We start from the raw sequence: 56,061 nt of genomic DNA on the forward strand, positions 1-56,061 counted from the left end.
GTGTGACGCCGATCGCCCTCGGGGAGATCCCGTACCTGCAGTGGCTCTACATCTTCCCGATCGCGCTGCTGGTGTTCGTGATCCGCACGCGCACCATCGCGAACCGCGAAGGGCTCGCCACGCGGACGATGTTCGGCAAGCGGGACGTGCCGTGGTCGGCGCTGAAGGGCCTCGCGATCACCAAGAAGTCGCGTGTCCAGGCGGTGTTGAAGGACGACACGAAGGTGCCGCTGCCGACGGTGCGGACCCGGCACCTGCCGGTGCTGTCGCTGGTCAGCGAGGGTCTCGTCGCCGACCCGAGCGGGTTGCTGGACAGCGAAGACATCAAGCCGGCCAAGCCGGAGACGTCGCCCAGCGAGTAACCCTCGGGCCCCGTGGTCTAAATTGGTAGGACCAGTTTCGCCGGAGCGTCCCGGACCTCCGCCTGGCCCACCATTCCGACCTGGGAGTTCGCCGTGCCGCCTCTCCGTTCCCGGACCACCACCCACGGCCGCAACGCGGCGGGCGCGCGCTCGCTCTGGCGCGCCACCGGCATGACCGACAGCGACTTCGGCAAGCCGATCGTGGCGATCGCCAACTCCTACACGCAGTTCGTGCCGGGCCACGTGCACCTCAAGGACCTCGGCGAGATCGTCGCCGGCGCGGTCAAGGAAGCCGGCGGCGTCGCGCGCGAGTTCCACACGATCGCCGTCGACGACGGCATCGCGATGGGCCACTCGGGCATGCTCTACTCGCTGCCTTCGCGCGAGATCATCGCCGACTCGGTCGAGTACATGGTCAACGCGCACCAGGCCGACGCGCTCGTCTGCATCTCCAACTGCGACAAGATCACCCCGGGCATGCTCAACGCCGCGATGCGGCTCAACATCCCGGTCGTGTTCGTCTCCGGCGGCCCGATGGAGGCCGGCAAGGCCGTCGTCGTGGGCGGCGTCGCGCAGGCCCCGACCGACCTGATCACCGCGATCGCGGCGTCGGCCAGCAGCGAGGTCGACGACGACGGGCTGGACATCGTCGAGCGCTCCGCCTGCCCGACCTGCGGCTCGTGCTCCGGCATGTTCACCGCCAACTCGATGAACTGCCTCACCGAAGCGCTGGGCCTTTCGCTGCCGGGCAACGGCTCGACGCTGGCGACGCACGCCGCGCGCCGCGCGCTGTTCGAGGACGCCGGCCGCACGGTCGTCGAGCTGTGCCGTCGCTGGTACGAAAATGACGACGACTCGGTCCTGCCGCGCTCGATCGCGTCGAAGGCGGCGTTCGAGAACGCGATGGCGCTCGACATGGCCATGGGCGGCTCGACGAACACGGTGCTGCACATCCTCGCCGCCGCCCAGGAGGGCGAGGTCGACTTCACCATCACCGACATCGACGAGATCGGCCGCCGGGTGCCCTGCCTGTCCAAGGTGGCGCCGAACTCCGACTACCACATGGAAGACGTCCACCGGGCCGGCGGCATCCCGGCGATCCTCGGCGAGCTCTACCGCGGCGGCCTGCTCAACACCGACGTCCGCTCGGTGCACTCCGACGACATCGAGTCGTGGCTGGGCTCGTGGGACATCCGGGCTGCTTCGCCTTCTCCGCGAGCGGTCGAGCTGTTCCACGCGGCACCGGGCGGGGTCCGCACGACACAGGCGTTCTCGACCTCGAACCGCTGGTCGTCCCTGGACACCGACGCCGCCGGTGGTTGCATCCGCGACGTCGAGCACGCGTACACGAAGGACGGCGGCCTGGCGATCCTGCGCGGCAACCTCGCCGAGAACGGCGCGGTGATCAAGGCCGCGGGCATCGACGAGGAGCTGTGGCACTTCGAAGGCCCGGCGCGCGTGCTGGAGAGCCAGGAGGAAGCCGTGTCGGCGATCCTCAAGAAGGAGATCCAGCCGGGCGAGGTGCTGGTCATCCGCTACGAAGGCCCCGCGGGCGGCCCGGGCATGCAGGAGATGCTGCACCCGACGGCGTTCCTCAAGGGTTCGGGCCTGGGCAAGAAGTGCGCCCTGATCACCGACGGCCGTTTCTCCGGCGGCTCGTCCGGAATTTCGGTCGGCCACATCTCGCCGGAAGCCGCCGCGGGCGGCCTGATCGCCCTGGTCGAGAACGGCGACCGGATCCTGCTGGACATCCACTCACGCCGGCTGGAACTGCTGGTGGACGCGGAGATCCTGGCCGAGCGGCGCTCGAAGATGGAGGCGTCCGAGCGCCCGTGGCAGCCGGCGGAGCGCCAGCGCCCGGTGACGGCGGCCCTGCGCGCCTATGCCCGGATGGCCACGTCGGCCGACACGGGCGCGGTCCGCGACGTGAACAAGTAAGTCTGGTTTGTGGCGAAGGGGGCTTACCTCGCATCGGTTGCGAGGTAAGCCCCCTTCACTGCACCGGAAGGCCGCCCTTCCTCGATGCGGCCTGCACGGCGTTTCGAGCCCCCTGCCGTGGCGTTTCGAGCCCCCGCCATGGCGTTTCGAGGCCCCCACTATGACGTTTCGAGGCCCCCGCCGTGAGGGGGACCCCCGATTTCAACGTTACCGGCGAGCACCGACAATTCCCGGCCCGCCACACCCGGTTGTCCACAGGCCGCGCCCCACGCCCCGAGTTATCCCCAGCCCCTCGGGGGGACCCCCGGTTTCAACGTTACCGGCAGGCACCGACAATTCCCGGCCCACGGCGACCAGTTGTCCACAACCCGCGCGCTCACCCCCGAGCTGTCCACAACCCCGTCGAAAGCCCCCGCGCAACTACCGTGTCAAAACGATGACCACAACCGCGGCCGCCGCGGCCAGCAGCAGCGAAACCAGCCCCAACGGCAGCGGCCGCCGTCGCCACGGCGTGTTCCGCTCCAGCGAAATCGGCCCGGCCCCGGTGAACAGCAAGCTCAGCGCCGTCGCACCGAGCAGCAGCTCGAACTCGAACCCCTGCCCCTGCTGCTCGAAGAACCCGCCGTGGAACTTCGCGTAGACGATGTTCGCCGCGACCCCGAGCAGGCCCGCCGCGGCGAGCGGCGTGAACAGCCCGACGATCACGAGCACCCCGCCGCCGACCTCCGTCACGCCGGTGATCCACGCCAGCAGCGTCGTCTGCTTGTGGTAGCCGAAGGTCTCCAGCGCCCGCGCGAACCCGCCGATGCCCGGCCCGCCGAACAGGCCGAACAGGTGCTGCAGGCCGTGCGCGCCCATGGTCACGCCGAGCGCCAGTCGCAGGATCAGCAGGCCGAGCCCGAGCCCGCCCTGCCGAGGGCCCTCGTCGGCGCGGTCGTCCTCGACGTCCGACAGGAGGCTGGTGGGCTGCTGCGAAAAATCGTCTCCACTGCTCACGCGCGAAGGGTAGGGGATCCGCACGTGCCTGGCGAGCCGCCGCGCTAGTACTCCCCGTGCACGAGGTTGTCCGGCAGTTCACCACCGGCGTACCGCGCGATCTCGGCCGCGGCGACGGCGTACGAGCGGCCCCGGACCCCGCGCACCGCCCCGCCGACGTGCGGCGTCAGCAGCAGGCCCGGCACCGTCCACAGCGGGTGCCCGGCAGGCAGCGGCTCGGGGTCGACGACGTCGAGCGCGGCGCGCAGCCGGCCCGTGGTCAATTCGGCGACCAAGGCGTCGGTGACGACAACGGCGCCGCGCGCGACGTTGACCAGCACCGCGCCGTCGCGCATCTCGGCCAGGAACTCCGCGTCGGCCATCCCCCGGGTGCGCGAGGTCAGCGGCACCATCAGCACCACGACGTCGTGCAGGCCGAGCAGCCCCGGCAGCTCGCGCACGCCGTGCACACCCTCCCGCGCGGTCATCCCGACCATCGTGCACCGCGCGTCGAACGGCTCCAGCCGGCGCCGCAGGTGTTGTCCCAGGTCACCGGCACCGACGACCAGCACGCGCTTGCCCTGCAGCGTGTCGGTGCTCTGCCGCTCCCACCGGCCCTCGCGCTGGGCGACGGCGAAGTTGTCCAATTTCCGGTAAATCGACAGCAGCGCGGCGACGACCCACTCGGCGGTGCTCCCGCCGTGCGCGCCGCGGCAGGTGGAGAGCAGGACACCGTCGGGCACCTTGCCGACCCAGTCCTCGGCGCCCGCGGACAGCAGCTGGATCAGCTTGAGGTTCGGCAGCGTGCGCCAGAGCTCCTCACCCGGCGGGTGCTTGCCGGGGATCAGCACCTCGGCCTTCGCGGCCTCCGGCGGCACCGGCTCGCCCCACTGGTAGCGCACGGGCAGGACCCGCGGGACCTCGGCGAGCACGCTCATGCCCTCGTCGTCGGGCACCAGGACGGTCAACGTCATGATCGCCACGGTAATGGAGGAGTACTAACCCATGGTTCACGCGCCGGGCCCTAGGCTGGGCAATCATGCGAACCCGGTACCGGTCGGCCCTGCTGGCGATCCTGGCCTGCGGCGCCCTGCTGCCCGCCGGGTGCGCGCGGTTCGACGACACGGCGGCGGGCCAGACGTTCAGCCCCGCGCCCGTCGCCAGCCCCGAGTCGCCACCCGAGGTCCAGGGCCCCGGCGCGGACTCCGGCGGTGACGGCCAGCAGGCCCGTCCCGGCCAGTCGGCCACACCCGTCCCCCCGCCGCAGGGCTGCAAGGACTTCGACCCGTCGGTGATCGCGACCTGTCTGGACACCGTCGCCGCGGTGGCCGGCCTGCCGGGTGACGGCTCCACGCCGAGCGCGCTGGCCGGCGAGCGCAAGAGCGGCCGGGTGCTGCTCGCAACGGCGGGCAAGGACGCCGTCGACTTCGCGAAACTCGACGTCCAGGCAGCCGGCGACGGTGGCCTGACCGGGCTCGCGCTCTCGCCGTCGTACGTCGAGGACCAGCTCGTGTTCGCTTATGTGACGACGGCGACCGACAACCGCGTCGTGCGCTTCGCGAAGGGCCAGGCGGCGAAGCCGGTGCTCACCGGCATCCCGAAGGGCGCGACCGGCAACCGCGGCACCATCAGCACCGACAACCGCGGCGCGCTGCTCGTCGCGACCGGCGACGCCGGCAACCCGAACGCCGCCGCCGACCCCAACTCGCTGGCCGGCAAGGTCCTGCGGATCGACACGTCCGGCAAGGCCGCGGCGGGCAACCCGAACGGCGCGCTCGTGGTGGCGGCCGGGCTGCACGCCCCCGGCGGGATCTGTGCGTCCGCCGACGGCGGCCGCGTCTGGATCACCGACCGGCTCGCCGACAAGGACGCCCTCTACCGGCTGCAGGCCGGGCAGCCGCTGACGGCGCCGGCGTGGACGTGGACGGACAAGCCGGGCGTTGCGGGCTGCGCCGACTTCGTCGAGGCCAACGGCTCGGTCTCGGTCGGCACGTCCTTGGCCGGAAACCTGCAGAGCCTGCCGGTGACCCCCGAGGGCGCGGTCAGCGGTAAGCCGACGATCAGCCTCGACGGCAAGACCGGCAAACCGCCGGTGACCTACGGGCGCCTCGCCGGGATGAGCATGATCAACCCCCAGCTCGCGGTGGCCGGCACGGTCAACAAGGACGGCGGCGCCCCGGTCTCGAGCGACGACCGGGTTGTGATGATCACGCCGGCGACGTCCGGCGGCGGCAACGGCAAGGACTGACGTGACCGATCCCTTCCGGTTCTACCGGGAGCAGCACCTGCACGACGGCCCGGTCTACAAGGCACCCGCGGACGCGGTCGCGAGCTGGCGCGAGCTCGCCGAACAGGTGCGGGCCGAGCTCACCCGGATGGGGTTCCCCGCGTCCGTGGTGCCCGAAAGCGGCGACCCGCACGGCCTGCCCTACGGCGCGCACATCTGGGTGAACCACATCGAACCGTTCGGCGTCACGCTCGACTGGGTTCCCCCGGTCACCGGCACGCCCGAGTTCTCCGAGAAGGTCCTCACCCAAGACGTGCACAGCGGCCTGTTCCCCTACGTGGTGAACGCCGGCGAGATCATCGTCCGGACGTTGAGCAGCGTTCTCCACGAAGCCGGCTTCCGCGTCCTGACCGACCACTCGGGTGGCAACACCTACAACTACCGCGTCCTCGAAGCGCCCCGGTTCCCCCGGACCTAGGGCTTCAGCTCGACCCGGCGTCCCTCCGCCGACGACGTCAACCCGGCTTCCGCGAGCTGCAGTCCCCGGGCGGCCGAGAAGAAGTCGTAGCGGTGTTGCCGTCCGGCGACCACGTCCCGGACGAACTCCTCCCACTGGGCCTTGAAGCCGTTGTCGAACTCGGTGTTGTCCGGCACCTCCTGCCACTGGTCGCGGAACGGCTCGGTCGCCGGCAGGTCCGGGTTCCACACCGGCTTCGGCGTCGCCGACCGGTGCTGGACGCGGCAGCGGCGCAGGCCGGCGACCGCGCTGCCCTCGGTGCCGTCGACCTGGAACTCGACCAGCTCGTCGCGGAAGACACGGACCGCCCACGACGAGTTGATCTGCGCGATGGCTCCCGATTCCAGCTCGAAGATGCCGTACGCGGCGTCGTCCGCGGTGGCCGCGTAGGCCTCACCCTGCTCGTCCCAGCGGCGCGGGATGTGCGTTGTCGCTTTTGCGGTCACGGCCGAAACGCGGCCGAAGAGGTTCTCGAGCACGTAGTTCCAGTGGCAGAACATGTCGAGGACGATGCCGCCACCGTCCTCGGCGCGGTAGTTCCAGCTCGGCCGCTGCGCCTCCTGCCAGTCACCCTCGAAGACCCAGTAGCCGAACTCGCCGCGCACCGACAGGATCCGCCCGAAGAACCCGCCGTCGATCAGCCGCCGCAGCTTCCGCAGGCCGGGCAGGAAGAGCTTGTCGTGCACAACGCCGTGGCAGATCCCCGCGTCCCGCGCGAGCCCGGCGAGCTCCAGCGCCGACGTCAGCGACTCGGCCAGCGGCTTCTCGGCGTAGACGTGCTTGCCCGCGGCGATCGCGGCGCGCACCGCCGGCTCACGCGCCGACGTCAGCTGGGCGTCGAAGTAGATCTGGACGTCGGCCAGCGCCGAATCGACGTCCGTCGTCCACGCCGTGAGGCCGTGCCGGTCGGCCAGGTCCTTGAGCTTCCCGGCGTTGCGCCCGGCGAGGATCGGCTCGAGCTGCACCCGGCTGCCGTCGGGCAGCTCGACCCCGCCCTGCTCGCGGATGGCCAGCACCGACCGGAGCAGGTGCTGCCGGTAGCCCATCCGGCCGGTGACCCCGTTGAGCAGCACTCCGATACTGGTCTGGTTCATGGCCGGCCTTCCTGGTCGAGGTACGTGTCTCAGTGGATGTCGTATTCGGCGCGCCGTCCGCACATACCGAAGCCGTCGGGGTTCGACGGCGTCGCGACCCGGACCCCCGACTGCTCGAGGTGGCTGCCGTCGCCGTCGGCGAGCGCCTTGAGGTGGGCGCCGGTCAGTTCGGCGGCCTTGAGCGCGCAGGCCTGCCAGCGCGGAACCCACTCGCCGATTTTCGGCGAAACGAGCGCGACGGCCACCCGGTGGAACGCCCTCAGCGGCTCGGCGTCGCCGTCCAGCAAGGCCTCCCGCAACGGCAGATAACCACGAACCGCCAGGTCACGACGCTGTCGAGCGGCGTCGTCGCTTTTCGGCAACGCGGCCGCGTCGGCGTAGGCGGCAGGGTCGGCGAGCACGTCGGGCGGGAAGGTGAACACGGCGTCGCCGGCCTCCGGCAGCCCGCTGTTCTGCATGAGCACGGTGACGCGCAGCCCGCCGCCCTGCACCATCCGGTGCACGGTCCCCGGCGCGAACCACGCGATCACCCCGGCCTCCAGCGGCGTCTCGGCGTAACCGCCGACGCTCAGGGTCTGGACGGCGCCTTGGCCGCCGGTGACGACGTAGGCCTCGGTGCAGGCGAGGTGCAGGTGCGGACTGCCGCCGCAGACGCCGTCCTCGGCTTCCCAGTCGTAGGCGCGCAGGTGCGAAACGCCGATGCCACCCGGTAGGGGGAATTCGTCCATGCCCAGCCCTTCAGAATCCGTGACTCTCGAGGTACCGCGTCACCCGATCGCGGTCCCAGGCTCCGTCGGCGACGACGATCCGATAGCGGTAAGCAAACCTCTCCCCCGGCGGCAGGGCGAATTCCTCGAAAAACGCCCAGGAGATGGCGACCATCGGCGTGTCCTGCGAACGAACGAACCAGTGCGACTCGTGGATCGCCCCGTCGTTCTCGGGCGCGTGCGCGAAGACGAGCGTCGAATGCGCGTCGACGTCGTCGTGTTCACCGACGAAGGCCAGCCACGGCGCCTGCGCACCCATCATCTTGTCGCCATCCAGGTCACCAGGCCCGAGGACGCGGCCGCCACTGAAGTCGCGCGGGCCCCGCCAGTGCAGACCGGTGTACCCGGCCTGCTCACGGCCGGCGGTGGTCGGGCTGCCGAACACGAGCGGCGCGTCGCGGACGTTGGTGAGCTCGATCGCCCAGTCGATGGCCCACGCGCCTTCGTCGGGCTCGACCGAATGAACGACGATGTCGCGCCGCTCCCGCGCCCACGGGTCGCCGCCGTTGGCCACCCAGGTGAGCCGTTCGGTGATGCTCAGCCGGTCACCGTCGACCGTGAACGCGGAGAACTCGTCGTGCCGCATGGAGCCGATGCGGTCGGGCAGGTCCTGGTACCAATCTCCCGGGACGTAGGTGTGGCCGCCCCAGAAGTTCTGGCCGGAGAGGTGGCTGGCCGTCATCTGCAGGCCCTTGTGCCAGCGGTGGTCGGCGGGCCGGTACCCGCTGACGCGCCGGCCGCGGAGGGTGCGCAGCGGGTGGGTGTAGGGCTTCCGGGACTCGTAGGCCACCGGGTCGGGCTTGTACACATAGGACATCAGTTGCACCCCGGCCGCCTCGACGGTCACGTGGTCGCCGTGCCGGTGGGTCACGGTGATGGGCGCGCTCACCGTGGGTCCCCCGCCATGGACCGGTAGAAGGCATCACCGGGCCCGATCTCCCCACGGCGCACGCCGAGCCCGGTGCACGCGGACTTGTACAACGCCGCGACGAACTCCAGCACCCGCCGCCCATCGGCCCCGCTGCAGGGTGGCCGCCGCCGTTGCCGAAATGCGGCAAGAACGGGCGCCAACGCGGCGGCATGCGAGCTCCGGACGTCCTCAACCGGCGCATCAACCTCGCCCAGGCCCGGCGCGGCGGTGTAGCGCCAGTCGCCGTTGCCGTACCCGTAGAGGTGCGTGAGCTCGGCGGTCGCCCGCTCGCAGTCGATCCGGATCCGGCTCACCTCGTCCGGCGAGACGACGCTGTTGACGACGGTCCCCAGCACCCCCGACTCGAACCGGACGAGCGCGGTGGAGACGTCCTCGGTCTCGACGTCGTGCACGAGCCGCGCGGTCATCGCGCGCACTTCGGCCCAGTCGCCGAGCAGGTGGAGCAGCAGGTCCATCTGGTGGATGCCGTGCCCCATGGCCGGCCCGCCACCTTCGGTCTCCCACCGCCCCCGCCACGGCACGGCGTAGTAGTCGGCATCCCGAAACCAGGTGGTCTGACAATGCGCGACGAGCGGACGACCGAGTTGCCCTCGCGCGAGCAGGTCCCGGAAGTGCGCGGCGCCGGAGCCGGACCGCTGCTGGTAGACGAAGGAAACGTAGGGACCCCCGTCCCGTTCGGCAGCAGCCATCTCGTCGTACTCGGCCAGCGACCGACACGGCGGCTTCTCACACCAGACCCAGGCGCCGCTCGCCAGCGCCACCTTGGTCTGTTCAACGTGCAGGCCGGGCGGAGTGCAGATCGAGACGAGATCGGGTTCCTGCTCGGCGAGCAGCGAGCCGAGGTCACGGTAGGGCTTGGCGTGCTCGGTCCCGGCACAGAAAGCCACTGCCCGGCTCTCGTCGATATCGGCAGCTGCCACGAGGTCAACGTCGTGATGATGAGCCTGATAGGCGGCGCGGTGACTATCAGCGATTCCACCGGCCCCGACGACGGCGACGCGTAAGCGCTTTCCCTGAGCCAACCCGGACCTCCTTACTCAGCAAGCACTTGACGCCGGCGACCCCACGCGGCGTCCACTCGTCCCGCGGCCCCCACGACCAGTCCGCGCGAACTCCTGTCCACACCCGCTCTCCACGACGCGAGCCCTCCGCCCTCACGGCTTTGCTCTCCATAACGCGCAACCTCTGCTCGCCCCGCGTCGTTCCTGGGCACCGCAGCCTCCCGCGGCTCCACCATCCGACCGTCTCAGAAAGCGCTTTCTCACGCAACGGCCCATCTGGACTGTCAACGTTGTCACCGCCGACGGTCGACCGAACGGACGACCCGGCCCCCACCCAGACCGCCCCACCAGACGCCGCGACACGGCGCTCCGGCGATCAGCGGCTCTTGCTCCGAGGCTCACGTTTCCGCGACTGGCGGGTTTCAGCCCGCATCGCACGCACGTCCATAAAAGCAACCACGCCCGACACGAGCGCGGCGAGCGACCCGAGGAACCGCCCGAAGCCCGGATTGATGGCGATCCCAGCGACGTCGAAGATGCCGCGCTGGTCCGCGTCGAACTCCCAGTCGAGGGTGAACCAGCCCAGCGCCACCAGCAGCAGCGACGCCGCGGCGACCACCAGCCACAGGTGCGGCAGGCCACTGACCCGCATGGTCCGGATTCGCCCGAAAACGACCACGACCAGTCCCGCCAGTAACAACAGCAGCGGCGGGCACCAAGCGAAGAAGCTCGAGTTCCACGCATCCCGGGCGACGTCACCGTGCGGTAACTGCGACAGGATGTCTTCGATGTCTGGCTTGTTGGCATCCAGCGTGGTCCACGGCAGGAACGTCGAGCCCAGCGCGAGCAGCCCGGCCGCCAGGCCGAGCCACTCGCGCCAGGTGACGCTCTTGACCGAAAAGGGCTGTGTCATGAAAACGGTCAGGAGCCGACGCGCTCGATGATCAGCTCGCGGACCCGCTTGGCGTCGGCCTGCCCCTTGGTCGCCTTCATGACCGCGCCGACGATCGCGCCCGCCGCGGCCACCTTGCCGCCGCGGATCTTGTCCGCGACGTCCGGCTGCGCGGCCAGGGCCTCGTCGATCGCCGCGAGCAGGGCCGAGTCGTCCGAGACGACCTTCAGCCCGCGCTTCTCGACGACGTCCCGAGGCTCACCCTCGCCGGCGAGCACGCCCTGGAGGACCTCCTTGGCCAGCTTGTTCGTCAGCTCGCCGGACGACACCAGCGCGATGATCTCCGCCACCTGCTTCGGGGCGATCGGCAGATCCGCCAGCTCGACCTCGCGGGCGTTCGCCTCCTGCGCCAAGGTGTTGACCCACCAGCCGCGCGCCTCGTCCGGCGACGCGCCGGCCTCGACCGTGGCCGCGACCAGGTCGACGGCGCCGACGTTCAGCAGGTCACGCAGGGCTTCGTCGGAAAGTGACCATTCCGTCTGGATCCGCTTGCGCCGCTCGGACGGCATCTCCGGCAGCGTGCCGCGCAGCTGCTCGACCCACTCGCGCGAGGGCGCGATCGGGACCAGGTCGGGCTCCGGGAAGTACCGGTAGTCCTCGGCGGTCTCCTTGGTGCGGCCCGGCGACGTCGAGCCGTCGGCCTCCTGGAAGTGCCGCGTCTCCTGCTTGATCTTGCCGCCGTCGGCGAGGATCGCCGCCTGCCGCGTCATCTCGTAGCGAACGGCCCGTTCGACGCTGCGCAGCGAGTTGACGTTCTTCGTCTCGGTGCGGGTGCCGAACTCGGTCGCATCCTTCGCCATCAGCGAAACGTTCGCGTCGCAGCGCAGCGAGCCCTGGTCCATGCGGACGTCCGACACGTCGAGCGCACGCAGCAGGTCACGCAGCGCCGACACGTAAGCACGCGCGACCTCGGGTGCCCGCTCGCCGGTGCCCTCGATCGTCTTGGTGACGATCTCGATCAGCGGCACGCCGGCCCGGTTGTAGTCGAGCAGCGAGTGCTCGGCGCCGTGGATCCGGCCAGTGGCGCCGCCGACGTGCAGCGACTTGCCGGTGTCCTCCTCCATGTGCGCGCGCTCGATCTCCACGCGCACGACCTCACCGTCGTCGAGCGTGACGTCGAGGTAGCCGTTGAAGGCGATCGGCTCGTCGTACTGCGACGTCTGGAAGTTCTTCGGCATGTCCGGGTAGAAGTAGTTCTTCCGGGCGAACCGGCACCACTCGGCGATCTCGCAGTTCAGCGCGAGACCGATCCGGATCGCACCCTCGACGGCCTTGCTGTTGACGGCCGGCAGCGCGCCGGGCAGGCCGAGGCAGGTCGGGCAGACCTTCGTGTTCGGCTCGCCGCCGAACTCGTTCGGGCAGCCGCAGAACATCTTGGTGTTGGTGTTCAGCTCGACGTGCACCTCGAGCCCCAGCACGGGGTCGAAGCGTTCGATGACGTCGGCGTAGTCCATCAACTCGGCCACGGCAGTCACTTCGTTCCTCCCAGCTCCGGGACCTTGTGGATGAGCGCTCCACCGGCGGCGGCGTCGCGGGCGGCCTCGTAGGCGGCGCCGACCCGGTAGAGCCGGTCGTCGGCGAGCGCCGGGGCCATGATCTGCAGGCCGACGGGCAGCCCGTCCTCGTCGGACAGCCCGCTCGGCACGCTCATGGCGGCGTTGCCGGCGAGGTTCGACGGGATCGTGCACAGGTCGGCGAGGTACATCGCCATCGGGTCGTCGACGCGCTCGCCGATCTTGAACGCCGTGGTCGGCGTCGTGGGCGAAACGAGGACATCGACCTTTTCGAAGGCGGCCGCGAAGTCACGCGTGATCAGCGTGCGCACCTTCTGCGCCGAGCCGTAGTAGGCGTCGTAGTAGCCGGACGACAACGCATAGGTGCCCAGCATGATGCGCCGCTTGACCTCGGCGCCGAAGCCCTTTTCGCGAGTCAGCGACATGACCTCTTCGGCGCTGTGCGTGCCGTCGTCGGCGACGCGCAGGCCGTAGCGCATGGCGTCGAACCGGGCGAGGTTCGACGAGCACTCGCTCGGCGCGATCAGGTAGTACGCGGGCAGCGCGTAGACGAAATGCGGACAAGACACCTCGACGACCTCGGCGCCGAGCGCACGCAGCTGCTCGACCGCGGCCTGGAAGGACCGCTCCACGCCCGGCTGGTAGCCGTCGCCGCCGAACTCCTTCACGACGCCGACCTTGACGCCCTTCAGGTCACCGTTCGCCCCCTGGCGAGCGGCGGCCACGACCGGCGGCACCGGCGCCTCGATCGACGTCGAGTCCCGCGGGTCGTACCCGGCGATGACCTCGTGCAGCAGCGCGGCGTCGAGCACCGTCCGGGCGCAGGGCCCGGCCTGGTCGAGCGAAGACGAAAAAGCGACAAGGCCGTAGCGCGAGACGCCGCCGTAGGTCGGCTTGACCCCGACGGTGCCGGTGACGGAACCGGGCTGCCGGATCGACCCGCCCGTGTCCGTGCCGATGGCGAGGGCCGCCTCGAAGGCCGCGATCGACGCCGACGAGCCACCGCCCGACCCGCCCGGGATGCGGGCGTGGTCCCACGGGTTGTGCGTCGGGCCGTACGCCGAGTTCTCGGTCGACGACCCCATGGCGAACTCGTCCATGTTCGTCTTGCCGAGAATCACGACACCGGCCTCACGCAGCTTGCGCGTCACCGTCGCGTCGTACGGCGGGATCCAGCCTTCGAGCGTTTTCGAACCACAGGTGGTCGGCACGCCCTCGGTGGTCAGGACGTCCTTGAGCGCCAGCGGCACCCCGGCCAGCGGCGACGCGGGCGCCTGGCCGTCGGCGATGCCCTCGTCGACGGCCTTGGCCGCGGCCAGCGCGCCCTCGGTGTCGACGTGCAGGAACGCGTGGATGTGGTCGTCGACCTCGGCGATCCGGTCCAGGTGGGCCTGCGTGACCTCGACCGCGGACACCTCGCGCGTGTGGATCTTCTCCGCCAGCTCCGCGGCGGTCAGCTTGATGAGCTCGGTCACTGCTCTTCCCCCAGAATCCGCGGCACCCGAAAGCGGCCGTCCTCGGCGGCCGGCGCACCGGCCAGCGCCTGCTGCTGCGAGAGCCCGGGGACGACAACGTCCCGTCGGAAGACATTCGTCAGCGGCACGGCGTGCGACGTGGGCGGCACGTCGGCGGCGGCGACCTCGCTCACCTTGGCCACCGAGTCCAGGATCTGGTCGAGCTGGCCGGCGAAGACGTCGATCTCGTCGTCGGTCACGGCCAGCCTGGCCAGCTTCGCGAGGTGCGCGACCTCGTCTCGGGAAATGTTGGGCACGCGGGTGACTCCCGGGTTGTGCTGTGCGGGTTGTCTCGGAAGCTGCAAGTCTATGGTGGCGGCGCGGGCGGACTCGACTGGGTTACGCCCGGCGCAAGCCGGGTGCCGTCCGGCGACGCTCGCATCCCGCCCGGCGGACAGCGGGTCCCGCGGGCCGGGTGGGTCTGTCACAATCGGCGACCGGCATCGAGCGTCCCACGGCAAGGCTGGGACGCCAGAGGTGAGAGGGGCGCGTGGTGTCGTTCCTGATCCGGGTCCTCCTTCCGGACAGCCCGGGGACCCTCGGCGCGGTCGCCACGGCGCTCGGCACGGTAGGCGCCGACATCCTCAGCGTGGACGTCGTCGAACGCGGCACGGGCGTGGCCGTCGACGACCTCGTGGTCGAGCTGCCGTCCGGCCGTTTGCCCGACGCGCTCATCACGGCGGCGGAGAGCGTCGAAGGCGTCGAAGTGGACGCGGTCCGCCCCTACGCGGGCGTGCTCGACACGCACCGTGAACTCGAACTCGTCGAAGAGATAGCTGCGCGGCCGAAAAGCGGCCTCGACATCCTGGCGGAGGGCGTCCCCCGCATCGTGCGCGCCGGCTGGGCGATGATCGTCGAACACGCCGAAACGGGCGCGATCCGGCTGGCCTCCTCCAGCGCGGCGCCGGAGACCCCGATCACCGACCTGCCCTGGCTGCCGCTCGAACGCGCGACGGTCCTCGACAGCGAGGAGGCCTGGATCCCGGAGACGTGGAAGGAGCTCGGCACCGAACTGGCCGCGACCCCGCTCGGCAAACCGGGCAAGGCGCTGCTGGTGGCCCGCCCGGGTGGGCCGAACTTCCGCGCCGCCGAGGTCGCCCGGCTCGCTCATCTCGCGGGAATCGTCGCCGTCGTCCTCGACGGCTAGCCCCGAAGGCACGTTGTCGAAAAGGGGACGAGTCCGCGCGGACTCGTCCCCTTTTCGACGAACGCCAGGTCAGACGTCGATCTGGTAGGCGATCAGACTGATGTGCGGGAACGGCCGCCAGTCCCGCTCGGCCAAGCGCGCGAACCCGAGACGCGCGTAAAGCCGGTGCGCGCTGTCCATCCCGCTGAGGCTGCTCAGCACCACCTTGCGAATGCCCGACGCCCGCGCGCGGTCGAGCACGGCTCGCGTCAACGCCTCACCTACACCACGGCCACGCGCCGACGGCGCCACCGCAAGCATCCGGAACTCCAGCTCCCCCGGACGCGAGATCTCGGCGTACGGCGACCCAGGCCGCACGACGGTCACGGTGCCGAGCACCTCCCCCGCCGCGTCGACGGCGACGAGCACTTCGGCCAGCTCAGCCCGCGCCGCGATGTCACGCAGCTTCGCGTCGTACCCGACGTCGCCAGCCAAGTGACCATCAACGTCATAGGCCTGGACCGTGACCTCGCCGGCCGCGGCGTACTCCTCGGGCCGCGACGGCCGGATCTCGACATCACCCATCCGTCTCCCCAGACTCGTCTTCGGTGGTTTCGTCGCCGGCCGGCAGTGCCACCTCCTGCGCCGCTTCGGGCCCCTGCTCCAGCAGGACGCGGAAGCCGCCTTCGTCCAGGACCGGCACCTTCAGCTGCACGGCCTTGTCGTATTTCGAACCAGGCGAATCCCCGACGACGACGAACGCGGTCTTCTTCGAGACCGACCCGACGGCCTTGCCGCCGCGGGCCATGATGACCTCCTTGGCCTCGTCGCGCGAGAAGCCGTCGAGCGAGCCCGTCACCACGATCGACAGCCCTTCGAGGTTGCGCGGGATCGACTCGTCACGCTCCTCCTCCATCCGCACGCCGGCACGTCGCCATTTTTCGACGATCTCCCGGTGCCAGCCGACCTCGAACCACTCCTGGGTGGCGTGCGCGATGGTCGGGCCGACGCCGTCGACGTCCGCCAGCTCTTCCTCGGTGGCCTCTTCGATCCGCTGGACCGAACCGAACTCACGGGCCAGCGCCTGCGCCGCGGTCGGCCCGACGTGCCGGATCGACAAAGCGACCAGCACCTTCCACAGCGGCCTGTCCTTCGCCACGTCGAGGTTCGCGAGCAGCTTTCGTGCGTTTGCCGACAACTCGCCGGCCTTGGTGCGGAACAGCTCGACCTCGGCGAGGCTGTCCTCGTTCAGGTCGAAGACGTCACCCTCGTCGGCGACCACCCGCGCGTCGAGCAGCGCGACCGCCGCCTCGTAGCCGAGGACCTCGATGTCGAACGCGCCGCGCCCGGCCAGGTGGAAGATCCGCTCCCGCAGCTGCGCGGGGCAGAACCGGGTGTTCGGGCAGCGGATGTCCTTGTCGCCCTCCTTCTGGTAGGCGAGCTCGGTGCCGCATTCCGGGCACTCGGTGGGCATGACGAACTCGCGTTCGTCGCCCGTGCGGGCGTCCACAACCGGCCCGAGGACCTCGGGGATGACGTCGCCGGCCTTGCGAATGACGATCCGGTCGCCGATGAGCACGCCCTTGCGCTTGACCTCCTCCTGGTTGTGGAGGGTGGCCCTGGCCACGGTCGACCCCGCGACCTTGACCGGCTCGGTGACCGCGAACGGCGTCACCCGCCCAGTTCGCCCGACGCCGACCTGGATGTCCAGCAGCGTGGTGATCGCTTCTTCCGGTGGGTACTTGTAGGCGATCGCCCACCGCGGCGCGCGCGACGTCGTCCCCAAACGCCGCTGCAGCGCCACCTGGTCGACTTTGATGACAACGCCGTCGATCTCGTGTTCGGCGTCGTGGCGGTGCTCACCCCAGTAGGTGATGTGCTCGGTGAGCTCGTCGGCCGTCGTCAGGACCTTGCTGTGCGGCGACACCGGCAGCCCCCACGCGGCCAGCGCGTCGTACGCCTCCGACTGGCGCTGCGGCTCGAAGCCCTCCCGCTTGCCGAGCCCGTGACAGATCAGCCGCAGCCGGCGTTCCCGGGTGATCTTGGGGTCCTTCTGCCGCAGCGACCCGGCTGCGGTGTTGCGCGGATTCGCATACGGCGGCTTGCCCGCTTCGACCATCTTCGCGTTCAGCTCGAGGAAATCCTCGACGCGGAAGTAGACCTCGCCGCGCACCTCGACCAGAGCGGGCACCGGGAACTGGTCGGTGGCGGTGAGCGTCTCCGGCACCTGCTCCAGCGTGCGCATGTTCAGCGTGACGTCTTCGCCGGTGCGGCCGTCACCCCGGGTGAGCGCCCGGGTGAGGTGGCCGTTTTCGTACAGGAGGTTGATCGCCAGGCCGTCGATCTTCAGCTCGGCCAGGAACTCGGTCTTCCCGACCTCCTTCTCGACGCGCTCCACCCAGGTGAGGAACTCCTCGGTGTCGAACACGTTGTCCAGGCTGAGCATGCGCTCGAGGTGGTCGTAGGCGGTGAACTCGGTCGAGAACGTGCCCCCGACCCGCTGGGACGGCGAGTCGGGTGTGACCAGCGCCGGGTGCGCTTCCTCGATCTGCTGCAGTTCGCCCAGCAGCTCGTCGAACTGCCCGTCGGAGATGATCGGCGAGTCCAGGACGTAGTAGCGGAACTGGTGGTTGCGCAGTTCCTCGGCGAGGGCGCCATGCCGCTCGCGCACGTCGGCCGGGACGTCGGTGACGTCCTCGGCCGCCACCGGTGCGTCGACCGCCGCGATCTGGTCCTGGGGGAGTTCGGTGCTGCTCACGGGTGGTAACCCTAGCCGGAGGCACCGACATTTTCGTCGGGTCCGGCGTCCAGTCCGCGGACCAGTTCACGGAGCTCCAGAAGGGTGATCGCGCCGGCCGGTTCGGCCTCCGCGGTCTCGACGCGCCGTAACCGTTCGGCGGCGAGCCGTTCACCCAATGTCGCGTCGAGGGGCAGGAAAGTCATGGTTCGCCGGGTCGCGTCGTCGAGGTCGCCGAAGCCGGGGTGGAAGACGGCGACGTCGACCACGTGCTCGGCTTCGTCGACCTGCGCGACCACCCGGACGTCGGCCAGCGCGATCCGGTGCTCGCCGAGGTTCACCGTGACCTCGGTCGGATCCGGCACCGGCGGGACCGAGTCGTGGTACTCCCAGATCGCGTCCTCGAGTGGCGCGGCGGCGCGCCAAGCATCGGTGAACGGCCGCACTTCCGGATCCTCCTGGCCGGTCACGACCAGGGCGTAGATCGCGCGGCGACCACGCTCGAGCGAGAAGTGCAGCCGCGGGTGCAGCGCCTCGACCAGCTGGCAGAGCTCGTGCTCCACCCGGTGCGGCTCCCCCTCGCCGAGCGCCGCGCTGATCATCGGAAGCAGCTCAAACCAACTCCGCCAGAACTCCTCCGCGGCGGCTGCCGGGTCCTCCGGCACCTGCTGCTCGGGCCACGCGGTACGCGGGTCGGGCGGATCGGCGTCGGTGTTCTTGCGGCGGAACAGGCGCATGGTTACGGGTGGTCCTCGTTCGGTCGGCTACCCCGTCACGCTACTTGCCGCGTGAGGGGATGTCGGCGACTTGACGGATTCCGTCACCAGCCTTCCGGAGGCTCCACGAAGGCCTTTCCGAGGTCACGTGTCAGCGCCAGGGCCCGGCGCATCCAGTCGGGCGTGGCACCGGCAAGGCCACAAGCCGGTGTCGGCACCGCTCGTTCGGCGAGGACGCTGCGGTTGAAGCCGAGCCGGTCGGCCAGCCGGAACGCCGGCTCGCCGACGTCCTTCAGGCTCAGCGGGGACGCGGGCGCCGTCGTCGGAACCGCGCCCAGGAACAGCGTCGCCCCGCCGTCCCAGACTTCGCCGATTTCGTCGAGAAACGCCGCAGAGGCGCCGTCGAGCGCTGCGAGATCGAAGGCCAGGGCGTCCGCGCCTGCCGCACGCAGGAGTCCGAGTGGCGGTTTGGTGGCGCAGCAATGCAGGATCACCGGCCCGCCAGTGATCTTCTTCGCCCCGTCGATCACCGTGGCGAGCAGGTCACGGGCCTCGGGCTCCGGCACCGCTGGGACATTCCCGTAGCCGGAGGGCGTCGACAGGCCACCGGCCAGCACCGTGGGCAACGACGGCTCGTCGAACTGGACGACCACGGGCGCTCCGGTCCGGGCCTGCACCTCAGCGACGTGTTCGGTGAGGCCGTCCAGCAGGGACGACGTGAAGTCCCGCAGAGCGCCGTGATCGGTGAGCACCCGATGGCCCCGGGGCAGCTCGATCCCGGCGCCGAGCGTCCACGGGCCGGCCAGCTGGACCTTGAAGACCGACGGGGTGGCCCCGGCCTTCTCCCGCGCCTCCTGGACGGCGTCGAGATCCCAGCGCAGCAGGTCGACGGCTCGGCGGTGCTCGTGCCCCGGCCGGGAGGCGACGCGGTAGCCGCTCGGAACGACCTCGATGGCCAGGTCCACCAGCAGCGCCGCGGTCCGCCCGAGCATGTCAGCGCCGACGCCACGGGCCGGCAGCTCCGGCAGGTGCGGGAAGTCGGGCAGCTCGCCGAACACGACCGCCGCCGCCTCCGCGGCATCTGTGCCCGGCATCGAACCGATCGCCGTCGCGGCACCCGTGGGCCAAAGTCGCTCAGTCACGACCGCTGATTCTGGTCGACCACCCGCCCCGGGCGCCGACCGGGCTGCCGCACTGATACGCCGCGATGCAGACATTCGCCGCATTTCCTTTTACCGGCACCACAGGCGGGCCGGCGCGGATAGGGTGACCAGCCATGACGAGTTCGCCACCGCAGCCGGGCTGGTACCCCGACGCGCGGGACCCCCGTCTGCACCGTTGGTGGGACGGACAGGCCTGGACGGCCAACACCCGACCGGCCCACCAGGCACCGCCACCGAGCGACTCCGAGCCGATCGAGCTGGACATCGAACGCGGCCACGATCCGGCGCGCATCCAGAGCCAGGTCGGCCGCGCGACGCGTGGCCGCGGCAGTGCGCAAACCGGTGGCGGGACCCTGTTCACCGAGCCGGTCCTGGTGGTCAACCAGCGCGCCAAACTGATCGAGATGGCCAACGAGTTCGGCGTCTTCGACCAGCACGGCAACCGGCTCGGCGGGGTCGTTCAGGTCGGCCAGAGCACGCTGAAGAAGGCGATCCGGCTCCTGACCAACTACGACCAGTTCTTGACCCACAAGTTCGAGGTCCGCGACGCCAACCACAGCACCGTGCTCAAGGTGACTCGGCCGGCGAAGGTCTTCAAGTCGCGCTTCCTCGTCACGAGGGCCGACGAGTCCCCGATCGGCGAGATCGTCCAAGAGAACGTCTTCGGCAAGATCCGCTTCGGCTTCGTCGTCGACGGCCGCTCGGTCGGCGGGATCTTCGCCGAGAACTGGCGCGCCTGGAACTTCTCGATCCGCGACCACACCGACACCGAAGTCGCCCGGGTGACCAAGACCTGGGGTGGCTTCCTCAAGGCCGCCTTCACCACGGCCGACAACTACGTCGTGGAGATCCCCCATCCGCTGCCGGATCCCCTGGCCAGCATGGTGGTCGCCGCAGCCCTCACGATCGACACCGCCCTGAAGCAGGACACCGACTGAACGAGTGACCGGCGTCTCAGCTTCTCCAGGTGGACAGCAGGCCCGGCACGGCTCAGGGTGAAGAAAGGCCGGGACGCCGCAGTCTCGCCGGGACGGAGGTCACCGTGGAACCGTTGCCGGAAAGCAGCGACAGGAACTGGACCGAGCCCGGAATCTACGAGGTATCCGCCGGCGTCTACCGGATCCCGTTGCCCCTGCCCAACGACGGTCTGCGCGCGGTCAACGTCTACGCGGTCACCGATGGCGAGAAGCTGGTGCTCGTCGACTCGGGCTGGGCCCTCGCCGAGGCGCGGCAACAGCTCGCGGACGCGCTCGCCGGGATCGATGCCGAACTCGGCGACGTCAGCGAGTTCCTCGTGACCCACGTGCACCGTGACCACTATTCGCAGGCAGTCGTCCTCCGTCGCGAGTTCGGCTCGAAGATCGCCCTCGGCCAGGACGAAGAGCCCTCACTCAAGGTTTCGGGCAATCCCGACCGCCTTCCGATGGAAGCTCAGGTCGATCTCCTGTTCCAGGCTGGCGCCGGTGAAGTCGTCGAAGCCCTGGCTCGCGAGTTCGGCACGAATCGGCGACACACGGAAGCCGATCTCTGGGAAGCGCCCGACGAGTGGCTGACCCCGGGACCGCGCCCGATCCTGCCCGGCCGCGAATTCGACGTCGTCGCCACTCCCGGGCACACGGCCGGCCATGTCGTCTTCGTCGACCACAACGCAGATCTGCTGTTCTCCGGCGACCACGTGCTGCCGCACATCACGCCCTCGATCGGATTCCAGCCCGTGCCGGCCGAGTTGCCGCTCAACGACTTCATCGACTCACTGCGCCTCGTGCGCGGCATGCCGGACCGCCGCATGCTTCCCGCCCACGGTCCCGTGTCCGAAAGCGTGCACACCCGGGTCGACGAGCTGTTGGAACATCACCGGCAGCGCCTCGAAACGATGGGTTCGCAGATCGCGGCCGGCGCGAACACGGCATTCGAAACCGCGCACCGGATCGGCTGGACGCGCCGAAACCGCAAGCTGTCCGAAATGGACTCGTTCAATCAGATGCTCGCGGTCCTGGAAACCGCGGCGCACCTCGACCTGCTGGTGTCCCAGGGCAAACTGGCCGCCCAGGCCGTCGACGGCGTCCGGCACTACACGATGCCTTGACGGACGCCTCAGCACCGCGGGTAGCCGACTCGTAGCAGTTACGCCTCTCGACCGGCTTCCTGCATACTGGGCGAAATGGATGTCATCAGACGTGCCCGTGCCACGGACGTCGAAGCGCTCGTGCGCTTGTTCGGCGCACCGGGTGAGCCGCTGGCAGCCGCGCTCCGGGAGCTCATGAACACGCCGCACGTCACCCTGGTCGTGGCCGAAGACGACAACGGCGTCGCCGGGACTGCCCAACTCACGGTGTTGCGAGGACTCGGGTGGGAAGGTGCGACTCGTGGTCTGCTCGAAGGCATCCGCGCCGTTCGGCGCGGCGTGACCAGCGCTCTCTTGACCTGGGGCATCGACGAGGCTCGCCGGCGAGGCTGCACCCGACTCCACCTGGACTCCGGTCTCGCTCGCGCCGACCTTGGAGACTTCTACGCGCGCTTCGGGTTCGCGCACAGCTACCAAGGGTTCACTCGCGCCCTGTGATACTTGCGCCGTGACCGACTACACCATCCGCAGGGCACGGCGTGACGACATCGGCGCGATTGTGCGCATGCTGGCGGACGACCAGCTCGGCGCAACCCGGGACGACCCCGAAGACCTCGGCCCGTACCTGCGGGCTTTCGAGGAAATTGAGGCAGATCCGAACCAGCTCTTGGTGGTCGTCGCGACCGGCGAGCAGCCTGTCGGAACTCTCCAGCTGACGATCATTCCCGGCTTGGCCAGGCGCGGCGCGCTTCGTGGTCAAGTCGAGGCAGTGCGGATCCACGCCGAGCACCGCGGCTCCGGGCTCGGCGCCGACCTCATGCGCTGGGCGATCGACGAGTCGCGACGACGCGGGTGCGCGCTCGTGCAGCTCACCTCGGACACCTCCAGGACAGCGGCACACCGGTTCTACGAGCGCCTCGGGTTCGAACCGAGCCACACGGGCTTCAAGTTCAAGCTCTGAGCAGCGATGGTCTCGACACCACCGTTTGTCCACATTGGACATAATCTCGATTGCCCCTCTCAAAATCGGCGTCGCACGCATCCGCACCCGCGAACCATTCCGAATCAATTCCAGTCCGTCAAGTCATGAAGGGCGCGAACGGACCGTTCGCTCCCTTTCACCATCCTTTCTTGCGAACCTCGGTGACTTTTCCCGCGAACCGTCGTACGGTCACACTCATGGCATCTTCACAACCACTCCGCAAGCTCAACCCCGCTACCGGTCCTCAGAATCCCCACGACATGCTGCCGGTCATGCTGAGGTCCGTCCGTACTGATCCGGATACGTTGCAGCGCATGAAAGACGAACAAGTCGTTGACATCATCCGCGACACCGACGCAGAGATCTCCAAGCTGCAGGCCCTCCAACTACGAGCGATCGCGGATTTGAGCGTGCGCAGAAGACGGGTACCCAGCGCGGCTTCGGAAGTGGCACTGGCCTTGTCCATCACGGAACACCGTGCCAGTGCCATCGTTTCCGCGGCGAATGCGCTGATCGCGCGTCTTCCCCGCATGCTCAATCTCATGGACGACGGCAGACTCGACCTCTACCGCGCCATGAAGGTCACGGATGCGACGGCATGGTTGTCCGGAGAACATGTACGTGTCGTCGACTCGACGCTCGAAGACCGGGTTCCGGGACGAAACGCCACTCAAGTTCGCCGTGCCGCGGCTTATGCCGCCGCGCAAGCCGATCCGGAAGGTGCCGCACTCCGCAACGAGCGAAAGCTCAACGAGCGGCGGTTCGCGCTGCACCACCAGGACACCGGCGTGACGCACATGTCGGTCAACAACGCACCGACCGACAAGGCGACGGCGGCCTACGCCCGCATCGACCGGGCTGCCCGAGCACTGAAGACTCCGGAGGAGTCACGAACGCTGGATCAGCTTCGAGCGGATGTGGCCATCGATCTGCTGCTCAGTGGCACGGGTGGCCCGAGCGAACGTACGGAAGTGTTCCTGCACATCGACCTGGCCACGTACCTCGGTCTGAACGAGTCGCCGGCAACTCTGGCCGGACGCGGCCCCATCGCGGCGTCGGTGGCCCGCCAGATCATCAGCGGCCCTGACACAACGCTACGACGAGTTCTCACTGATCCGCGCACCGGTCGTGTGATCGAACTTTCGCCGACGCGCTACCCGCTCACCCCGGCGCACGACGAGTTCATCCGGGTCCGGGATCGCGAGTGCCGACAGCCCGGGTGCACGCGGCCGGCGCAAAGCTGTGGGGTCGAAGCGACTCGCGCACAGGGCGAGGCCGGAGAAGGCGGGAATCGGCCGGTCACCTACTGCTCGCGACATCGGAAGCTGAAGGGCCAGCCCGGTTGGGAGTACGAAGTCACGCCGGACGGCACTGTCACCGTCGCGACGCCGGCTGGCGGGACGCACTCGACAACACCGCCGTCGATCCCCTCCGGCCGCCTGCGAGCGAACCGCGGCCGCAAGAAGCCACGGAGGTGAACGATGATCAGCGTGTACCCGAGATCTTCGCGCTGCCCAGGACAACATCCCCGTCGTCGTCCGGGCGATAAAGAACAACCACCTGGCCGGGGGCGACTCCGCGCAGCGGCTCACGCAAGTGCACCGACATGGTGTCGGAGTCCACGTCGGCGACCGCGTCGACGATTCCTCCGTGGGCCCTGACCTGTACCACGCACTCAGTCGGCTCGGTCAGCGGACTGCCACTGGGCCAGATCGCGCGATCGGCCTCGATCATCGTGACGCCAAGCCCAGCCGCCGAGCCGACCTTGACCGAGCCGGACACCGGTTCGAGCGACAAGACGTACCTGGGACGGCCATCCGGCGCCGGGGCTTCGATCCCGAGACCCTTGCGCTGCCCGACTGTGAACCCGTGCACTCCGGTGTGCTGCCCGAGCACTGCGCCGGTTTCGGCGTCCACGAGCTCGCCCGGGCGCTGCCCCAGCCGGTTCTCCAGGAACTTCTTGGTGTCTCCATCCGGGATGAAGCAGATGTCGTGGCTGTCCGGCTTGTTGGCGACGGACAGGCCTCGGCGCTCCGCCTCGGCCCGCACTTCCGTTTTCCAGGAGTCGCCAAGGGGGAACATGGCGTGGCTGAGCTGCTCCGCGGTGAGTGAGGCCAGCACGTAGGACTGGTCCTTACCGCTGTCCGCACTACGTCGCAGCTCCGGCACGCCGTCCGCTACGGAGAGGCGCGCGTAGTGGCCCGTCGCGACCGCGTCGAACCCGAGCGCCATCGCCTTCTCGAGGAGGGCTTCGAACTTGATCTTCTCGTTGCAGGTCACGCAGGGATTCGGCGTGCGGCCGGCCGCGTATTCGCCGACGAAGGTCTCGACAACCTCTTCGGTGAAGCGCTCCGCGAAGTCCCAGATGTAGAAGGGGATGCCGAGAATGTCGGCGGCCCGTCTGGCGTCGTGCGAGTCTTCGATCGTGCAGCACCCGCGCGAGCCGGTCCGCAAGGTGCCTGGTTTGGCTGACAGCGCCAGGTGCACGCCCACAACGTCGTGTCCGGCGTCGACCGCGCGTGCCGCGGCGACCGCCGAGTCCACTCCTCCGCTCATCGCGGCCAAAACCCGCATTGCCTTACACCTCTTGCTTCTGGGTCTGCTTGCGCATTCCGGCCAGGCCAGCCTGACGGGCGCGCGTGACGACTCCGCCGATTTCCGCAGCCACTGCCTCGACGTCTGCGGCAGTCGATGTGTGGCCGAGAGAGAAACGGAGAGAACCACGAGCCGCTGCCGGGTCGGCGCCCATAGCGAGCAGCACGTGGCTTGGCTGGGCAACTCCGGCCGTGCACGCGGATCCTGTCGAGCACTCGATGCCCTTGGCGTCGAGCAGCATCAGGAGGCTGTCGCCGGCGCACCCGGGGAATGTGAAGTGCGCGTGGCTGGGCAGTCGCTCGCCATCTCCGCCGTTGAGGACGGCGTCAGGGACCTCGCGTTGGATGGCCTCAATCAGGCCATCTCGGAGTTCCTCGATGCGCTTCGCGTATTCGGCTCGGCTCGTGGCACTGGTTCGAACGGCAGTTGCGAAACCGACGATTGCCGGGACGTCGAGGGTGCCCGAGCGCACGCTGCGTTCCTGCCCCCCACCGTGCAGCACGGGCACGCAAGTCACGTCGCGGCCGAGGAGCAGTGCTCCCACACCGAACGGACCGCCGAGCTTGTGACCGGTCAGGGTGAGCGCCGCGGCGCCGCTGGCTGCGAAGTCGACCGGAACGGCGCCGACTGCCTGAACCGCGTCGGTGTGGAGCGGGATGTCGAACTCGGCGCAGACCGCGGAGAGTTCGGCGATCGGATTGACCGTTCCGACCTCGTTGTTGGCCCACATCACGGTCGCGAGCGCCACGGTCTCGGGTTCAGCGGCGATGGCGGCGCGGAGGACGTCGGGTGACACACGGCCGTGGCTGTCCACGTCCAGCCACGTAACCTCGGCGCCGCAGTGGGATTCGAGCCATTCGACGGTGTCGAGCACGGCGTGGTGTTCTGCAGCTCCGCACAGAATGCGACGGCGCTGCTCCTGCTCGTCGTGGCGGGCCCAGTAGATGCCCTTGACCGCTAGATTGTCGCTTTCGGTGCCGCCGCCGGTGAAGATCACTTCGGACGGCCGGGCGCTTAGAGCGTCGGCGATCGTTTCACGGGCTTCTTCGACCAGGCGCCGGGCTCGGCGGCCCGAAGAATGCAGCGCGGAGGCGTTGCCCACGGTGGACAGCGCCTCAGTCATCGCCGTGATGGCGTCGGGCAACATCGGAGTGGTCGCCGCGTGGTCGAGATAGGTCATCGCCCCTTCAGGGTAGTCCGCTCCAGCGCGTGACGAAGCCCACCCTGGCCCTCGAAGTGGGCTGTCACACCTTTGACGGCCACCGTCCGGTCAGTCGGACGCCCAACAGCGCGAGCGCTACCAAGGCCGCCGTGAGCAGGGCCATCGCCGGAGACGGGTCGAAGACCGAGCCCACGACACTCAGCAGGACACCGCCCAAGCCGATGAGCAGTGCCGACCCGACCCAGTCCGCGAGCTGCATCGCCGAGGTGTTGAACCCGCGCTCACCCTCGGGTGAGTGGCGGAGCAGCAGGACCGAGATCGCCGGCATCGCGATGCCCATGCCGGCGCCGCCGACCGCGCAGCCCACGAACGCAGGCCAGCTGGGAAACCAGGGTTGCGAGACCAGGCCGAACAAGACCAGCCCGGCCGCGACCAGCCAGAACCCGGTGCGCAGTGATGCCTCCCGCGACCAGTTGAGGAACCGGCCTTGCGCCGCCGAGGCCGCGGACCAGCCCAACGCTGTGATCGTCAGCGGTAGGCCTGCGAGGGCCGGGCTGTAGCCGTGGACCGCGCTCATTGTCAGGGGCAGATATGCCTCCATCCCGGCGTACGCGCCGGCGATCAGGGCGCGCGACGCGACTACCGTCGGCAGGCCGGGGCGCGATGTCAGCGTCCCGACCGGGAGCAGGCTCCGGAGGGCGTAGCCCAGGGCCACGAGGCCGAGCGTGCCGTAGCCGAGCGCCAGGAACGACTGGTGCTGGGCCGCCCACGTCAGTGCCGCGATGCCGAGTGCGGCGATGATCGCCTGGGGTACGCCAGCGCGGCGGCCGTCCGTGGCGGGCGTGTGGGTCGGTAAGCGACGGACGACCACCACCAGCATGACCACGCCGACGACCACGAGCGGGACCAAGCCGAGGAAGACCCAGCGCCAGCCGACGCTGACCGTCAGCACTCCGGCCACCGAGGGACCGATGACCGCGGGCAGGACCCAGGCTGCGGCGTTCGCCGCATAGATCACCGGACGCTCGTGGTCGGTGAACGTCAACGCGATCAGGAGTGAGACCGAGACCAGGAGCAGACCCGACCCGAAGCCCTGCAGCGCGCGGCCGAGGAGGAACGTCGGCATCCCGGTCGCCGTCCCCGCGACGACCAGGCCGCCCGCGAACAGCACAGGACCCGTGAGCAGCGCCGGCGCCGGGCCGCGGCGGTCGCCGATCCGGCCCGAAAGCACCGTCGCGACCACACTCGAAATCAGGAAGATCGTGAACGGCCACGAGTACAGCGACAAGCCGTGGAGGTCGGCGACCAGGGTCGGCATCGCCGTCGCGACGCCCATGCTCTCGAACGCGACCAAGGTGACCACGAGCAGCAGGGCGATCGTCGTCAGCCGGTGTTCCGCGCTCCAGAGGACACTTCGGCGACGAGGGGCCGAGTCGATCGTCGAGGTCATGATCCGAAGCGTGCAACCTCCAGCCCGCTGGAGGTCAAGCCGGCTCAGGCGGAGCGGTGCGTGACCGGCTCCAGACGCAGGTCGCGGGCCAGCGCGGCGGCCTCCCCGCGGGAGCTCACGTCGAGCTTGTCGAGGATGTTGCGCACGTGGAACTTGACCGTGTGCTCGCTGAGCTGCAGCCGTTCGGCGATCTGCCGGTTGCGCAGGCCTTGCGAGATTCCGGACAGAACCTCGAGCTCACGCGGGTGGAGCCGGTCTAGAGGACGCAGCTCAGGCGGTTCGGCGACGCCGAGCGGGAGGACCGCGGTGACCGTCGTGCCCCAGCCGGGCACGGCGTCGACCTCCCAGTGACCACCGAGGGTGGTGAGGCGATCGGTCAGGCCGCGGGCCGGGACCGCGTCGGCGACCTCGGGGCTGTCGTCGCGGACCGTGATCCGCAGCACCGATCCGTCCGGCCGCCACGATGCTCGGAGGCGCGTGGTCGCTGGACGGTCCAAAGCCGCGAGCACCAAGCCGCGGGTCAGGGTGCGCGCCGTGTGGGCGATGTCCTGCGGGAGCGACGCGTCGCCGATCGGGTCGACGAGATCGACCCGGACGTCGGTGTGCCGGACCAGGTCGGCGAGCTGGGTCTTGAGCACTGCGAAGGCCGCGTCCGCCTGCTCCGCGGACAGGGCTTGGTCGCGATCGACGACACCCTTGAGCTCGAGCAGCGCGTCCGCGGCGAGGTCGACCGCGGTGCGACGGGCGACGACGTCGGAGAGCCGGCCCGAGCGGAGGACGGCCAGGAGCGTGGTCAGCGTCGCCGCGTGGGTCTGGCCCAGGTCGGTGATCGCCTGGGCTCGCGCGGTGGCCGCGGCGAGGTTGCTGGCCAGGATGTCCGGGCCCGGGTCGGTCGCGCGCTGGCCCGCGTCGGTGCTGAGGATGTGCCACAGCTGCCCGGCCAGCTCCAGCTCGGCGAGCGGAATCTCCGAGTTCTCCGGCACCACGGCGAGGACCGCGCCCTTGCCGACGGCCGGCATCGACGCGAGCAGGACGAGACGGCGTTCGACACCCCCGAGCACACCGTCGACCACGAGGGCCTTGCCCGGCTCGCTGCGGTCGACCAACCGCTGGAGCTCGACGCTCGTCACCGACTGGGCGATCGTCTCGTCGCCGACGACCTTGAGGGGGCTGCGGGGACAGTCCCCGGTCTGCATGGCGGCCGCGCTGTGCGGGATCAGCTCGCCCAGCTCGCGGGAGAACTGCAGGAGCAACTGGGGTCGTGGCGCCGAAAGCAGCCGCTCGACGACGTTCAGCACGTGTCGTGGATCCGACCAGGAAGCGACCATGAGATCCAAGGTAGGCGTGCCGGAACCGCGGCGGCCTGCTCGTCCGGCTAGTGAACACTGCTCGTCCGGGTGGTTCGGCGGGCCCGCCCGGCGAGTTGACTCGCCGGAGAGGACATTCGAACACCGAAGGTCACCAAACGAGGAGCGCGGAATCACCATGCGAGCGATCACCTTCTCCGCTTACGGCGGGCCGGACGTCCTGCAGCTGTCCGAGGTCCCGGTGCCGGAGCCCGGCCCGGGGCAGGTCCGGCTGGCCATCCGGACCGCCGGCCTCAACCCGATCGACTGGAAGATCCGCAGCGGCGCCATGCAGCAGAACTTCGCGGTCGCCTTCCCGCACACCCCGGGCCTCGAGGTCGCCGGGGTCGTCGACGCTGTTGGCGAGGGGGCGGACTTCGCCGTGGGCGACGAGGTCTTCGGCTGGTCCGAGACCGGCGCCTACGCCGAGTACGCACTGGCCAAGACGCTCGCGCCGAAGCCGGCGGGCATTTCTTGGGTGGACGCGGCGGCGCTACCGGTCGCCGGGGAGACGGCGCTTCGCGTCCTCGGGCTGCTCGAGATCCGCGAAGGCGAGGCGCTGCTGATCCACGGCGCGAGCGGCACGGTCGGCCGGTTCGCCGCGCAGGTGGCTGTCGCTCAGGGCGTGACCGTGATCGGCACCGGTGGCAGCCGGAGCCTCGACGACCTGAAGTCGCTGGGCGTCGTGCCGGTGCGCTACGGCGACGGCTGGGCCGAGCGGGTCCGCGATGCCGCGTCCGGGCAGGTGGACGCCGTTTTCGACGCCACCGGGCACGGGGTGCTGCCCGGGTCGGTCGAGCTGCGGGGCACGAAGGACCGGATCATCACCATCGCCGACGGCGCTGCGTTCGAGCTGGGCATCACCTTCTCCAGCGGAGGTGAGCAGACGCGCGAGGTGCTGACCGGGATTGCCGGCTGGGTGACCGACCACGGGGTCGGCATCGCGCAGGGCAAGAGCTACCCGCTCGCCGAGGCGGCTGCCGCGCAGGCCGAGAGCGAAGGCGGGCACCCCGGCGGGAAGCTCACGCTCGCGGTGAGCTGAGCGGCTCGGGAAAAGTTCGGGAGGCCAACCGGCGCAGCTCTCTCGCGGGCCCGGTCGGTTTCCAGCAGCCCGGTGACCGAATTTCGGCAAAGCTGAAGTGGCGGGTCCGGAGCGGCGGACTCGACCATCCTCGGCGAGGTGGAGCGGCTGGCTCGACGATTTCTCCGAAACACGAGCCTGACCAGCAGATTTCGGCACGCCGGAAGGCTTGGTCGAATTTCGGCAACCCGGCACGAGCCAACCTGGGCAGAGGCGAACGGGCCTGTCATCGACGCACGATGACAGGCCCAACCTCACAGCGGGCGCAGGAAGCGAGCCGCAACCCGGGCCCGTCGCCGGATCGCGGCGATCGGGCCCGGATCACTTCGCGGGAGGCGAAGCCAGTGGTGCCGGCTGCCGGCGCGGGGCACGCCGCCGCTGCTGGGCCGGGATCTGGACCGTGCCCAGCGCGGAATGCACGGCCGACTCGGCGAGTGCGGCCAGTTCGCGGCGGTTCTCCGCGCGGCCCGGGGCGATCTCCGGGCAGATGTGGACCTCCAGCACGAGGCCGCGCAACGACGCGACCCGGCGCAGCGACGCGATCAGCGACTCCGGGCCGATGAACGCCGGGCGGCTCGTCTCGCGGCCGTCGGCGAGGCGGTAGCGCAACGCGATCGGGCGGACCGGGACACCGCCGTCGATGGCCGCCTGGAACGTCGCTGTCGTGAACGGGCCCGAGGCCAGGCCGCACCACGTCGTTCCCTCCGGGGTGACGCTCACCAGCGACCCGGACCGCAGCGCGCCGGCCAGCTCGGCCATTGTGGCGGGCAGCGTCGTCAGCCGCTCTCGGTCGAGGAAGATGCTGCCGCCGCGGCGGACCAGGCCACCCAGCACCGGCCAGCCCGCGATCTCCTTCTTGGCCAGCGCGCGCATCGGCCGCAGCGCGTTGATCGCGACGATGTCCAGCCACGAGATGTGGTTGTTGACCACCAGCGCGCCACGGCCGGCCGGCGCGGTCAGGAAGTCGGCGCCGCCCCGGATGTCCAGCCGGACGCCGAACGCCCGCAACATGCCGCGGAAGATGAGCCGGGCCAGGCGCCTCGGCGCCACCAGCAGCAGAGGCGCCGACAGCAGCGCCGCGAGGACCACCAAGATCGCCGCCGTGAACCGCAGCACGCGCCGCGGGAAGCCGACGACCGGGTCGCCGTCGTTGAGGCAGCCGTCGCCGCACGGCGAAGCCGGCATCCAGGCGTGGCTCATGCCTGGACCCCGAGGAAGAACTTCAGGTACCGCTCGTCGACGTTCTGGAGGTCGAGCACGACGAAGAAGTCGGCGACGCCGAAGTCGGCGTCGAGTGCGGGCGGTCCGTAGACCTTGGCACCGAGCCGGATGTAGCCCTTGATCAGCGGGGGCAGCGTCGCGCGCGCCGGGCGCTCGATGTCCGAGGGGTCCCACGGGATCAGCGGCGAGACGCGCGTGGCTTCGTCCGAGTAGTGCTTGGTGCGCAGGACGTCCCACACGCCGGCGGCGAACGAACCGCCGTCCACCAGCGGGACGGAGGCGCACCCCGCGAGGTAGCGGTGGCCCGAAAGCAGCATGTACCGGGCGATCCCAGCCCAGACGAGGCTGACGACGGCGCCGCTGCGGTGGTCCGGGTGCACACAGGAACGGCCGGTTTCGACCAGGGACGGGCGGAGGCCGTCGAGCGCGCTCAGGTCGAACTCGCTGTCGGCGTACAGCTTCCCGGCCTGGACGGCGCGGTCCGGCGGCAACATCCGGTAGCAGCCGACGATCTCGCCCGTGTTGTCGTCGCGGACCACGAGGTGGTCGCAGAACTCGTCGAACTCGTCGACGTCGAGACCGGGCTGCAAGGAGTGGAGGCGGGCGCCCATTTCCTCGGCGAAAACCCGGTGCCGCAGCTTCTGCGCCGCGACCACTTCGTCGTTCGCGTGGGCGACGAGAAGGGAGTATCGGGGGGCGTCCGCGGGGAGCTCGGCACCCGCCTGATCAGTGCTGACGAGGAGCTGTGACGTCGTCATGGTCAAGGTTTACCTGCGCGGAGGCAGCCGCGGAGAGTGCCATCCGATGACCGATTAGTGCACGTTCAGTTAATGGCGGGTTCTCAGGCTTCTCTCAGGTCCCGAAAACGCGCGAAGGGCCTTCCGGGAGCTCCCGGAAGGCCCTTCAGGACCGAGGATCAGCCCTTGCGCTTCTCGACCGCTTCGGTCAGCTGCGGCGCGACGTTGAACAGGTCGCCGACGATGCCGAAGTCGGCGATCTCGAAGATCGGCGCCTCGGCGTCCTTGTTGACGGCGATGATCGTCTTCGACGTCTGCATGCCGGCGCGGTGCTGGATCGCGCCGGAGATGCCGAGCGCGATGTACAGCTGCGGCGACACGGTCTTGCCGGTCTGGCCCACCTGGAACTGCGCCGGGTAGTAGCCCGAGTCGACGGCGGCACGCGACGCGCCGACGGCCGCGCCGAGCGAGTCGGCCAGCTTCTCGACGACGTCGAACTTCTCCGCCGAACCGACACCGCGGCCACCGGAGACCACGATCGAGGCCTCGGTCAGCTCCGGCCGGTCACCGCCGGTCACCGGCTCGACGCCGGTGATCTTGGTGGCCTTGGCCGCGTCGGTTGCGGGGATCTCGACGGCCTCTTCGGCCGCCGCACCCTCGGCGGGCTCGGCCTCGACGGCACCCGGGCGGATGGAGACGACCGGGACGCCCTTCGTCGCCTTCGACTTCACCGAGAACGCGCCACCGAAGATCGACTGGTCGATCACGCCGTCGCCGTTGACCCCGACGGCGTCGTAGATCAGGCCGGCGCCGAGCCGGACGGCCAGGCGCGCGGCCACCTCCTTGCCCTCACCGCTGGCGGTGACGAGCACCGCGGCGGGCGAGGCCTGCTGCGCGAGCGCGGCGAGCACGTCCACCTTGGGCGTGACCAGGTAGTTCGCGGCGTCGTCGCCTTCTGCGACATACACCTTGGCGGCGCCGTGCGCGGCCAGCGACTGCTTGGCCTTGGCAGCGGTGCCGGTCGGGCCGACAACGACGGCCGACGGCTCACCGAGCGCGCGAGCCGCGGTCAGCAGCTCCAGCGTGACCTTCTTGACCTCACCGTCGACGTGGTCGACGAGGACGAGTACTTCAGCCATGTTCTTGATTCCTCCTCGAAGAGCCGTTGTCAGATGAGCTTCTGGCCGACCAGGTACTCGGCGACCTTGGTGCCGCCGTCGCCCTCGTCTTCGACCTTCTCGCCGGCGGTGCGCGGCGGCTTCGGCGAGGCTTCGGTGACCGTGGACCAGGCGTTGGCCAGGCCGACCTCGCCCGCGTCGACACCCAGGTCGGCGATGGTGAACGTCTCGACCGGCTTCTTCTTGGCAGCCATGATGCCCTTGAAGGACGGGTAACGCGGCTCGTTGATCTTCTCGCCGACGCTGACCACCGCGGGCAGGGTCGCCTCGAGGTGGGTAAGGCCGTCCTCGGTCTCGCGGGTGGCCTTGATGGTGGTGCCGTCGACGGTCACCTCACGCGCGTAGGTGACCTGCGGCAGGCCGAGCAGCTCGGCGAGGATCGCCGGGACGGCGCCACCACGGCCGTCGGAAGACTCGTTGCCGGCGATGATCAGGTCGTAACCTTCGACCTTCGAGATCGCGGCGGCGATCACCTTGGCGGTCGCGATCGCGTCGGAGCCGTGCAGCGCCTCGTCGGAGACGTGGATGGCCTTGTCGGCGCCCATGGACAGCGCCTTGCGGATCGCGTCGGTCGCGCGGTCGGGGCCCACCGAGATCACGGTGACCTCGCCCTCGCCGGCTTCCTTGATCTTCAGGGCTTCTTCGACGGCCTTCTCGTTGATCTCATCGAGGACGGCGTCGGCGGATTCACGGTCAAGGGTGTGGTCGGCCCCGCTGAGCTTTCGCTCCGAGTAGGTGTCCGGTACCTGCTTGACCAGGACGACGATGTTGGTCATGGGTCTTCTTCGACCTCCCGGTTGTGGCCCGCGGACGCACCACGGGTCAGTGCTCTACTGGCCGGTAGATTAGGGCCAATCGGCCGCCAGGACCCGCCGAGGTGACGCCATTCACCTGGATGCGCAATCTAATGGGACCATCGTCCCGGTAGTCGACCGGTTGCCCCACCTGAACCGCCGTTCGTCCGATCGGACCAACCACGGCCTACTCGCAGTAGGCCGTTAGGGGTTAACCTCCGGCACCATGCCCGCGCGCATCGCCGTCATCACCGACTCCAGCTCGTGCCTCCCCGACCTCGTCGCGGCCCGCTGGGCCATCGGGGTCGTCCAGATCCAGCTGAACATGGGTGGTCACTTCGACGACGAAAACCGCTTCCAACGCGGCGAGGTCATCGACGCGCTGAGAGCCGGCCAGCTGATCACCACCTCGCCCCCGGACCCGGGGGCGTTCTTCTGGACCTACCAGGAAGCAGCTGCTTCCGGCGCGACCGCCATCGTCAGCATCCACATCTCCGGCCGCATGTCCGACACCGTCCGCGCGGCCCGGGAGGCCGCCCAGCAGGTCCGCATCCCCGTGCACGTCCTCGACAGCCGCACCACCGGGATGAGCCTCGGCTTCGCCGCGGTGTCGGCGGCCCGGGCGGCCGCGACCGGCGCGGACGCCGGCCGCGTCATCGAAGCCGCCGAACGCCGGTGCTTCACGAGCACCGAATTCATCTACGTCGACACGCTGGAATACCTCCGCCGGGGCGGGCGGATCGGCGCCGCGCAGGCGATGCTCGGCACCGCGTTCTCGATCAAGCCGCTGCTCACGGTCAAGGACGGCGAGGTCGCGCCGCTGGCCCGCGTCCCCGGCACCCGGCGGGCGCTGGCGAAGATGGTCGACCTCGCGGTCAAGAAGTCCGGCGGCTTCCGCGCCGACATCGCCGTGAGCCGGTTCGGCGCCAGCGATCACGAGCTCGAGATCGGCCGGCAGATCGAGCGCCGGGTGCCCGCGATGGCCGAGAGCATGGTCGTCGAAGCGAGCACGGTGATCGGCGCGCACCTCGGCCCGGGCGCGCTCGGCATCACGGTGTCGCCGGTGTACTGACCCGGCGCCCGGGGATCAGCAGCAGCACGATCGGCACCACGACGCCGAGCCCGGTCGCCACGATGATCAGCACCTGGTCGATCTGCTCGAAGTGCGACACGTGGCCGAGGTGGTAGAGGAAGTGCGGCAGGCCGAACAGCAGCGCGGCGACGGCGGCCAGGCGCGCCACGGCTGTGGTGCCGATCACGGCGGCGCCGATCAGCATCGCGGCGAGGGCCAGGTTGAGACCGCCGAAGTCGCGCAGGAGGTGCTCGTTGAAGGGCCCGTCCATCGCGACCCAGCCGGTGCGGAAACCGGGAAAGTCCTGGTAGAAGCCGGTCGGTGAGACCAGTGGCCAAATTCCGACCACGGCTTCGACGAGGCCGAAGAAGACGAGGAGCACGCGGGTGATTGGTCGTTGCATGACCACGGAACGAGACGGCCGGGCCGGACGTGACACCCGCTAGGGTCGCGGAGGTGACCACCCCAGCCACCCGGGCCGAGGCGCTGCACCTGACCGGCGAACGGACCGTCCCCGGCATCCCCGAGGAAAATTACTGGTTCAGGCGCCACGAAGCCGCGTACGCCGCTCTCCTTCCTTACTGCGCGGACGCGACGGTGCTCGAAGCCGGCTGCGGAGAGGGTTACGGCGCCGGGCTGATCGCCGCCACCGCCCGCCAGGTGCTCGCGCTGGACTACGACGTACCGACCACCGAGCACGTCGCCCGCCGCTACCCGGAGGTCGGCGTCGCGCGGGCGAACCTCGCGTTCCTGCCGGTGCGGGACGCCGTGGTCGACGTCGTGGCCAATTTTCAGGTCATCGAGCACCTGTGGGACCAGACCGGCTTCCTCGCCGAGTGCCGGCGGGTGCTGAAGCCTGGCGGGAAACTGCTGGTCACAACACCGAACCGGCTGACCTTCACCCCGGACAGCGACACGCCGCTGAACCCGTACCACACCCGCGAGCTGGCGCCGGCCGAACTGGCCGAGCTGCTGACCGACGCCGGTTTCGAGGTCGAGACGCTGAACGGCCTGCACCACGGCGACGCCGTGCGCGCGCTCGACGAGCACTACGGCGGTTCGATCATCGACGCCCAGCTCGACGTCGTCATGGGCGAGCTGCCCGGGCAGGCCGTCTGGCCGGCGGCGCTGCTCGCCGACGTCGCCGCGATCGAGGCCACGGGGTTCGACATCCACGGCGACAATCTCGACGCGAGCCTCGACCTGGTCGCCGTGGCGGTGCGCCGATGAGCGAGGGCACCTTTTGCCTCGTGGTGCACAGCCACCTGCCGTGGCTGCCGCACCACGGGAGCTGGCCGGTCGGCGAGGAATGGCTTTACCAGGCGTGGGCGCACTCCTACCTGCCGATGGTCGAGCTGCTCGAGCGGTTCGCCGCCGAAGGCCGCCGCGACGTGCTGACGCTGGGCGTGACGCCGGTGCTCGCCGCGCAGCTCGACGACCCGTACAGCATCCGCGCCTGCCACGACTGGCTCGGCGACTGGCAGCTGCGCGCCCAGCACGCGGCGACGTTGTGGCGCGGCGACCCGCTGCTGCGCGAGCTCGCCGCGGCCGAGCACCGGACCGCGGTCCGCGCGGCCGAAGAGCTCGGCACGCGGTGGCGGCACGGCTTCTCCCCCGTCCTCCGGTCGTTGGTCGACAATTCGACGATCGAGCTGCTCGGCGGTCCGCTGGCCCACCCGTTCCAGCCGTTGCTCGACCCACGGGTGCGCGAGTTCGCGCTGAACGCCGGGCTCACCGACACGGCGCTGCGGGTCGGGTCGCGGCCCGAGGGGATCTGGGCGCCGGAGTGCGGCTACGCGCCTGGCATGGAAAACGACTACGCGGCCGCGGGCGTGCGGCGGTTCATGGTCGACGGCCCGTCGCTGCGCGGTGAGACCTTCGCCGCGCGACCGGTCGGCGACACCGACGTCGTCGCGTTCGGCCGGGACCTTGAAGTCACCTACCGGGTGTGGTCGCCGAAGGCCGGGTATCCCGGCCATGCCGCCTACCGCGACTTCCACACCTGGGCGCACGAGGTCGGGCTCAAGGCGTCGCGGGTCACCGGCAAGGCGGTCGAGCCCGTGGACAAGGCGCCGTACGACCCGTCGCTCGCCGCGGACGTCCTGGGGCTGCACGTCAAGGACTTCGTCGAGACCGTCGTGACACGGCTGCGGTCGCTTAAAGCCCAACACGGCCGTGAGGCGCTCGTGGTCGCCGCTTACGACACGGAGCTGTTCGGGCACTGGTGGCACGAGGGACCGGCCTGGCTGGAAGGTGTGCTGCGCGCGCTGCCCGAGGCGGGGGTCCGGGTGACAACACTGAAGGGCGCGGTCGAAGCCGGGCACGTCGGCGAGCCGATCGACCTGCCTTCGTCGTCGTGGGGGTCGGGCAAGGACTGGCGCGTCTGGGACGGCGAGCAGGTCAAGGACATGGTCGAGGCCAACGCGGCGCTGCAGAAACGTCTGTTGGACCTCGTTGCCGGTTTGACGACCACGGCTCGGGACACCGTCGCCGACCAGGCCGTGGCCGAGGCGATGCTGGCCTTGGAAAGCGACTGGGCTTTCATGGTCACCAAGGACTCCGCGGCCGACTACGCGCGGCGCCGCGCCGCGGTGCACACCGAGCGCTTCGATGCACTCGCCGGGGCGCTGCGCCACGGCGACCGCTCGCGAGCCGAAGAACTCGCCGCCGCTTATCGCGCCGACGACGGACCGTTCGGGCACCTCGACGCCCGGGCGCTGAAGCACGACTGAAAGGGACGCACCGGATGGGGATCCACGAAATTCCGCTCAAGACCCTCGACGGGCAGGACAGCTCGCTGGGCTCGCTGGCCGGCAAGGCGCTGCTGGTGGTCAACGTCGCGTCCAAGTGCGGCCTGACCCCGCAGTACTCCGGCCTGGAGCGGCTGCAGGAACGCTTCGGCGGCCAGGGCTTCTCCGTGGTCGGTTTTCCGTGCAACCAGTTCGCCGGGCAGGAGCCGGGCAGCGCCGAGGAGATCCAGACGTTCTGCTCGACGACCTACGGCGTCACGTTCCCGCTGTTCGAGAAGATCGACGTCAACGGCGACGGCCGGCACCCGCTCTACACGGAGCTGACCAAGACGACCGACGCCGAGGGCGCGTCCGGTGACGTCCAGTGGAACTTCGAGAAGTTCCTGGTCGGCGCGGACGGCGAGGTCCTGGCGCGGTTCCGGCCGCGGACCGAGCCGGAGGACGACACGGTCGTCAAGGCCATCGAGGCCGCGCTGCCGGCGTGACACGGGGCGGGGGACCGCTGTCCCCCGCCTTCCCCGGAATTCACCGGATCGACGGATTCCTGCGGCCATCCGGGTACCACGGAAACGGCACCGAAAATGATTTCCATGATCCGGACGGTCGAATCACGGGTGATCAGCCTGCCATTTTGTCCTTTCCGCACCGAATACTTCTGGGGACGCCATTCCGGCGTCGTCGTGCGGAGAAGGGATCATCCGATGAGCACCTCCAGACGCCGGGCCGCGCTGGCCGCGTTCCCCGTGGCACTCGGGCTGCTGCTGGCCGGCCCCGCGGTGGGCACCGCGTCGGCCGCGACGTCGGCCGACGCCGTGGGCCAGGCCCGTCATTGCCTGCTGTGCGTCGGTCACCACCATCACCACGGGCACATCCACGTGCTGGGTCTGCACCTGGGACTCTGGCTGCATCTGTAGATCCCGGTCGCACCGGGGCGGAGTCGGGCCGCCCCGGCGCGGCGCCGATCAGAGGCCGAGCTGCTCGCGGCCGACGGCATTGAGGTCGTCGACGCGGGCCCGGCCTTTCCAGTTCACCTCGTAGTCTTCGGGCGCAAAATCGCCCGGGCTCGCGCCGGCCAGGAATGCGCGGCCGCATTTTTCGGCGTACGCGACGTTTTTCGCGCAATGCGGGCTCGCCGGGATGTACATGACGTTTCCCCAGCGCTCCGGATTGGTGCCGTCGGCGACCGCGTGGACGACGTCGCCGTGCCACCACACCGTGTCGCCCGGCTCGACATCGGGGATCGAGGTCAGCGCCGGCAGCAGGTCGGCGTGGTACTTGTCGTCGACCGGCAGCGCCTGGCCGTTGGCCGCGCCGCAGAGGTCGTCCTCGGGGATGTCGTCCTGAAGGGCGCGAAGCAGGACGTACGCGATCGCCGACGGGATCGGGACCACGTGCAGCACACCGTCGCCCTGGCGCATTTCCGACAAGGCCGTCCAGCCCTGGAAGGTGCGGAAGGCCGAGCACATCACCGTCGACGGGTACTCGTCGACTTCGGTGCGGTGGGCGCCGTCCCACGGGTCGTAGGCCGCCCAGTTGCCGGTGAAGACGTGCCGAAAGACCTGTTGGTAGGCGGGCAGCAGCCAGCGTTCGACCGAGCCGGAGTCGGTGTGGGCGGACAGGCCGAGCGACGCCGAGCCGGGGGCGCGCCGGCGGATGCGGTCCGGGTAAGCCGTGTCGCGATCGGGGTCGAACCAGACGCGACCCTCGGACTCGTGTCGCCAGAAGGAGTTGAGGAACCGCCGGACGGCGACCATGTGCTCGTGCTGGCGGGCCTGGATCTGCGGCTTCGACCAGTAGACCGGGTAGATCTGCGGCTGGCCGGAGGAGAGTCCGGCGAAGACGTCGTCGGCCGGGCCTTGGTAGGTGCCGGCGAAGTTGTTGTCCGCGAGGTAGGCGGCGAGCCCGGCGTCCCAGGCTTCGGCCGTTTCGCGCGCGAAGGTGCCTTTGACCACGGCGCAGCCGCGGCGGCGGATGGCGTCGAGCGTTCGCTGCGGCACCGTGCCCTCGGCGATGTCGCGAAACTGGACCACGGGGAAGGCATCCCGGTCGGCGGCGACGGCGGCGACCTCCCGTCGCATCCACTCCCGAACCTCGGCGAACGCGCCGGCAACGTCGCCGATCCGGGCGCGCAGCTCGTGCTTGGTCCGCGAGATGGCCTCGGACATGTTCGCGGGTAGCTCTGTGGTCGTCATACCGGTGTCCTCCACGTTTTTGGTTAGGACTCCTTACTAGAATGGCCCGGCTACGGTAACCCCTGTCCGTTCCCCGCCACAAGAGGTGCGATGTCCGACCCCGACCGGCCGCTCCCGCGCCTGGCGATGCTGCGGGCCATGACCGACCGCACGGTGCTCGACCAGGTCTTCGTCCAAAACCGGACCACGCGCGCCGAGCTCGCCGCGACGACCGGGATCTCGAAGCCGACGATCTCCGAATCGGTCCGGCGGCTGGAGACGGCCGGTGCGCTGCGGGCGACCGGCACCGACCAGACCGGCCGCCGCGGCCGGATCGCGACGTTCTACGAGCTGGCCGCCGACGCCGGCCGGGTTGTCGCCGCGGAGGTGAACCAGCAGGGCATCCGGACCGTGACGACCGACCTGAACGGGACCGTTCTGGCCACCGACCGGCATCCGCCCGGCGGCAAGCCGATGACCGCCGCAGTGCGGGAGGCTGTTGTCGCGGCGGGCGCCATCGGTCCGGGGCCGGTGCGCGCGACCGCGATCTCGGTGGCCAACCCGGTCGACCCCGTCACGCACGAGGTCGTCGCGCTGCCGGGGTCACCGTTTCCCGAGGGCGCGCTCCGGGCCGGCGAGATCGGGCGTGACGTCTTGCTCGACAACGACGTCAACTTCTCCGCGCTGGCCGAGCGGCGCGAGGGTGCCGCGCGGGAGGCGAAGAGCTTCGCGTACGTCTACGTCGGCGCCGGGCTCGGAGTCAGCTTGTACGTCGGTGACCAGCTCGTGCGCGGGACGCACGGGCTGGCGGGCGAGATCGGGTACCTGGACAGTTCGGGGTCGACGCTCGCCTCGACCCTCGCCGATCAGGGGTTCGGGCGGTCGGACGCGCCGTCGCTGGACGTCGTCGCGATTTTGACCACGCTCGACGAGGCGGAGGCCGGGGACGCCGTGGCCGCAGAACGGCAACGGCTGCTGGGCGCGACGCTCGGCCGGGCCGTGGCCGCGATCTGCACGATCGTCGATCCGGACCTCGTACTGCTGGGCGGGCCGGCGGGGAGTCGGCCGGGGCTCGTGGCGGAAATTCGGCAAACGGTCCGCGCGGCGGCACCCGGGCCGGTACGGGTCGAGGCCGGAGAGGTGACGGACTCAGCGGCGCTGCGGGGCGCGCTGTTGTCGGCGCTCGACCACGGACGGGAGAGCCTGGTCAGGGCAGTCGCCGAAAGTTGACCATGGCTTCGATCTGAAGATAGGTGCGTGAGGCAGCGCCGTCGGTGGGCCTACAGCGCGGTCGCCGAAAATCGACCACGGGCCTCATCGGCGGCGAATGCCGTGGTCAGCACGTTGCCAAGAAACGACCAGCAGCACAGGCCGCGACCGTCCCGCACCAGCCCCGGCCGCAAGGAACCGACGAGGGCCGCACTCAGGACGAACCTGCCTCGATCACCGCTCGCACACACTTCGCGACCACCGCCGGGTCGACTTTGACTACCTGCCGGTCGTACGTCAGGAGGCCGTTGACCTCGTTTTCGACATCGGTCGTCTGGGTGTAGACCGCGCCCGACAGGCCCCGCTCGCCCACCACTCGCTCCAGCGCGGTGCTCACCTCCGCGTAGCGCTCGGTGAGCCGTTCCGAAGTCGGCGTCATCTCGTACGCGTTCGGTGGGCCCGGCCAGCGGTGGTCGTCGAGGACCAGGCCGAGGCCGCCGTACTCGCCGTCGACCACTGCCCGGCCGTCGGCGATCGAGGGCGAACCCGGGCCGACGTACGTGTGGTCGTCGTAGACGTCTCCCGCGCCGGTGTCGGGGCGGGAGAAACAGCAGTTGACGCCGCTGTTCGCGATCACCAGGCGGGTTGGGTCCAGGGTTTTGACCAATTCCGCGACACGGGCCGTGTCGTACTCGCCCCAGCCTTCGTTGAACGGCACCCAGCCGACGATCGACGGGACCGACCGCAGCTGTTTCACCATTTCGGTCAGTTCCGCTTCGAACCGCTCCTGCGCCTGCGGGACCGGGTCCGGGGCGATCCCGGGCGGACCGTCGAACGACGCGGTCAGCGAGGGCATGTCCTGCCAGACGACCAAGCCCAGCGTGTCGGCCCAGAAGTACCAGCGGGCCGGCTCGACCTTGACGTGTTTGCGGACGAAGTTGAAGCCCAGCTCCTTCGTCTTCTCGAGGTCGAAGCGCAGTGCGTCGTCAGTGGGCGCGGTCGAGATGCCGTCCGGCCAGTAGCCCTGGTCCAGGGGGCCGTGCAGGAAGGTGATCCGGTCGTTGAGCGCGATCCGCGGGCGGCCGTGCTCGTCGGGGACCAAGCCGATCGTCCGCAGGCCCGTGTAGCTGCCGACCTCGTCGAGCACCGCGCCGTGCTGGCCGCGGAGCTCGACCCGCAGCGTGTAGAGGTGCGGATCGTCGGGTGTCCAGTGGTGTGGTTCGGGAACGTCCACGCGCACCGACGTGCCGGCCGGTCCCGACGCACGCGCCACCTCGGCGTCGTTTGCCGAAATGACGACCACGACCTCGGCACCCCCCGTGACCTGCGGGAACACCGTCACGCCGGTGAGGTCCGGGGTCAGCTCCAGCCCGGAGACGCGGGCGGCGGGCACCGGCTCGAGCCACACCGTTTGCCAGATTCCGGACGACGCCGTGTACCAGATTCCGCCGGGCGAGTTGCGCTGCTTGCCCACCGGGAAGGGCTCGATGTCGGTGCGATCCTCGGCCCGGACGGTCAGCTCCTGGGAACCCGACGCCCGCAGGACGTCGGTGATGTCCGCGCTGAACGCCGTGTACCCACCCTCGTGCGTCGCGACGAGCTGGTTGTTGACCCACACCTTCGCCGTCTGGTCGACCGCGCCGAAGTGCAGGAGGACGCGGTCGCCGCGCCAGTCGTCCGGGATCTCGACCAGGCGGCGGTACCAGAGGACTTCGTCGCGTCGTCCGATTCCGGACAACGCCGACTCCGGTGGGAACGGGACCAGGATCCGCTCGGCGTAGCCGGACGGCCGTGGTTCGTCCGGCGACGACGGCCAGCCCGCGTACTCCCAGACGCCGTTGGGGTTCAGCCAGCGCGGGCGGGTCAGCTGGGGCCGCGGGTACTCGGGCAGCGAATTCGCCGGGCCGACGTCGGCGGTCCACGGGGTCGGCAACGGCGGGTCGAGCCGGCGCCAGCCGGTGTCTTCGGGAGAAGTCATCGTCGCCGATGGTGACAGAGATCCTCGGGCGCGCCAGTGACCGGAGTCACACTCGGACGGCCGGCGTGTGCAGGCTCGTCAAGAGCCCTCTTGACTCGCGAGTAACCTCTGCGCATGCGTGTGCTGATGTTGTCCTGGGAGTACCCGCCAGTGGCCATCGGTGGCTTGGCCAGGCACGTGCACGCGCTCGCTTGTCACCTTTCGCGACAAGGCCACGAGGTCGTTGTGCTCTGCCGGCACGCCGCGGGCACCGATGCCGGGACCCACCCGCGCACCGACCGCGTCGTCGAGGGTGTGCGGATCATCCGGGTCGCCGAGGATCCGATGCACGTGACATTCGAACGCGACCTCGTCGCCTGGACGCTGGCCATGGGGCACGCCATGATCCGCGCCGCGCAGGACCTGCTGCGGGGCTGGCAGCCGGACGTCGTCCACGCGCACGACTGGCTCGTCGCTCACCCGGCCATCGCGATCGCCGAGGCCGCGCGGGTGCCGCTGGTCGGCACGATCCACGCGACCGAGGCCGGGCGGCACTCCGGCTGGCTGTCGCACCCGCTCAACCAGCAAGTTCACTCGGTCGAGTGGTGGCTGGCGAACCGCGCCGACGCGTTGATCACCTGCTCGCAGGCCATGCGCCGCGAGGTTGCGCACCTCTTCGAGGTCGAAGCCGCCGACGTCACGGTGATCCACAACGGCATCGAGGAACGCGGGTGGCAGGTGCCGGCGGCCGAGATCGCCCGTGCCCGCGAGGTCTACAGCCCGGCTGGGGCGCCGCTGCTGCTCTACTTCGGCAGGCTCGAGTGGGAGAAGGGCGTGCAGGACCTGCTGGCCGCGCTCCCCCGGATCCGCCGCCGGCATCCCGGCACGCGCGTGGTCGTTGCCGGAAAAGGACGACACTTCGACGAGCTCGTCGAGCAGTCGCGGAAGCTGCGGGTGCGGCGCGCGGTCGACTTCGTCGGGCACCTGTCCGACCGCGATCTGCGCGCGGCGCTGGCCGCGGCCGACGCCGTGGTGCTGCCCAGCCGGTACGAGCCGTTCGGGATCGTCGCGCTGGAGGCCGCGGCCGCGAAGGCGCCGCTCGTGGCGTCGACCGCCGGTGGGCTCGGCGAGGTCGTGGTGCACGGTGAGACCGGGCTGGCGTTCAGCCCCGGCGATGTCGGCGCGCTGGCCGACGCGGTGACGACGACCCTCGGGGACGCCGACGCCGCGAAGAAGCGGGCACGAGCGGCGAAGTCCCGGTTGGCCGCGGACTTCGACTGGGGCCGGATCGCCGAGGCGACCGCCGCCGTCTACCGGCGGGCCAAGCCGGGTGACGCGGTCGAGCTGCCGCGGCCGAAGATCGCCACCGGCAACGCGTTCGAGCCGGTGGCTGCCGGGATTCCGGAACTGTAGGTAGCGGACGGCTCAAAAGCGACGGAGCCGAGCGTAGTTCGAACCCGCCCTGGTGGACGCAGCGCGGACCCGGGAACTGTAAGTAGCAGCCGGCTCAGAAGTGGCAGGGCCGGACGCACTCAGGGCGCGCCGCGGTGGGTGCTGCCGTGGTTCCGGCGGCCATGAACGTGAACGAAAAAACGACGAAGACCACGGCGACGGCTGTGCCCAACTTGCTGGTCATGGGGGCTCCTCGGGAGGATGGCGCTGCGCAGCGAGCATCCGTCGCGCACCCCGGGGAAACAATAAGCGGAACACTAGGGACCGGTACGTATTCGCCTTCCGTGACCGATTCGCCCGCTCAGCGGGTTCCGGTCAGGATCCGCACCACGACGTGTTCCCGAAGTGGTCCGTGCGTGGTGACCGCCTCCCGGACGCGCTCGGTGAACGCCGGCCTCGCGTCCGCGTCAGGGAGCTGCTCCGGGCTCATTGCCGAAAAGACGCCACCGACGATCTCCTCGACGGTCAGCGTGGTCGCATACTCGACAACCCGCAGGTCGACGGCGTATCCGGCGGCCGACAGCGCGTCCGCGTAGCGTGCCTGGCTCGTCTCGTCGGTGCCGCAGGTCCGGTGCAGCGGAGTGCCCAGATACGACGAGACCACCTCTCGCAGCGCGGCCGACCACGCGGTGTCCTGGAGCCACAGCGGCTCGCCGTTGGTCACCACCGCGAGCCCGCCGCCGGGCCTCAGGAGCGGACGCGCCTCCGTGAACAGCCGCTCGTGGTCCATCCAGTGCAACGCCTGGGCGACCGTCACCGCGGCGAACCGGCCTGGGCCGAAAAGCGACAACAACGCTCCGACGTCGGAATCCGCGCCGAGCAGCCAGCTGACGTTCGGCTCGGTCGTCGCTTGACGGGCCTGGGCGAGCATCGCGGGCTCCGGGTCCATGCCGAGCACGGCCCCGGCCCGCGGCGCCAGGACCCGGGTGAGCTGACCGGTGCCGCAGCCGAGGTCGAGCACGACGTCGTCGTGTGTCACCGCAAACGCTGCGGCCAGCGCGTCCGCCACCTCGGGCGGATAGCCGCGGCGGAACCGCTGGTAGTACTCGCTCACTTCGCCGCCGAACGCCGGTGTCGTCATGGCCCGAGCATGCCGACGGTCACGCGCGCCCGGGCGTGGTTCCGCTCAGGGCGGAGTCAGAAGAGACTCAGAAGACCGGCAGCAGCAGGCCGTGCTCGGACTCCGGGCGCGGGCCGAAGATCCGGCGGTCCGACGGCTCGATCGGGACGTCGTTGATGCTCGCTTCGCGCCGTCGCATGAGGCCTTCGTCGCTGAACTCCCACAGCTCGTTGCCGTAGCTGCGGAACCATTGGCCGGCCGCGTTGCGGGACTCGTACTGGAACCGGACGGCGATGCGGTTGACGCGGAAGCCCCACAGCTCCTTGCGCAGCGCGTAGTCCAGCTCGCGCTCCCACTTCGCCGTCAGGAATTCGACGATCTTCGCGCGCCCGACGACGTGCTGGTCGCGGTTCCGCCAGACCGAGTCCTCCGTGTAAGCCAGCGACACCCGCTCCGGGTCGCGCGTGTTCCACGCGTCCTCGGCGGCCTGGACCTTCTGGCGGGCGGTGTCCTCGTCGAACGGCGGGAACGGCGGGCGCGGGGTCATGACGGCTCCTTCCGGACGTAGAGAACGTGCGTTCTCCCGTGGTCCCGCTAGACTAGAGAACGATCATTCTCGACACCAGAGGCAGGTGACATGAATCCCACGGAGGCGACCGACCGGTTGCTGGAGGCCGCCGAAGACCTCTTCTACGCCCACGGCGTGCAGGCGGTCGGGATGGACGCCGTCCGCGCGCGCTCGGGCGTCTCGCTCAAGCGGCTCTACCAGTCCTTCCCGTCGAAGACCGACCTGGTCGAGGCCTACCTCCTGCGGCGCGACGAGCGCTGGCGGACGTCGTTGCGCGATTTTGTCCACGCCCGCGGCGACGACCCGCTCGCCGTCTTCGGCTGGCTGAAGAACTGGTTCGCCGAGCCGGGCTTCCGGGGCTGCGCGTTTGTCAACTCGTTCGGCGAGTTCGGTGAACCCGCGCCGGGCATCGCCGCCGCCATCCGCAAGCACAAGACCGAGGTCCGGGCCTACCTGCGCGGTCTCGTTCCCGACCAGAGCCGCGCCGACCAGCTGTTTTCGCTCGTGGAAGGCGCGACCGTCCTGGCCGCGATCACCGGCGAACCGGGCGAAGCCGACACAGCCCGCGAAGCGGCGAAGGTCCTCCTGGAAGCGCGGCGGTAGCCCCCGCCCGCGGCCCCTCGTCTCCCGGCCAGCAATCGCGGAGACGTCCTCACCGAGTCCGGAATCGTACGGTTCGCCAAAGAACCGACCGGCCAGCGTGAAGGAGTAGGTCGTGAGTGACAGCAATGGCGGCGCGGCGAGGCTAGTGCCCGCAGGCCCAGGCTCCGGGGGCACGGCGACGCCGGCCAAGGCGCTGAACTCGTTGACAGGGCTGCGGTTCATCGCCGCGATCATGACGTTCCTCTTCCACACCGGGCTGATGATGAGCCCGCTCGGCCCCGGTTTCGCGACGGTCAGCCCGTTCGCCGACACCGGCGCCGCGACCTGGTACGCGACGACCTTCGCCTTCAGCGGCTACATCGGGTTGTCCTTCTTCTTCGTGCTGAGCGGGTTCGTCATCACCTGGTCCGCACGGCCGACCACCACGGCGCGGTCGTTCATCCGCCGCCGGCTGGTGAAGGTCTTCCCGAACCACGTGGTCATGTGGATCGCCGTGATGGTGCTGTTCGCCGGCGGTGTGGTGAGCTGGCGGGTCTGGCTGCCCAACCTGTTCCTGATCCAGTCGTGGTTCCCGACCTACGAGATCAGCCAGGCCATGAACGTCCCCGCGTGGTCGCTCTGCGCGGAGCTGCTCTTCTACCTGACCTTCCCGCTGCTCGTCCGGCCGCTGTTCAAGCTGAAGGCGCGCGGGCTGTGGATCGGCGCGGTGGCGATGGTCGCCGGCCTCGGGATCTACCAGCTCCTCGTCAACACCCTCGTCGAGGGGCCGCCCGCCGGCTCCCCGGACCCGATGTCCCCGACGCAGTACTGGCTCGCCTACCTCTTCCCGGTCGGGCGCATCTTCGAGTTCCTGACCGGCATGTTCGTGGCGCGCATCGTCGCCGCGGGCAAGTGGCCGAAGCAGGTCGGCCCGCTGGTCGCGACGGTGATCATGGTCGTCGCCTGGTTCGTCGCCCTGTACGCGCCGGTGCAGCTGGCGATCAACCTGATCACCCTCGCGCCGATCGGGATCGTGATCGCCGCCTTCGCCACCGCGGACCTGCGGGGCTCGCGGACCGGGGTGAACGGCAAGCGCTGGGTCTTCCTCGGGCAGATCTCCTTCGGGTTCTACATGGTCCAGATCGTGACGGTCTTCTGGCTGCGGGGCGTCACCGGCGGACAGTTCTCCACCCCCGTCGCGGTCCTGGTCCTGCTCGGCATGGCCGCCCTGAGCATCCTCGGCGGCTGGCTCCTGTTCCGCTTCGTGGAGTCGCCGATGATGCGCAAGTTCGGCCGCAAGAAGACCGCCGCCCTGACCGCGGTTCCGGCGCCTGCCGAGCCGAAGAAGCCCGGTGAGGGCGAGGAGCGTAGCGCGGCATGAGCACGGGGCCCGCACACCGGGAAGACCACCGGGTCGAGGTCTTCGCCTGGGCGACCGACGACGATCCCGAACGGGTTGTCGAGAAGGCCGCGGTCGACTCCCTCGTGGAGGTGTTCGCGCAGCGGTCGCCCGGGCAGGACTTCGTCAACCCCGTCCTCGCCGGTGGCGGGGACGGGGCGGCGGACCCGGTGGCGGTGCTCCAGGCGCGGCTGCAGGACAACGACCCGCCGGACGGCATCCAGCTCCACCCCGGCGGAGAAGTGACGGACCACGTCGACGCCGGCCGCCTCGCCGATCTCAGTGACCGGTTCGCGCGGTGGGGCCTGCTCGACCTCCTGCCCCAGGGCCTGCTCGACGCCCTCACGGTGGACGGGAACGTCTACTGCCTGCCCGTGGGCATCCACCGCCTGATGCTCTGGGGCAACGAGGAAGCGCTGGCCGGCGCCGGGCTCACCGGCCGGCCGGCGAACCTCGGGGAGTTCGTCCACCACCTGGACGCGCTCCGTGCCTCGGGCATCAGCCACCCGCTCGCGCTCGGCCCGCACTGGACCCAGCTCGACCTGCTCGAAGGGCTCCTGCTCGCCGAGCTCGGACCTGACCGCTTCGAGGCCCTGTGGACCGCCGAAGCCGACTGGTCAACGGGTGATGTCACCGAAGTCCTCGAGAACTACAAGAAACTGCTGTCGTATTCGAACCCCGACCGCGACAGCCTGCACTGGACCGAAGCGGCAAAGCGGTTGAGCAGCGGCGAAGCCGGCTACTTCTTCATGGGCGACTGGGTGGCCGCCGAACTGGAGAGCCACGGGTTCACGCATTACTCGTACCAGCCTTTCCCGGGCACCGACGGGACCTTCCAGTGGCTGGGCGACGCGTTCGTCCTGCCCAAGAACGCCCCCAATCCGGCCGGCGCGGACAGCTGGCTGGAAACCGTGGCCAGCGTCGAGGGACAGCGGGCTTTCAACACCAGGAAGGGCTCCATCCCCATTCGCCGCGACGCGGATCCCGCCGACTATTCGCACTACCAGCGGGCGGCGATCGCGGACTTCCACCGGCTGCGGCTCGTCCCGTCGTGCGCGCACGGCTCGGCGTGCCCGCCGGCCCGGACGATCCCGGTTGTCGTCGCGGTGAACGAGTTCTCCTCGACGGGCGACGTCGCGGAACTGCAGGCCGCCATCGGGGCGGGCATCGCCGGCCACTGAGCGGGGCGTTTCGGGCAACAAAAAAGAATCGCCCCTTCGCCGTGGCCGCGCCGCCGGGTTCGAAGACACTCCAGGAGTAGACCCTTCCGGCGCGGTTCAGAAGAATCAATCGGTGTGAGGTCCGGAGTTCGGGGGTCCACTGAATGACCGCGATATGCACCGCTTCGGGCGTTCGGGAGTTCCTCGGCAAATGCTTTCCCGACGCCGGTGGCCAGGTTCCGGCCGGCGCCCGCGACCTGAAGCGCCGAGATTGGGGAGTGGCCATGACACCCGTGAAGGAAAGCCCAGCGTCGTCCTCCTGCGCCGCCGGCGAGGCTCCGGGGAGGCAGGCCTGATGACCTCGACGGAGAGCACGGTCCACGCGCAGCTGCTGGACTGCCTTCAGGCCAACCTCGCGGTTGTCGCCGACCGCCACCACGGCCCGGACACCCACCTGGCGCTGGGCGCCGCGCTGCGGTTCCGGCCCGCCGCCGGACCGGACGGGCTGCCGACGGTCGAGCCGAGCCTCGACAGCCACCTCGCCGACGCGGAGCGGTTCCTGGGTCTCCTGGTGACCGATCGCTGGCGGGACATCACCCCGGCGCGGCTCGAGGCGCTGAGCGCCGAGCACGTCGAGCTCTACGTGGTGGCCGACGCGTACGACCTGTCCTGGACGCCGTACTACCTGCAGCAGCACATGGAACACAGCTTCCTGGTGCGCAGCTGCCCGGCCGGCGCCGCGATCACCGACGCCTACCGCAACCAGACGCCGTGGGGCAACGCCGTGCCCGGCCGCTGGGAAGTGGACTGGGCCAAGCTCCCCACCGCCGGGCACGTGGTGGCACTGGCGCCCGCCGCGACCGTGCCGGCGGCCACCCCGATCGTCGACATCGCCGATCCCGCCGAGTACCTGGACGCCTACGCCCGCCACGCCGACCGGGCGGCGGCGTTGCACCGGCTCACCTTGGAGACCTGGCTGCTGACCCGGTCCCGCAAGCTGCACGCCGCGTTCCAGGCCCGCACCGGCACCGACGCGGTCGACGAGCACCTGCGGGAATGGGGCCTGCTGACCGAGCAGACCTACCTGGCCGCGCGCCGGGCGGAGCGGGGCCGCCGGGAGCCTGCCGGGCTGCTCGACCGGCTGGGCCGGGCGCTGGCCGCGGACCGGGAAGTGTTCGGCGCCGCGCCGAACGAACTGCGTGACACGGTCGCCGGGATCGTCGCCGAGGTGCTGGGCACCACCCCCGAGCGGGTGCTGGCCGAGCCGGAGCTGACCCTGTTGCCGGGGTTCGACTCCATGCGGCTGGTCGAGATCGTGGCGCGCCTCGAACAGCAGCTCGACGTCGAGTTCGACCCGGACGACCTGCTGCCGGAGAACCTTCACCACCTCGACGGCCTGTGCCGGCTGGGAGGAGCCTGATGAACCCCCAGCCCACGCTGCTGGCGCACCTGGTGGACGACGCCGCTGCCCGCTGGCCCGGCCGGCCCGCGGTCACCAGCGGCGGGACCACCCTCACCCACGCCGAACTGGCCGACGCCAGCCACCGGCTCGCCCGCTGGCTCGCGGACCGGGGCCTGCGGCGCGGCGACCGGATGGTCGTGGTGGCGGGCTCCACCCCGCTGATTCCCGCGCTGCTGTACGCGGCGGCGCGCATGGGGGCCGCGTTCATCCTCATGCACGAACAGGTGCGCGGACGCCCGTTGGCGCACGTGCTCGACGACGCCGAGCCCGCACTGGTCGTCGGGGCCGACCCTGCCGTCGTCGATGACGCACGGGCCAAGGGGATCGACGCGGTCGACACCGAGACGCTGGCCGACGCCGGGTTCACCGGCGAAGCGCGGCCCTGGGCCCCGGCGGCCGGTGACGGCCCGCTCGCGGTGGACCCGGTGTGCCTGATCTACACCTCGGGCACGACGTCGCTGCCCAAGGCCGTCGTCAGCACGCACCAGCAAGCCGTCTTCGCGGCGCAGGCCATCCAGTCGCAACTGTCCTATCGGGACGACGACGTGGTGTACTCGCCACTGCCGCTGTCCTTCGACTACGGGCTCTACCAGCTGTTCCTCGGCGCGGTCAGCGGCGCGCACGTCTGGCTGGGGCAACCGGCGGAAGTCGGGCCGGCCTTGGCACGCAACCTCGTGCGAGCGAACGCGACCGTCCTGGCTGCGGTGCCTGCGGTGGCGGAAGCGCTGGCCCGGCTGCTGGCCCGGGGCGGGCCTGCCCCGGCCTTGCGGCTGCTCACCAACACCGGCGCGGCGATGCCGTCCGAGGCGCTCGTCGGCTTGCGGGCGGCGATCCCCGGCCTGCGGGTGCAGCTGATGTTCGGGCTGACCGAGTGCAAACGAGCCACCATCATGCCCCCGGACGAGGACCTGGTCCGCCCGGGATCGTCCGGTCGCGCGCTGCCCGGCACCGAGGTGTTCGTCGTGGACGACGTCGGCCGGCGCCAGCCGCCGGGTGAGGTCGGCGAGATCATCGTGCGCGGCCCGAACGTGATGGCCGGCTACTGGCGGCGGCCCGAGCTGACCGACCAGCGCTTCCCCAAGGCCGACGGGCTGTTCCCGCAGCTGCGCACCGGGGACTACGGCTGGCTGGACGAGGACGGCTACCTCTACTTCTCCGGCCGCCGGGACGACATCTACAAGGAGCGTGGTTTCCGGGTCAGCGCGACCGAGGTCGAGGCCGCCGCGCGCCGGGTGCCCGGCTGCGCGTCGGCGGCGGTGCTGCCGCCGAGTGACGGCGAGCCCGCCGCGCTGGTGGCGACCGGCACACTGACGGCCGAGCAGGTGCTGGCCGGCATGCGGGAGCAGATCGAGGAGTTCAAGATCCCGCGCCAGTGCGTGATCATCGACGAACTTCCCTTGTCCCGCAACGGGAAGGTCGACCGCAAGGGGCTGGCCGGCCTGGTCCGGGGGGCACGGCATGTCTGAAGCATTGCTGGACCAGCAGATCACCACGTCCCCCTCGGTCCGGGAAGCGCTGGCGCAGGTGGGCACCCCCGCCTACGTCTATGACCTGGCCGAAGTGCGGCGCAACGCGCGCCGGCTGCGGGCCGCGCTGCCCGAGGAGTGCAGCCTCTACTACTCGCTCAAGGCGAACCCGCACCCGGCGCTGCTGGGTGAGCTGCGGGCCGGCGGCGCGGAACCCGAGGTGTGCTCGCCGGGTGAGCTGGACGCGACGCTCGACGCGGGCTGGCCGGCCGCGGATGCCTTGTACACCGGGCCCGGGAAGCGCGACGCCGATGTGGCGGCCGCCCTGCGGTCGGGCGTCCGGAAGTTCTCGGTGGACTCGCCGGCGGCGCTGGACCAGCTCGACCGGATCGCCGCGGATCTCGGCGTCCACGCGCGCTGTCTCCTGCGGGTCAACGACGACCAGCCGACTCCGGGCCAGCGGCTGGCGATGACCGGCGTGCCGTCCCAGTTCGGCGCGGACGCCGGCTGGGTGCTGGCCGAGCCCGCGCGCTTCGCGGGCCGGCCGCACGCGTCGGTGGTGGGCCTGCACCTCTACATGGGCACGAACCTGGTCAGCGCAGACGACCTCGTCGCCCAGTTCGGCCACACCCTGCGCACCGCCACGCGCCTGAGCGGGGCGCTGGAGGCGGAAGGGGCCACGATCGAGGTGCTCGACCTCGGCGGCGGTTTCGGCGCCCCCTTCGCGAAGGCCGGCGCCGCGGTCGAATTCGACGGGATGCGTGAACGGCTGGAGGAGCTGTTCGACGACGGTGTGCCCGGCTGGCGCGAGGGACGTCCGGCGATCGCGTTCGAGTCGGGCCGCTACCTGGTCGGCACGGCGGGCACGCTCGTGACGTCGGTGCTCGACACCAAACGGTCGCACGGCCGGGAGATCGTCGTCCTCGAGTCCGGCATCAACCACCTCGGCGGCATGTCCGGCCTGCGCCGGCTGCCTCCTTTGGTGCCCCACCTGCTCACCGTCGACCGCGCGGCCGGTCCTGCCGAGACGACCGAGACGACCGTCGTCGGCCCGTTGTGCACGCCCTTGGACACCTGGGCGCGCAACGTCCAGCTGCCCCGGCTCGCCCCGGGAGACCTGCTGGCCGTCCCCAACACCGGGGCCTACGGCCTGTACGCGAGCCTGCTGGCCTTCCTCGGCCACCCTGCCCCGGCGGAGATCGTCGTCGACGGCGACCGGCCCGGCTCGCCCGTCGTCCACGCCTCACGCCTCCACCTCACGCGCGCCTCGATCGCCGTGGTGCCACAGGAAAGGAACGATCCATGGACCAGCGATTCACCGAGCTGCTCACCCGATTCCTGAGGTTCCTGGACGGACGGGAGATCACCCCCGAGTCGAAGCTGTGGGAGCTCGGGCTGGACTCCATGCAGTCCATCGAGCTGCTGTTCGCGATCGAGGACACGTTCGACGTCTCCCTGCCCGACGAGGACCTCACCGACGCCACGTTCGCCACCGCCGGCAGCCTGTGGGACGCGGTGCAGGCCGCGCTCGGCACGCCGGGCGAGCGAGCGGCATGAGTGACGCGGCAGCGGCCTTGACCGAGCCGGCGCCGGCCGGCCCCACGGCCCTCGCCGGCCGCGTGGCCGCGGTCGCCGCCGAGCACGCCGCGCGCCACGACCAGGAAGCGTCGTTCCCGGTGGAGGCGCTGGCCGAGCTGCGGGCGACCGGGCTGCTGGGGCTGCTGGTCCCCGCCGGGCACGGCGGCCTCGGCGGCGACGTCACCGATCTGCTGGACGCCGCCATCCGGATCGGGCGGGCCGACATGTCCGTCGCGATGATCTTCGCGATGCACTGCCAGCAGGTCGCCGCGGTGGTGGGGCACGCGGGCCCGCAGCTGCGTGCCGAGCTGCTGCCCGAGATCGCGGCCGGCCGGGTGTACCTGGCGTCGGTGACCACGGAGGCCGGCAAGGGCGGCCACCTGCGCACCGCCCAGGCCGGGCTCGAAGTCTCCGACGGCGACCTGGTCGTCGACCGGTTCGCGCCGATCGTGACCGGCGGGGCGCACGCGGACGGCTTCCTCGTCACCATGCTGCGTCCCGGCGCCGGGTCGCCCAACCAGGTTTCGCTCGTGTACGCGCACCGCGACCAGCTCACGGTGACCGCGTCGGGCGACTGGCAGCCGATGGGGATGCGCGCCAGCCACAGCGCGCCGCTGCGCCTGGAAGGGCGGCTGCCCGGCCACCAGGTTGTCGGCGAGCACGGCGGGTTCGGCCGGATCGCGGCCGAGGTCTTCGGGCCGCTGGCCCACCTCGGCTGGTCGGCGAGCTGGCTCGGCACCGCCAGCGGCGCGCTGTCGGGCGTGCTGACCCTGTTGCGCAGCAAGGACGGCCGGCAGCGGTTCAACCTCGACTCCGAGCTGCTGCTGAGCCGGCTCGGTTCGGCGCGCCAGCGGGTGGACGCCGTGCACGCGCTGCTGCGGCAGACCGCGCAGCGGGTCGCGGAAGCGGACGACCTTTCGCGGCCGCGCAACCAGCTCCTGCTGAACACGCTGAAGATCACCGCCGCCGAGCAGTGCCACGCCGTCGTGGAAGACCTGATCGACGCGGTCGGCCTGCAGCACGGTTACCTGAAGGACTCCCCCACCGGCCTGGAGCGCGCGCTGCGCGACCTGCGATCCGCGGCGCTGAACTACAGCAACGACCGGCTGCGCCTCGCGGACGGCCGGCTGGCCCTGCTCGACCCGGAGGTGCGTCTTGCCTGAGCTGCTGCCCGATCAGGGGGACGCGCTGACCGGCGGCGGCCGGGAGGTCTGGGCCGCGCTGGGCGCGTCCGGCGCGCTGCGCTCGGCGTACCGCGGCGGCGATCCGTCCCTCGGCGTGGATCCCGTGGGCCTCGGCCGTCTGCTGTCCGAAGTGGACGCCCAGGCGGAGGTGGGGGCCACGCTGTCGTCGTGCGTCCAGCTGGCCACCGCGGTGCCGCTGCTCGCCACCGGCTCCGGCCCGGCCGAGGCGGCGCTGGCCGACGCGCTCGCCGGGACCTCGGTGACCGCCTTGGCCGCCACGGACACCACCGCCGGCTCCGACCTGACCGCGCTCGGCACCGAGGTGGCCATCGGCGACAACGAGCTCGTGCTCAACGGCGGCAAGCGCTGGATCACCAACGCCACCCAGGCCGACCGGATCCTGGTGCTGGCCCGCCACCGCCCGGGACGGCACTTCACCAACTTCACCTGGGTGCTGGTGCCGGCCTCGGCCGCCGGCGTGACGGCGCGCCCCGCGGACACCGAGCTGTTCGCGGGCGCCGGCGTCGGCCATCTGACCTTCGAGGACGTGCGGCTGCCCCGCGAGCACCTGGTGGGCAAGCCGGGCCGCGGGCTGGCCGCCTTCGCCCGCCAGATCGCGGTGGAACGGCTCGCCGGCGCCCTGTGGGCGGTCGCGCTGTGCCGGCGGGTGCTGACGGCCACGAAGGCCCGGCTCGAGGACCCCACCCGGTCCGACGAACCGTTGTGGCGCAACGAAAGCGTGCGCCAGCGATTCGCCACCTGCGTAGTGGCGGTGCGGCAGCTGGACGCGCTGTGCCGGGAGCTCGGCGACCGGGTCGCGACGCGGTACGACACCGCGGCCGCCGC

At 70.4% G+C, this 56,061-nt stretch carries 55 protein-coding genes (2 of these 55 running past the window's edge); 27 read left to right on the top strand and 28 right to left on the bottom strand.

All coding sequences use genetic code 11. The features are described from left to right. Together ACIA5G_RS28930 and ilvD are read left to right on the top strand one after the other, a co-directional pair. Positions 1–362, top strand: partial view of a PH domain-containing protein gene (locus ACIA5G_RS28930; RefSeq protein ID WP_395928681.1) — the 3' portion only. 88 nt of this gene lie to the left of the window's left edge; only the last 362 of its 450 coding nucleotides appear in the window; its start codon lies beyond the left edge, outside the window; its stop codon occupies positions 360–362. A 93-nt stretch (positions 363–455) separates the two neighbouring features. Next, complete coding sequence (gene ilvD / locus ACIA5G_RS28935) at positions 456–2,300, top strand: dihydroxy-acid dehydratase (RefSeq protein WP_395928683.1); 1,845 nt, start codon at positions 456–458, stop codon at positions 2,298–2,300. Between the two features lie 420 nt (positions 2,301–2,720). On the opposite strand, the gene ACIA5G_RS28940 is transcribed toward ilvD, so the two are convergent. Beyond that, on the bottom strand, positions 2,721–3,296 hold the full coding sequence (locus ACIA5G_RS28940) for a DoxX family membrane protein (protein ID WP_395928685.1): 576 nt from the start codon (positions 3,294–3,296) through the stop codon (positions 2,721–2,723). A gap of 44 nt (positions 3,297–3,340) precedes the next feature. Further along, the gene (locus tag ACIA5G_RS28945) at positions 3,341–4,249 is read right to left on the bottom strand and encodes a 2-hydroxyacid dehydrogenase (protein WP_395928687.1); all 909 of its coding nucleotides are present in this window, start codon (positions 4,247–4,249) and stop codon (positions 3,341–3,343) included. Between the two features lie 65 nt (positions 4,250–4,314). Between ACIA5G_RS28945 and ACIA5G_RS28950 the strand changes: the two genes are divergently transcribed. Together ACIA5G_RS28950 and ACIA5G_RS28955 are read left to right on the top strand one after the other, a co-directional pair. Beyond that, positions 4,315–5,523, top strand: coding sequence for a PQQ-dependent sugar dehydrogenase (locus ACIA5G_RS28950; protein WP_395928689.1), 1,209 nt, complete (start codon positions 4,315–4,317; stop codon positions 5,521–5,523). 1 nt (position 5,524) lies between these two features. Further along, a complete protein-coding gene (locus ACIA5G_RS28955; protein ID WP_395928691.1) occupies positions 5,525–5,980 on the top strand; it encodes a hypothetical protein in 456 nt (151 codons plus the stop codon). Here ACIA5G_RS28955 and ACIA5G_RS28960 read toward each other — a convergent pair. From ACIA5G_RS28960 to gatC, 8 genes are all read right to left on the bottom strand, one after another. Next, positions 5,977–7,113 carry a Gfo/Idh/MocA family protein gene (locus tag ACIA5G_RS28960; RefSeq protein ID WP_395928693.1) on the bottom strand — a complete coding sequence of 379 codons (1,137 nt, stop codon included), beginning with the start codon at positions 7,111–7,113 and terminating at the stop codon, positions 5,977–5,979. The genes ACIA5G_RS28955 and ACIA5G_RS28960 overlap by 4 nt on opposite strands. A gap of 29 nt (positions 7,114–7,142) precedes the next feature. Next, entirely contained in the window at positions 7,143–7,841 is a 699-nt protein-coding gene (locus ACIA5G_RS28965; RefSeq protein WP_395928695.1) for a cupin, read from the bottom strand. A gap of 10 nt (positions 7,842–7,851) precedes the next feature. Continuing rightward, positions 7,852–8,769, bottom strand: a complete 918-nt coding sequence (locus ACIA5G_RS28970) for a PmoA family protein (protein WP_395928697.1) — start codon at positions 8,767–8,769, stop codon at positions 7,852–7,854. Beyond that, positions 8,766–9,833: a Gfo/Idh/MocA family protein gene (locus ACIA5G_RS28975; protein WP_395928699.1), complete on the bottom strand. Its 1,068-nt coding sequence runs from the start codon at positions 9,831–9,833 to the stop codon at positions 8,766–8,768. Before ACIA5G_RS28975 ends, ACIA5G_RS28970 begins: the two co-directional genes overlap by 4 nt. Before the next feature lie 355 nt (positions 9,834–10,188). Beyond that, positions 10,189–10,725 (bottom strand): hypothetical protein, encoded by a 537-nt coding sequence (locus tag ACIA5G_RS28980; RefSeq protein ID WP_395928702.1) that lies wholly within the window; start codon positions 10,723–10,725, stop codon positions 10,189–10,191. An 8-nt stretch (positions 10,726–10,733) separates the two neighbouring features. Then, complete coding sequence (gene gatB, locus ACIA5G_RS28985; RefSeq protein ID WP_395928704.1) at positions 10,734–12,239, bottom strand: Asp-tRNA(Asn)/Glu-tRNA(Gln) amidotransferase subunit GatB; 1,506 nt, start codon at positions 12,237–12,239, stop codon at positions 10,734–10,736. Further along, positions 12,236–13,753: an Asp-tRNA(Asn)/Glu-tRNA(Gln) amidotransferase subunit GatA gene (gene gatA / locus ACIA5G_RS28990; protein WP_395928707.1), complete on the bottom strand. Its 1,518-nt coding sequence runs from the start codon at positions 13,751–13,753 to the stop codon at positions 12,236–12,238. The genes gatB and gatA overlap by 4 nt, the downstream gene beginning before the upstream one ends. After that, entirely contained in the window at positions 13,750–14,049 is a 300-nt protein-coding gene (gene gatC / locus ACIA5G_RS28995; RefSeq protein WP_395928709.1) for an Asp-tRNA(Asn)/Glu-tRNA(Gln) amidotransferase subunit GatC, read from the bottom strand. The genes gatA and gatC overlap by 4 nt, the downstream gene beginning before the upstream one ends. A 236-nt stretch (positions 14,050–14,285) precedes the next feature. Here gatC and ACIA5G_RS29000 point away from each other — a divergent pair, with 236 nt between their 5' ends. Further along, the gene (locus ACIA5G_RS29000; RefSeq protein WP_395928711.1) at positions 14,286–14,939 is read left to right on the top strand and encodes an amino acid-binding protein; all 654 of its coding nucleotides are present in this window, start codon (positions 14,286–14,288) and stop codon (positions 14,937–14,939) included. A 69-nt stretch (positions 14,940–15,008) separates the two neighbouring features. On the opposite strand, the gene ACIA5G_RS29005 is transcribed toward ACIA5G_RS29000, so the two are convergent. The 4 genes from ACIA5G_RS29005 to ACIA5G_RS29020 all read right to left on the bottom strand — a co-directional run bounded on the left by ACIA5G_RS29005 (position 15,009) and on the right by ACIA5G_RS29020 (position 19,513). Then, the gene (locus tag ACIA5G_RS29005; protein WP_395928713.1) at positions 15,009–15,503 is read right to left on the bottom strand and encodes a GNAT family N-acetyltransferase; all 495 of its coding nucleotides are present in this window, start codon (positions 15,501–15,503) and stop codon (positions 15,009–15,011) included. Continuing rightward, positions 15,496–17,676 carry an NAD-dependent DNA ligase LigA gene (gene ligA / locus ACIA5G_RS29010; RefSeq protein WP_395928715.1) on the bottom strand — a complete coding sequence of 727 codons (2,181 nt, stop codon included), beginning with the start codon at positions 17,674–17,676 and terminating at the stop codon, positions 15,496–15,498. The genes ACIA5G_RS29005 and ligA overlap by 8 nt, the downstream gene beginning before the upstream one ends. Before the next feature lie 11 nt (positions 17,677–17,687). Then, entirely contained in the window at positions 17,688–18,392 is a 705-nt protein-coding gene (locus ACIA5G_RS29015; protein WP_395928717.1) for a hypothetical protein, read from the bottom strand. An 83-nt stretch (positions 18,393–18,475) separates the two neighbouring features. Then, on the bottom strand, positions 18,476–19,513 hold the full coding sequence (locus ACIA5G_RS29020) for a methionine synthase (protein ID WP_395928719.1): 1,038 nt from the start codon (positions 19,511–19,513) through the stop codon (positions 18,476–18,478). A 134-nt stretch (positions 19,514–19,647) separates the two neighbouring features. Here ACIA5G_RS29020 and ACIA5G_RS29025 point away from each other — a divergent pair, with 134 nt between their 5' ends. The 5 genes from ACIA5G_RS29025 to ACIA5G_RS29045 all read left to right on the top strand — a co-directional run bounded on the left by ACIA5G_RS29025 (position 19,648) and on the right by ACIA5G_RS29045 (position 24,059). Continuing rightward, positions 19,648–20,472 (top strand): phospholipid scramblase-related protein, encoded by an 825-nt coding sequence (locus ACIA5G_RS29025; RefSeq protein ID WP_395928722.1) that lies wholly within the window; start codon positions 19,648–19,650, stop codon positions 20,470–20,472. A 104-nt stretch (positions 20,473–20,576) separates the two neighbouring features. Then, positions 20,577–21,620: an MBL fold metallo-hydrolase gene (locus tag ACIA5G_RS29030; RefSeq protein ID WP_395928724.1), complete on the top strand. Its 1,044-nt coding sequence runs from the start codon at positions 20,577–20,579 to the stop codon at positions 21,618–21,620. 75 nt (positions 21,621–21,695) lie between these two features. After that, entirely contained in the window at positions 21,696–22,097 is a 402-nt protein-coding gene (locus tag ACIA5G_RS29035; RefSeq protein WP_395928727.1) for a GNAT family N-acetyltransferase, read from the top strand. 10 nt (positions 22,098–22,107) lie between these two features. Beyond that, positions 22,108–22,560: a GNAT family N-acetyltransferase gene (locus ACIA5G_RS29040; RefSeq protein WP_395928729.1), complete on the top strand. Its 453-nt coding sequence runs from the start codon at positions 22,108–22,110 to the stop codon at positions 22,558–22,560. A gap of 218 nt (positions 22,561–22,778) precedes the next feature. After that, entirely contained in the window at positions 22,779–24,059 is a 1,281-nt protein-coding gene (locus tag ACIA5G_RS29045; RefSeq protein ID WP_395928731.1) for a DUF222 domain-containing protein, read from the top strand. A 7-nt stretch (positions 24,060–24,066) separates the two neighbouring features. Here the strand turns inward: ACIA5G_RS29045 and mnmA are convergent, their stop codons facing one another. The 4 genes from mnmA to ACIA5G_RS29065 form a co-directional block, all read right to left on the bottom strand. Then, a complete protein-coding gene (gene mnmA / locus ACIA5G_RS29050) occupies positions 24,067–25,155 on the bottom strand; it encodes a tRNA 2-thiouridine(34) synthase MnmA (protein ID WP_395928733.1) in 1,089 nt (362 codons plus the stop codon). 4 nt (positions 25,156–25,159) lie between these two features. Continuing rightward, positions 25,160–26,356: a cysteine desulfurase family protein gene (locus ACIA5G_RS29055; protein WP_395928735.1), complete on the bottom strand. Its 1,197-nt coding sequence runs from the start codon at positions 26,354–26,356 to the stop codon at positions 25,160–25,162. Positions 26,357–26,420: 64 nt separating this feature from the next. Beyond that, a complete protein-coding gene (locus ACIA5G_RS29060) occupies positions 26,421–27,788 on the bottom strand; it encodes an MFS transporter (protein WP_395928737.1) in 1,368 nt (455 codons plus the stop codon). A gap of 44 nt (positions 27,789–27,832) precedes the next feature. Further along, on the bottom strand, positions 27,833–29,116 hold the full coding sequence (locus ACIA5G_RS29065; RefSeq protein WP_395928739.1) for a LuxR C-terminal-related transcriptional regulator: 1,284 nt from the start codon (positions 29,114–29,116) through the stop codon (positions 27,833–27,835). A gap of 157 nt (positions 29,117–29,273) precedes the next feature. On the opposite strand from ACIA5G_RS29065, the gene ACIA5G_RS29070 reads away from it, so the two are divergent. Continuing rightward, positions 29,274–30,176, top strand: a complete 903-nt coding sequence (locus ACIA5G_RS29070; protein WP_395928741.1) for an NADP-dependent oxidoreductase — start codon at positions 29,274–29,276, stop codon at positions 30,174–30,176. Positions 30,177–30,536: 360 nt separating this feature from the next. Here ACIA5G_RS29070 and ACIA5G_RS29075 read toward each other — a convergent pair whose 3' ends face one another. From ACIA5G_RS29075 to ACIA5G_RS29090, 4 genes are all read right to left on the bottom strand, one after another. Further along, a complete protein-coding gene (locus ACIA5G_RS29075) occupies positions 30,537–31,415 on the bottom strand; it encodes a lysophospholipid acyltransferase family protein (protein WP_395928743.1) in 879 nt (292 codons plus the stop codon). Next, positions 31,412–32,194 (bottom strand): GNAT family N-acetyltransferase, encoded by a 783-nt coding sequence (locus ACIA5G_RS29080; RefSeq protein ID WP_395928745.1) that lies wholly within the window; start codon positions 32,192–32,194, stop codon positions 31,412–31,414. The genes ACIA5G_RS29075 and ACIA5G_RS29080 overlap by 4 nt, the downstream gene beginning before the upstream one ends. A gap of 158 nt (positions 32,195–32,352) precedes the next feature. Next, positions 32,353–33,312, bottom strand: coding sequence for an electron transfer flavoprotein subunit alpha/FixB family protein (locus ACIA5G_RS29085; RefSeq protein ID WP_395928747.1), 960 nt, complete (start codon positions 33,310–33,312; stop codon positions 32,353–32,355). Between the two features lie 29 nt (positions 33,313–33,341). Next, on the bottom strand, positions 33,342–34,127 hold the full coding sequence (locus ACIA5G_RS29090; protein WP_395928749.1) for an electron transfer flavoprotein subunit beta/FixA family protein: 786 nt from the start codon (positions 34,125–34,127) through the stop codon (positions 33,342–33,344). Positions 34,128–34,371: 244 nt separating this feature from the next. On the opposite strand from ACIA5G_RS29090, the gene ACIA5G_RS29095 reads away from it, so the two are divergent. Continuing rightward, positions 34,372–35,217 carry a DegV family protein gene (locus ACIA5G_RS29095; RefSeq protein ID WP_395928751.1) on the top strand — a complete coding sequence of 282 codons (846 nt, stop codon included), beginning with the start codon at positions 34,372–34,374 and terminating at the stop codon, positions 35,215–35,217. Here ACIA5G_RS29095 and ACIA5G_RS29100 read toward each other — a convergent pair. Next, positions 35,195–35,620 carry a hypothetical protein gene (locus ACIA5G_RS29100; RefSeq protein ID WP_395928753.1) on the bottom strand — a complete coding sequence of 142 codons (426 nt, stop codon included), beginning with the start codon at positions 35,618–35,620 and terminating at the stop codon, positions 35,195–35,197. The genes ACIA5G_RS29095 and ACIA5G_RS29100 overlap by 23 nt on opposite strands. A 53-nt stretch (positions 35,621–35,673) precedes the next feature. On the opposite strand from ACIA5G_RS29100, the gene ACIA5G_RS29105 reads away from it, so the two are divergent. The 4 genes from ACIA5G_RS29105 (at position 35,674) to ACIA5G_RS29120 (ending at position 38,881) form a co-directional block, all read left to right on the top strand. Next, positions 35,674–36,447, top strand: a complete 774-nt coding sequence (locus ACIA5G_RS29105) for a class I SAM-dependent methyltransferase (protein ID WP_395928755.1) — start codon at positions 35,674–35,676, stop codon at positions 36,445–36,447. After that, positions 36,444–37,949 (top strand): 1,4-alpha-glucan branching protein domain-containing protein, encoded by a 1,506-nt coding sequence (locus tag ACIA5G_RS29110; protein WP_395928757.1) that lies wholly within the window; start codon positions 36,444–36,446, stop codon positions 37,947–37,949. Before ACIA5G_RS29105 ends, ACIA5G_RS29110 begins: the two co-directional genes overlap by 4 nt. A 14-nt stretch (positions 37,950–37,963) precedes the next feature. Continuing rightward, positions 37,964–38,452 (top strand): glutathione peroxidase, encoded by a 489-nt coding sequence (locus ACIA5G_RS29115; protein ID WP_395928759.1) that lies wholly within the window; start codon positions 37,964–37,966, stop codon positions 38,450–38,452. Positions 38,453–38,668: 216 nt separating this feature from the next. After that, a complete protein-coding gene (locus ACIA5G_RS29120) occupies positions 38,669–38,881 on the top strand; it encodes a hypothetical protein (protein ID WP_395928761.1) in 213 nt (70 codons plus the stop codon). A gap of 48 nt (positions 38,882–38,929) precedes the next feature. Here ACIA5G_RS29120 and ACIA5G_RS29125 read toward each other — a convergent pair whose 3' ends face one another. After that, on the bottom strand, positions 38,930–40,159 hold the full coding sequence (locus ACIA5G_RS29125; protein WP_395928763.1) for a YbiU family protein: 1,230 nt from the start codon (positions 40,157–40,159) through the stop codon (positions 38,930–38,932). Between the two features lie 90 nt (positions 40,160–40,249). On the opposite strand from ACIA5G_RS29125, the gene ACIA5G_RS29130 reads away from it, so the two are divergent. Continuing rightward, complete coding sequence (locus ACIA5G_RS29130; RefSeq protein ID WP_395928765.1) at positions 40,250–41,368, top strand: ROK family protein; 1,119 nt, start codon at positions 40,250–40,252, stop codon at positions 41,366–41,368. A gap of 193 nt (positions 41,369–41,561) precedes the next feature. Here ACIA5G_RS29130 and ACIA5G_RS29135 read toward each other — a convergent pair whose 3' ends face one another. Then, on the bottom strand, positions 41,562–43,325 hold the full coding sequence (locus ACIA5G_RS29135) for a glycoside hydrolase family 2 protein (RefSeq protein ID WP_395928767.1): 1,764 nt from the start codon (positions 43,323–43,325) through the stop codon (positions 41,562–41,564). 114 nt (positions 43,326–43,439) lie between these two features. Here ACIA5G_RS29135 and ACIA5G_RS29140 point away from each other — a divergent pair, with 114 nt between their 5' ends. Next, positions 43,440–44,717 (top strand): glycosyltransferase family 4 protein, encoded by a 1,278-nt coding sequence (locus ACIA5G_RS29140; protein WP_395928769.1) that lies wholly within the window; start codon positions 43,440–43,442, stop codon positions 44,715–44,717. Positions 44,718–44,811: 94 nt separating this feature from the next. Here ACIA5G_RS29140 and ACIA5G_RS29145 read toward each other — a convergent pair whose 3' ends face one another. From ACIA5G_RS29145 to ACIA5G_RS29155, 3 genes are all read right to left on the bottom strand, one after another. Next, positions 44,812–44,940: a hypothetical protein gene (locus tag ACIA5G_RS29145; protein WP_395928771.1), complete on the bottom strand. Its 129-nt coding sequence runs from the start codon at positions 44,938–44,940 to the stop codon at positions 44,812–44,814. Between the two features lie 117 nt (positions 44,941–45,057). Further along, positions 45,058–45,837, bottom strand: coding sequence for a class I SAM-dependent methyltransferase (locus ACIA5G_RS29150; protein WP_395928773.1), 780 nt, complete (start codon positions 45,835–45,837; stop codon positions 45,058–45,060). Positions 45,838–45,904: 67 nt separating this feature from the next. Continuing rightward, positions 45,905–46,363 (bottom strand): nuclear transport factor 2 family protein, encoded by a 459-nt coding sequence (locus tag ACIA5G_RS29155; protein ID WP_395928775.1) that lies wholly within the window; start codon positions 46,361–46,363, stop codon positions 45,905–45,907. Positions 46,364–46,453: 90 nt separating this feature from the next. Between ACIA5G_RS29155 and ACIA5G_RS29160 the strand changes: the two genes are divergently transcribed. The 9 genes from ACIA5G_RS29160 to ACIA5G_RS29200 form a co-directional block, all read left to right on the top strand. Continuing rightward, positions 46,454–46,987, top strand: coding sequence for a TetR/AcrR family transcriptional regulator (locus ACIA5G_RS29160; RefSeq protein WP_395928777.1), 534 nt, complete (start codon positions 46,454–46,456; stop codon positions 46,985–46,987). A 112-nt stretch (positions 46,988–47,099) separates the two neighbouring features. After that, the gene (locus ACIA5G_RS29165) at positions 47,100–48,347 is read left to right on the top strand and encodes an acyltransferase family protein (RefSeq protein ID WP_395928779.1); all 1,248 of its coding nucleotides are present in this window, start codon (positions 47,100–47,102) and stop codon (positions 48,345–48,347) included. After that, positions 48,344–49,546, top strand: a complete 1,203-nt coding sequence (locus ACIA5G_RS29170; protein WP_395928781.1) for an ABC transporter substrate-binding protein — start codon at positions 48,344–48,346, stop codon at positions 49,544–49,546. The genes ACIA5G_RS29165 and ACIA5G_RS29170 overlap by 4 nt, the downstream gene beginning before the upstream one ends. A gap of 334 nt (positions 49,547–49,880) precedes the next feature. Continuing rightward, positions 49,881–50,945 carry an acyl carrier protein gene (locus tag ACIA5G_RS29175; RefSeq protein ID WP_395928783.1) on the top strand — a complete coding sequence of 355 codons (1,065 nt, stop codon included), beginning with the start codon at positions 49,881–49,883 and terminating at the stop codon, positions 50,943–50,945. Beyond that, entirely contained in the window at positions 50,945–52,453 is a 1,509-nt protein-coding gene (locus ACIA5G_RS29180; protein ID WP_395928785.1) for a class I adenylate-forming enzyme family protein, read from the top strand. The genes ACIA5G_RS29175 and ACIA5G_RS29180 overlap by 1 nt, the downstream gene beginning before the upstream one ends. After that, a complete protein-coding gene (locus tag ACIA5G_RS29185) occupies positions 52,446–53,795 on the top strand; it encodes a type III PLP-dependent enzyme (RefSeq protein WP_395928787.1) in 1,350 nt (449 codons plus the stop codon). Before ACIA5G_RS29180 ends, ACIA5G_RS29185 begins: the two co-directional genes overlap by 8 nt. After that, positions 53,756–54,010, top strand: a complete 255-nt coding sequence (locus tag ACIA5G_RS29190) for an acyl carrier protein (protein ID WP_395928789.1) — start codon at positions 53,756–53,758, stop codon at positions 54,008–54,010. Before ACIA5G_RS29185 ends, ACIA5G_RS29190 begins: the two co-directional genes overlap by 40 nt. Next, positions 54,007–55,194 carry an acyl-CoA dehydrogenase family protein gene (locus ACIA5G_RS29195; protein WP_395928791.1) on the top strand — a complete coding sequence of 396 codons (1,188 nt, stop codon included), beginning with the start codon at positions 54,007–54,009 and terminating at the stop codon, positions 55,192–55,194. The genes ACIA5G_RS29190 and ACIA5G_RS29195 overlap by 4 nt, the downstream gene beginning before the upstream one ends. Further along, positions 55,187–56,061 carry the 5' portion of an acyl-CoA dehydrogenase family protein gene (locus ACIA5G_RS29200; protein ID WP_395928793.1) on the top strand. Its footprint extends 208 nt past the window's final position, so the window shows 875 of its 1,083 coding nt (coding positions 1–875); the start codon lies at positions 55,187–55,189; its stop codon lies beyond the right edge, outside the window. The genes ACIA5G_RS29195 and ACIA5G_RS29200 overlap by 8 nt, the downstream gene beginning before the upstream one ends.

Origin of the sequence: Amycolatopsis sp. NPDC051758 (genome assembly GCF_044453095.1) — a bacterium.
In the GTDB taxonomy this organism is placed as follows: Bacteria; Actinomycetota; Actinomycetes; order Mycobacteriales; family Pseudonocardiaceae; genus Amycolatopsis.

Coding starts and splice junctions, on each gene's coding strand:
- ACIA5G_RS28950 (WP_395928689.1), top strand. CDS start 4,315: ATGCGAACCCGGTACCGGTCGGCCCTGCTGGCGATCCTGGCCTGCGGC.
- ACIA5G_RS29025 (WP_395928722.1), top strand. CDS start 19,648: ATGACGAGTTCGCCACCGCAGCCGGGCTGGTACCCCGACGCGCGGGAC.
- ACIA5G_RS29080 (WP_395928745.1), bottom strand. CDS start 32,194: ATGACGACGTCACAGCTCCTCGTCAGCACTGATCAGGCGGGTGCCGAG.
- ACIA5G_RS29065 (WP_395928739.1), bottom strand. CDS start 29,116: ATGGTCGCTTCCTGGTCGGATCCACGACACGTGCTGAACGTCGTCGAG.
- ACIA5G_RS29175 (WP_395928783.1), top strand. CDS start 49,881: ATGACCTCGACGGAGAGCACGGTCCACGCGCAGCTGCTGGACTGCCTT.
- ACIA5G_RS29195 (WP_395928791.1), top strand. CDS start 54,007: ATGAGTGACGCGGCAGCGGCCTTGACCGAGCCGGCGCCGGCCGGCCCC.
- ACIA5G_RS29170 (WP_395928781.1), top strand. CDS start 48,344: ATGAGCACGGGGCCCGCACACCGGGAAGACCACCGGGTCGAGGTCTTC.
- ACIA5G_RS29145 (WP_395928771.1), bottom strand. CDS start 44,940: ATGACCAGCAAGTTGGGCACAGCCGTCGCCGTGGTCTTCGTCGTTTTT.
- ACIA5G_RS29060 (WP_395928737.1), bottom strand. CDS start 27,788: ATGACCTCGACGATCGACTCGGCCCCTCGTCGCCGAAGTGTCCTCTGG.
- ACIA5G_RS28980 (WP_395928702.1), bottom strand. CDS start 10,725: ATGACACAGCCCTTTTCGGTCAAGAGCGTCACCTGGCGCGAGTGGCTC.
- ACIA5G_RS29120 (WP_395928761.1), top strand. CDS start 38,669: ATGAGCACCTCCAGACGCCGGGCCGCGCTGGCCGCGTTCCCCGTGGCA.
- ACIA5G_RS29075 (WP_395928743.1), bottom strand. CDS start 31,415: ATGAGCCACGCCTGGATGCCGGCTTCGCCGTGCGGCGACGGCTGCCTC.
- ACIA5G_RS29135 (WP_395928767.1), bottom strand. CDS start 43,325: ATGACTTCTCCCGAAGACACCGGCTGGCGCCGGCTCGACCCGCCGTTG.
- ACIA5G_RS29015 (WP_395928717.1), bottom strand. CDS start 18,392: ATGCGCCTGTTCCGCCGCAAGAACACCGACGCCGATCCGCCCGACCCG.
- ACIA5G_RS29155 (WP_395928775.1), bottom strand. CDS start 46,363: ATGACCCCGCGCCCGCCGTTCCCGCCGTTCGACGAGGACACCGCCCGC.
- ACIA5G_RS29185 (WP_395928787.1), top strand. CDS start 52,446: ATGTCTGAAGCATTGCTGGACCAGCAGATCACCACGTCCCCCTCGGTC.
- ACIA5G_RS29005 (WP_395928713.1), bottom strand. CDS start 15,503: ATGGGTGATGTCGAGATCCGGCCGTCGCGGCCCGAGGAGTACGCCGCG.
- ACIA5G_RS29130 (WP_395928765.1), top strand. CDS start 40,250: ATGTCCGACCCCGACCGGCCGCTCCCGCGCCTGGCGATGCTGCGGGCC.
- mnmA (WP_395928733.1), bottom strand. CDS start 25,155: ATGCGGGTTTTGGCCGCGATGAGCGGAGGAGTGGACTCGGCGGTCGCC.
- ACIA5G_RS29070 (WP_395928741.1), top strand. CDS start 29,274: ATGCGAGCGATCACCTTCTCCGCTTACGGCGGGCCGGACGTCCTGCAG.
- ACIA5G_RS29150 (WP_395928773.1), bottom strand. CDS start 45,837: ATGACGACACCGGCGTTCGGCGGCGAAGTGAGCGAGTACTACCAGCGG.
- ACIA5G_RS29035 (WP_395928727.1), top strand. CDS start 21,696: ATGGATGTCATCAGACGTGCCCGTGCCACGGACGTCGAAGCGCTCGTG.
- ACIA5G_RS28965 (WP_395928695.1), bottom strand. CDS start 7,841: ATGGACGAATTCCCCCTACCGGGTGGCATCGGCGTTTCGCACCTGCGC.
- ACIA5G_RS29125 (WP_395928763.1), bottom strand. CDS start 40,159: ATGACGACCACAGAGCTACCCGCGAACATGTCCGAGGCCATCTCGCGG.
- ACIA5G_RS28960 (WP_395928693.1), bottom strand. CDS start 7,113: ATGAACCAGACCAGTATCGGAGTGCTGCTCAACGGGGTCACCGGCCGG.
- ACIA5G_RS29180 (WP_395928785.1), top strand. CDS start 50,945: ATGAACCCCCAGCCCACGCTGCTGGCGCACCTGGTGGACGACGCCGCT.
- ACIA5G_RS29045 (WP_395928731.1), top strand. CDS start 22,779: ATGGCATCTTCACAACCACTCCGCAAGCTCAACCCCGCTACCGGTCCT.
- ACIA5G_RS29085 (WP_395928747.1), bottom strand. CDS start 33,312: ATGGCTGAAGTACTCGTCCTCGTCGACCACGTCGACGGTGAGGTCAAG.
- ACIA5G_RS29110 (WP_395928757.1), top strand. CDS start 36,444: ATGAGCGAGGGCACCTTTTGCCTCGTGGTGCACAGCCACCTGCCGTGG.
- ACIA5G_RS29055 (WP_395928735.1), bottom strand. CDS start 26,356: ATGACCTATCTCGACCACGCGGCGACCACTCCGATGTTGCCCGACGCC.
- ACIA5G_RS29140 (WP_395928769.1), top strand. CDS start 43,440: ATGCGTGTGCTGATGTTGTCCTGGGAGTACCCGCCAGTGGCCATCGGT.
- ACIA5G_RS29090 (WP_395928749.1), bottom strand. CDS start 34,127: ATGACCAACATCGTCGTCCTGGTCAAGCAGGTACCGGACACCTACTCG.
- ACIA5G_RS29095 (WP_395928751.1), top strand. CDS start 34,372: ATGCCCGCGCGCATCGCCGTCATCACCGACTCCAGCTCGTGCCTCCCC.
- ACIA5G_RS29160 (WP_395928777.1), top strand. CDS start 46,454: ATGAATCCCACGGAGGCGACCGACCGGTTGCTGGAGGCCGCCGAAGAC.
- ACIA5G_RS29100 (WP_395928753.1), bottom strand. CDS start 35,620: ATGCAACGACCAATCACCCGCGTGCTCCTCGTCTTCTTCGGCCTCGTC.
- ACIA5G_RS29115 (WP_395928759.1), top strand. CDS start 37,964: ATGGGGATCCACGAAATTCCGCTCAAGACCCTCGACGGGCAGGACAGC.
- ACIA5G_RS29190 (WP_395928789.1), top strand. CDS start 53,756: ATGGACCAGCGATTCACCGAGCTGCTCACCCGATTCCTGAGGTTCCTG.
- ACIA5G_RS28945 (WP_395928687.1), bottom strand. CDS start 4,249: ATGACGTTGACCGTCCTGGTGCCCGACGACGAGGGCATGAGCGTGCTC.